The organism is Streptomyces sp. NPDC052042 (genome assembly GCF_044548345.1).
GTDB lineage: Bacteria > Actinomycetota > Actinomycetes > Streptomycetales > Streptomycetaceae > Streptomyces.
In genome coordinates, this window is the sequence record NZ_JBIUBU010000018.1 from 113,970 (window position 1) to 167,513 (window position 53,544).

The 53,544-nt window shown below is 71.6% G+C and carries 44 protein-coding genes (1 of these 44 cut by a window edge); 34 read left to right on the forward strand and 10 right to left on the reverse strand.

The annotated features are described in order from the left end of the window. Window positions 1-22, reverse strand: the 5' portion of a protein-coding gene (locus tag ACIHCL_RS26120; RefSeq protein ID WP_399865363.1) for an amino acid adenylation domain-containing protein. Its footprint begins 7,295 nt before the window's first position; only the first 22 of its 7,317 coding nucleotides appear in the window; the start codon lies at window positions 20-22; the stop codon falls past the left edge of the window. A gap of 209 nt (window positions 23-231) precedes the next feature. Here ACIHCL_RS26120 and ACIHCL_RS26125 point away from each other — a divergent pair, with 209 nt between their 5' ends. Further along, window positions 232-1,350: a M20 family metallopeptidase gene (locus tag ACIHCL_RS26125; RefSeq protein WP_399865454.1), complete on the forward strand. Its 1,119-nt coding sequence runs from the start codon at window positions 232-234 to the stop codon at window positions 1,348-1,350. Between the two features lie 185 nt (window positions 1,351-1,535). On the opposite strand, the gene ACIHCL_RS26130 is transcribed toward ACIHCL_RS26125, so the two are convergent. Further along, a complete protein-coding gene (locus tag ACIHCL_RS26130) occupies window positions 1,536-2,531 on the reverse strand; it encodes an ABC transporter substrate-binding protein (RefSeq protein ID WP_399865365.1) in 996 nt (331 codons plus the stop codon). Between the two features lie 434 nt (window positions 2,532-2,965). Here ACIHCL_RS26130 and ACIHCL_RS26135 point away from each other — a divergent pair, with 434 nt between their 5' ends. After that, window positions 2,966-3,982, forward strand: coding sequence for a sporulation protein (locus tag ACIHCL_RS26135; protein WP_399865367.1), 1,017 nt, complete (start codon window positions 2,966-2,968; stop codon window positions 3,980-3,982). After that, on the forward strand, window positions 3,982-4,254 hold the full coding sequence (locus ACIHCL_RS26140) for a twin-arginine translocase TatA/TatE family subunit (RefSeq protein WP_399865369.1): 273 nt from the start codon (window positions 3,982-3,984) through the stop codon (window positions 4,252-4,254). The genes ACIHCL_RS26135 and ACIHCL_RS26140 overlap by 1 nt, the downstream gene beginning before the upstream one ends. Before the next feature lie 272 nt (window positions 4,255-4,526). Here the strand turns inward: ACIHCL_RS26140 and ACIHCL_RS26145 are convergent, their stop codons facing one another. Continuing rightward, entirely contained in the window at window positions 4,527-5,057 is a 531-nt protein-coding gene (locus ACIHCL_RS26145; protein ID WP_399865371.1) for a DoxX family protein, read from the reverse strand. A gap of 259 nt (window positions 5,058-5,316) precedes the next feature. On the opposite strand from ACIHCL_RS26145, the gene ACIHCL_RS26150 reads away from it, so the two are divergent. The 6 genes from ACIHCL_RS26150 (at window position 5,317) to ACIHCL_RS26175 (ending at window position 11,843) form a co-directional block, all read left to right on the forward strand. Beyond that, window positions 5,317-7,332: an FAD-dependent oxidoreductase gene (locus ACIHCL_RS26150; protein WP_399865373.1), complete on the forward strand. Its 2,016-nt coding sequence runs from the start codon at window positions 5,317-5,319 to the stop codon at window positions 7,330-7,332. An 88-nt stretch (window positions 7,333-7,420) separates the two neighbouring features. After that, on the forward strand, window positions 7,421-8,032 hold the full coding sequence (locus ACIHCL_RS26155) for a PadR family transcriptional regulator (RefSeq protein WP_399865375.1): 612 nt from the start codon (window positions 7,421-7,423) through the stop codon (window positions 8,030-8,032). 213 nt (window positions 8,033-8,245) lie between these two features. Beyond that, window positions 8,246-9,034, forward strand: a complete 789-nt coding sequence (locus ACIHCL_RS26160) for an SDR family oxidoreductase (RefSeq protein ID WP_399865377.1) — start codon at window positions 8,246-8,248, stop codon at window positions 9,032-9,034. Window positions 9,035-9,219: 185 nt separating this feature from the next. Beyond that, window positions 9,220-10,233, forward strand: coding sequence for an SPFH domain-containing protein (locus ACIHCL_RS26165; RefSeq protein WP_399865380.1), 1,014 nt, complete (start codon window positions 9,220-9,222; stop codon window positions 10,231-10,233). Next, window positions 10,230-11,129, forward strand: coding sequence for a hypothetical protein (locus ACIHCL_RS26170; RefSeq protein WP_399865382.1), 900 nt, complete (start codon window positions 10,230-10,232; stop codon window positions 11,127-11,129). Before ACIHCL_RS26165 ends, ACIHCL_RS26170 begins: the two co-directional genes overlap by 4 nt. Window positions 11,130-11,342: 213 nt before the next feature. Then, on the forward strand, window positions 11,343-11,843 hold the full coding sequence (locus ACIHCL_RS26175) for an NUDIX hydrolase (RefSeq protein ID WP_399865384.1): 501 nt from the start codon (window positions 11,343-11,345) through the stop codon (window positions 11,841-11,843). 47 nt (window positions 11,844-11,890) lie between these two features. Here ACIHCL_RS26175 and ACIHCL_RS26180 read toward each other — a convergent pair whose 3' ends face one another. Together ACIHCL_RS26180 and ACIHCL_RS26185 are read right to left on the reverse strand one after the other, a co-directional pair. Beyond that, window positions 11,891-13,000 (reverse strand): PP2C family protein-serine/threonine phosphatase, encoded by a 1,110-nt coding sequence (locus ACIHCL_RS26180; RefSeq protein WP_399865385.1) that lies wholly within the window; start codon window positions 12,998-13,000, stop codon window positions 11,891-11,893. 233 nt (window positions 13,001-13,233) lie between these two features. Further along, entirely contained in the window at window positions 13,234-14,538 is a 1,305-nt protein-coding gene (locus ACIHCL_RS26185; RefSeq protein ID WP_399865388.1) for an ATP-binding cassette domain-containing protein, read from the reverse strand. Between the two features lie 775 nt (window positions 14,539-15,313). Between ACIHCL_RS26185 and ACIHCL_RS26190 the strand changes: the two genes are divergently transcribed. The 21 genes from ACIHCL_RS26190 (at window position 15,314) to ACIHCL_RS26290 (ending at window position 40,318) form a co-directional block, all read left to right on the forward strand. Further along, a complete protein-coding gene (locus tag ACIHCL_RS26190; protein ID WP_399865390.1) occupies window positions 15,314-16,435 on the forward strand; it encodes a sensor histidine kinase in 1,122 nt (373 codons plus the stop codon). Next, window positions 16,423-17,070, forward strand: coding sequence for a response regulator (locus ACIHCL_RS26195; RefSeq protein ID WP_399865392.1), 648 nt, complete (start codon window positions 16,423-16,425; stop codon window positions 17,068-17,070). Before ACIHCL_RS26190 ends, ACIHCL_RS26195 begins: the two co-directional genes overlap by 13 nt. A 1,080-nt stretch (window positions 17,071-18,150) precedes the next feature. Continuing rightward, a complete protein-coding gene (locus tag ACIHCL_RS26200; protein ID WP_399865394.1) occupies window positions 18,151-18,771 on the forward strand; it encodes a LuxR C-terminal-related transcriptional regulator in 621 nt (206 codons plus the stop codon). 164 nt (window positions 18,772-18,935) lie between these two features. Then, the gene (locus ACIHCL_RS26205; protein ID WP_399865396.1) at window positions 18,936-19,628 is read left to right on the forward strand and encodes an enoyl-CoA hydratase/isomerase family protein; all 693 of its coding nucleotides are present in this window, start codon (window positions 18,936-18,938) and stop codon (window positions 19,626-19,628) included. A 179-nt stretch (window positions 19,629-19,807) separates the two neighbouring features. Then, on the forward strand, window positions 19,808-20,764 hold the full coding sequence (locus ACIHCL_RS26210; protein ID WP_399865398.1) for an ATP-binding cassette domain-containing protein: 957 nt from the start codon (window positions 19,808-19,810) through the stop codon (window positions 20,762-20,764). Between the two features lie 70 nt (window positions 20,765-20,834). Further along, window positions 20,835-21,641 (forward strand): ABC transporter permease, encoded by an 807-nt coding sequence (locus ACIHCL_RS26215; protein ID WP_399865399.1) that lies wholly within the window; start codon window positions 20,835-20,837, stop codon window positions 21,639-21,641. 208 nt (window positions 21,642-21,849) lie between these two features. Further along, window positions 21,850-23,142: a beta-ketoacyl-[acyl-carrier-protein] synthase family protein gene (locus tag ACIHCL_RS26220; protein ID WP_399865400.1), complete on the forward strand. Its 1,293-nt coding sequence runs from the start codon at window positions 21,850-21,852 to the stop codon at window positions 23,140-23,142. Further along, entirely contained in the window at window positions 23,139-24,932 is a 1,794-nt protein-coding gene (locus ACIHCL_RS26225; protein ID WP_399865401.1) for a CoA-transferase, read from the forward strand. Before ACIHCL_RS26220 ends, ACIHCL_RS26225 begins: the two co-directional genes overlap by 4 nt. Next, complete coding sequence (locus ACIHCL_RS26230) at window positions 24,929-25,972, forward strand: ketoacyl-ACP synthase III (protein ID WP_399865402.1); 1,044 nt, start codon at window positions 24,929-24,931, stop codon at window positions 25,970-25,972. Before ACIHCL_RS26225 ends, ACIHCL_RS26230 begins: the two co-directional genes overlap by 4 nt. 65 nt (window positions 25,973-26,037) lie before the next feature. Beyond that, window positions 26,038-27,006: a ketoacyl-ACP synthase III gene (locus ACIHCL_RS26235; protein WP_399865404.1), complete on the forward strand. Its 969-nt coding sequence runs from the start codon at window positions 26,038-26,040 to the stop codon at window positions 27,004-27,006. Next, window positions 26,999-27,934: an SDR family NAD(P)-dependent oxidoreductase gene (locus ACIHCL_RS26240; protein WP_399865406.1), complete on the forward strand. Its 936-nt coding sequence runs from the start codon at window positions 26,999-27,001 to the stop codon at window positions 27,932-27,934. Before ACIHCL_RS26235 ends, ACIHCL_RS26240 begins: the two co-directional genes overlap by 8 nt. Beyond that, entirely contained in the window at window positions 27,931-28,755 is an 825-nt protein-coding gene (locus ACIHCL_RS26245; RefSeq protein ID WP_399865408.1) for an SDR family NAD(P)-dependent oxidoreductase, read from the forward strand. Before ACIHCL_RS26240 ends, ACIHCL_RS26245 begins: the two co-directional genes overlap by 4 nt. Beyond that, window positions 28,752-30,140 (forward strand): beta-ketoacyl-[acyl-carrier-protein] synthase family protein, encoded by a 1,389-nt coding sequence (locus ACIHCL_RS26250; RefSeq protein ID WP_399865410.1) that lies wholly within the window; start codon window positions 28,752-28,754, stop codon window positions 30,138-30,140. Before ACIHCL_RS26245 ends, ACIHCL_RS26250 begins: the two co-directional genes overlap by 4 nt. A 32-nt stretch (window positions 30,141-30,172) precedes the next feature. Further along, window positions 30,173-31,453 carry a beta-ketoacyl synthase gene (locus ACIHCL_RS26255; RefSeq protein ID WP_399865412.1) on the forward strand — a complete coding sequence of 427 codons (1,281 nt, stop codon included), beginning with the start codon at window positions 30,173-30,175 and terminating at the stop codon, window positions 31,451-31,453. After that, the gene (locus ACIHCL_RS26260; protein ID WP_399865415.1) at window positions 31,450-32,991 is read left to right on the forward strand and encodes an SDR family oxidoreductase; all 1,542 of its coding nucleotides are present in this window, start codon (window positions 31,450-31,452) and stop codon (window positions 32,989-32,991) included. Before ACIHCL_RS26255 ends, ACIHCL_RS26260 begins: the two co-directional genes overlap by 4 nt. Window positions 32,992-32,993: 2 nt before the next feature. Next, window positions 32,994-33,830, forward strand: coding sequence for an SDR family oxidoreductase (locus tag ACIHCL_RS26265; RefSeq protein ID WP_399865417.1), 837 nt, complete (start codon window positions 32,994-32,996; stop codon window positions 33,828-33,830). Beyond that, window positions 33,830-35,539, forward strand: a complete 1,710-nt coding sequence (locus tag ACIHCL_RS26270) for a CocE/NonD family hydrolase (RefSeq protein ID WP_399865418.1) — start codon at window positions 33,830-33,832, stop codon at window positions 35,537-35,539. Before ACIHCL_RS26265 ends, ACIHCL_RS26270 begins: the two co-directional genes overlap by 1 nt. Further along, on the forward strand, window positions 35,536-37,299 hold the full coding sequence (locus ACIHCL_RS26275; protein ID WP_399865420.1) for an ATP-dependent acyl-CoA ligase: 1,764 nt from the start codon (window positions 35,536-35,538) through the stop codon (window positions 37,297-37,299). Before ACIHCL_RS26270 ends, ACIHCL_RS26275 begins: the two co-directional genes overlap by 4 nt. Beyond that, window positions 37,296-38,189, forward strand: a complete 894-nt coding sequence (locus tag ACIHCL_RS26280) for an enoyl-CoA hydratase/isomerase family protein (RefSeq protein ID WP_399865421.1) — start codon at window positions 37,296-37,298, stop codon at window positions 38,187-38,189. Before ACIHCL_RS26275 ends, ACIHCL_RS26280 begins: the two co-directional genes overlap by 4 nt. 188 nt (window positions 38,190-38,377) lie before the next feature. After that, window positions 38,378-39,217, forward strand: a complete 840-nt coding sequence (locus ACIHCL_RS26285) for an alpha/beta fold hydrolase (protein ID WP_399865423.1) — start codon at window positions 38,378-38,380, stop codon at window positions 39,215-39,217. A gap of 15 nt (window positions 39,218-39,232) precedes the next feature. Continuing rightward, window positions 39,233-40,318, forward strand: coding sequence for an amidohydrolase family protein (locus ACIHCL_RS26290; protein WP_399865425.1), 1,086 nt, complete (start codon window positions 39,233-39,235; stop codon window positions 40,316-40,318). 228 nt (window positions 40,319-40,546) lie between these two features. Here the strand turns inward: ACIHCL_RS26290 and ACIHCL_RS26295 are convergent, their stop codons facing one another. From ACIHCL_RS26295 to ACIHCL_RS26315, 5 genes are all read right to left on the reverse strand, one after another. Next, complete coding sequence (locus tag ACIHCL_RS26295; protein ID WP_399865427.1) at window positions 40,547-41,974, reverse strand: MFS transporter; 1,428 nt, start codon at window positions 41,972-41,974, stop codon at window positions 40,547-40,549. Continuing rightward, window positions 41,971-42,849, reverse strand: coding sequence for an ABC transporter ATP-binding protein (locus ACIHCL_RS26300; RefSeq protein ID WP_399865429.1), 879 nt, complete (start codon window positions 42,847-42,849; stop codon window positions 41,971-41,973). Before ACIHCL_RS26300 ends, ACIHCL_RS26295 begins: the two co-directional genes overlap by 4 nt. Continuing rightward, the gene (locus tag ACIHCL_RS26305; protein WP_399865431.1) at window positions 42,839-43,879 is read right to left on the reverse strand and encodes a FecCD family ABC transporter permease; all 1,041 of its coding nucleotides are present in this window, start codon (window positions 43,877-43,879) and stop codon (window positions 42,839-42,841) included. Before ACIHCL_RS26305 ends, ACIHCL_RS26300 begins: the two co-directional genes overlap by 11 nt. 113 nt (window positions 43,880-43,992) lie before the next feature. Next, on the reverse strand, window positions 43,993-45,006 hold the full coding sequence (locus ACIHCL_RS26310) for an ABC transporter substrate-binding protein (RefSeq protein WP_399865433.1): 1,014 nt from the start codon (window positions 45,004-45,006) through the stop codon (window positions 43,993-43,995). A gap of 151 nt (window positions 45,007-45,157) precedes the next feature. Next, window positions 45,158-46,222 carry a helix-turn-helix transcriptional regulator gene (locus tag ACIHCL_RS26315; protein WP_399865435.1) on the reverse strand — a complete coding sequence of 355 codons (1,065 nt, stop codon included), beginning with the start codon at window positions 46,220-46,222 and terminating at the stop codon, window positions 45,158-45,160. Between the two features lie 1,119 nt (window positions 46,223-47,341). Between ACIHCL_RS26315 and ACIHCL_RS26320 the strand changes: the two genes are divergently transcribed. Genes ACIHCL_RS26320 through ACIHCL_RS26335 form a run of 4 tightly spaced genes read left to right on the forward strand, consistent with a single transcriptional unit; the run spans window position 47,342 to window position 52,902 of the window. Beyond that, window positions 47,342-48,100 (forward strand): ABC transporter permease, encoded by a 759-nt coding sequence (locus ACIHCL_RS26320; RefSeq protein ID WP_399865437.1) that lies wholly within the window; start codon window positions 47,342-47,344, stop codon window positions 48,098-48,100. 1 nt (window position 48,101) lies between these two features. Beyond that, window positions 48,102-49,058, forward strand: coding sequence for an ABC transporter permease (locus ACIHCL_RS26325; RefSeq protein WP_399865439.1), 957 nt, complete (start codon window positions 48,102-48,104; stop codon window positions 49,056-49,058). Then, the gene (locus ACIHCL_RS26330; RefSeq protein WP_399865441.1) at window positions 49,055-51,181 is read left to right on the forward strand and encodes a dipeptide ABC transporter ATP-binding protein; all 2,127 of its coding nucleotides are present in this window, start codon (window positions 49,055-49,057) and stop codon (window positions 51,179-51,181) included. The genes ACIHCL_RS26325 and ACIHCL_RS26330 overlap by 4 nt, the downstream gene beginning before the upstream one ends. 17 nt (window positions 51,182-51,198) lie before the next feature. After that, complete coding sequence (locus ACIHCL_RS26335) at window positions 51,199-52,902, forward strand: ABC transporter family substrate-binding protein (protein ID WP_399865443.1); 1,704 nt, start codon at window positions 51,199-51,201, stop codon at window positions 52,900-52,902. The last annotated feature ends 642 nt before the right edge of the window (window positions 52,903-53,544 follow it).

The following is a 53,544-nucleotide window of genomic DNA, read 5'->3' on the forward strand; positions in this document are numbered from 1 at the left end:
ACGACTCCGGTCGCTCGTTCATGTGGGAAGAACTCCTCGGTTGTGAAAGCCGTACCGCACACTGGGCCGTCGACGACTTAGGCAAGCCTAAGCTAAATACTTGCATCGCGTGCCCGCCGTGTGAACTTCGCGACGGTGCGCGGCACGCTCACCCACCCACCGGAAGAGGAAACGATGACCGATGCGCACGGCGACTCCGCCGTATTCACCCTTCAGACCGTCAAGTCCCGTATGAGAAAGCGGATCGAGGAGCGACGCGATGCCCTGCTGGACCTGAGCCACCGGATCCACGGCAGCCCCGAGATCGCGTTCACCGAACACCGCGCCGCCGCCTGGTGCGCCGAACTTCTGCGCGACCAGGGCTTCGTGGTGACCACACCCGCCTACGGCCTGGACACCGCGTTCGAGGCCGTCACGGGCGATGGACCGCTGACGATCGCGGTCGTCTGCGAGTACGACGCCCTGCCGGGGCTCGGGCACGCCTGCGGACACAACCTCATCGCCGCCGCCGGTATCGGCGCCGCGCTCGGTCTGGCCCCGCTCGCGGACGAACTCGGCCTGCGCGTAAGGGTCCTGGGCACCCCGGCGGAAGAGCGGGGTGCCGGAAAGGCGTTGATGCTCCGCGAGGGCGCCTTCGACGGCGTGGACGCCGCGATGATGGTGCACCCCTGCCCGTTCGAGATGGCGGACTTCCACTCCTTCGCGCTCGGCACCCTCTCGGTGACGTACACGGGACGCGGCGCCCACCCCAGCCTCAACCCGCACGAGGGCCGCAACGCCGCCGACGCGCTGACCGTGGCCCAGGTGGCCATCGGGCTGCTGCGCCAGCAACTGCCCCCGCACTGGCGGGTGCACGGCATCACCACGGAGGCCGGCACCGCGCCCAACGCGATCCCCGAACGGGCCCGCGCCGCCTATGAGTTGCGGGCACTGGCCGCCGAGGACCTCGCCGAACTGCGCGCCCGGGTGGAGGCGTGCTTCCGGGCGGGCGCGCTGGCGACCGGCTGCGAGGTGACCCTGGAGCGCCCCGAGCCCGACTACCTGGACTTCCGTGGCGATCCGGAGCTGATCCGGCTGTGGACGGCCAACGCCCACGCCCTCGGCCGCCCGGAGCCCGTGGAACGGCCGCCGTTCGCCTGCACCGACATGGGCAATGTGTCGCACGTGGTGCCGTCCATCCATCCGGTGCTCGACATCAGCGGCGGCGCCTGCGGCCCGCACGAAGCCGCCTTCGCCGAGGCGGCCGTGTCGGCGAAGGCCGAACGGGCGGTGCTCGACGGAGCGACGGCGATGGCCTGGACGGCCGCCGATCTCGCGTGGACCCGTCGAACCGGACACCGGCCCGCCTGACGGCCGTTGACGGCGGGACACCCGGGAAGAGGTACCGGGTGCGGGCGCCCCGCAGGACGCGTGGGGAGCGGGGTGCGGGGTGCGCGGCGGGTGCCCGCCCCGCGCCCCGCACTCCACTGCCCGACCGGATGGTGCGCCAGAACAGCCATGCGCCTCGCACCAGCACGCGCCCACCCGATGGCACGTCAGGAGGCGCCCAGCGCCTCGCTGATGTCGTTCATGACCACACCGGCCGCGAGCGGGCCGCCGCGGGTCGACCAGACGGAGCCGTCGACCGTCACGGCGCGGCCCCCCTTGACGGCCTTCAGCTCCTTGTACGCCGGCTTGGTCTCGACCTCCTGGAGCGCCTTGCGGCCGTCCGAGGTGAGGGTCGAGAGGAACAGCCAGTCGCCGTCGATCTCGTTGATCTTCTCCAGACTCAGCGACGGGGTGTGCGCGTTGCCGTCCTTGTTCTGCGCCTTGGGCCGCTTCAGCCCCATCTCCAGTGCGATGCCGCTGGCGAACTGCTTGTTCTCCATCCAGCTCGGGCCGTCCGGGTTCCAACGCACGATGGACACCTCGGCGCCCTTGTTCCCGCCCAGCTTCTCGCCCGCGGCCTTGGCAGCGCCCTCGTGCTCGGTGATGACCTCGTTCGCGGCGTCGAGCTTGTTGACGGCGTTCCCGATGCCCCGGAGCGACAGCTTCCAGTCGTCGGTGGGAGCCGTGGTGACGAGGGTGGCCGGGGTGATCTCGCGCAACTGGTCGAGGACCTGTTCGTCCTGCATGTCACCGGCGAGGATCAGGTCGGGCCTGGCGGCGACGACCTTGTCCATCACCGGCTGGAGCAGATTGCCGACGATGTCGATGCCCTCGACCCTGTCGGCGAGGTAGGCGGGCGGCTTGTCCAGGCCCTGCCCGTTGGTGATGCCCACCGGCTTCAGACCGAGTGCCAGGACGGCGTCCAGGTCCTCCTGAGTGAGCGTCACGATCCGCTTGGGCTCGGCCGGGACCTTGACGGCCCTGCCGGTCGCGTCCTTAACGGTGCGGGTGGCCGAGGCCGCGGGCTCCTTGCCCGCGTCGCCCTCGGCGTCACCGGAGTCCGCCCCGCAGCCGGTCATGAACAACGTGGCCGCCGCCACCACCGCGGCGGCCCGGGTCGTGCGGCGCGACAGCATCGGAGAAGGACGACTGGGCAGGGTCATGGGGACTCCATGGTTCACGGGGACGTGCAGACAACGCGGAGGGCAGGCCGGCGACTCGCGATCGCCTCCCACCCCGGCCGCAGCCACTAAGGTTAGCCTTACCTCACACTCTCCGGGCAAGGGGCCGCCTTCGCCCCGGCGGCGAATCCGAAGAAGCTGCCCGCCGAGCCCTCGCCGCGACTTCGCGGAGCACGCCCGCCACAGGTCGGCCGCGCGATGCGACGGGAGGTAAAAGCACGGCAAAACGCGCTCGTCAAGCGGCCGCATGGACGGCCCCGCGACCCGTTTCGGACTTTCTCGCCCCGCCCGGCCGCGCATCGCTCGAAGTCCCGTCGGCGGCCCTATGCTTCTACGCGCCTGTAGTGCACGTGTGTCCGTCCAGTGTTCCGGACGCCCGCGCACCCTCGTACGTGTGTAAGGGAGTGGACGCCTCGATGGTGTTCAAACGACTGCTCGGCTCACTCGGTGTGGGCGGCCCCACCGTCGATACGGTCCTCGACGCCGGGACGGCCGTACCGGGCGGCACCCTGTCCGGCCAGGTCCATCTCAAGGGCGGCAGCGCCGACTTCGACATCGAGCACATCACGCTGGAACTCGTCGCACGTGTGGAGGCCGAGCTCGAGGCGGGGGAACGGGAAGGCGTCGTGGCCTTCGAGCGGTTCGCCGTCGGCGGCGGCTTCCGGCTCCACGAGGGCGAACAGCGCGCCGTGCCCTTCACCTTCGCGCTCCCCTGGGAGACCCCCGTCACCGAGCTGTACGGGCAGGCCCTGGGTGTCGTCCTCGGAGTCCGTACCGAACTGGCGGTGGCCGGCGCCAAGGACAAGGGCGATCTCGACCAGCTCGTCGTGGGCCCGCTGCCGGCGCAGGAAGCGGTCCTGGAGGCGTTCGGGCAGCTCGGCTTCGGCTTCAAGTCCGCGGACCTGGAGTACGGCCGCATCGGCGGCACCCATCAGCAACTCCCCTTCTACCAGGAGATCGAGCTGACCCCCGCGCCGCAGTACGCGGACCGGGTCAATGAGATCGAGGTGACCTTCCTCGCCGCCCCGGGCGGCATGGACGTGGTGCTGGAGGCCGACAAGCGCAGCGGGTTCCTGTCCGCGGGGCACGACACGCTCACCCGGTTCACGGTCGCTCACGACACGGTCCACCAGCAGGACTGGCGCGCGCTGGTCGACGGCTGGCTGCGACAATTGGTCGAGCACCGGTCCGCGTACGCACCCGACCCCGCGTACGGCGCCTACGGCCCTGGCGACCCGTACGCCGCCGGCCACGCCCACAGCCATGACGGCGGGCACCACCACGACGGGGGGCAGCGCTCCGGACCGGGCGTCGGCACCGCCATCGCGGCGGGCGCGGCCGGGCTCGCGGTGGGCGTCGTCGGCGGCATGGTCGCCGCCGAAGTCATCGACGAGGTCGGGGACTTCTTCGAGGGTGACGAGGAGGACGGCTGATGTTCGGGATCAGCGAACTCGCGATCATCCTGATCGTGGTCATATGCCTCCTGGGCGCCAAGAGGCTTCCCGAACTCGCCCGTTCCGCGGGGAAGTCGGCCCGCATCCTCAAGGCCGAGGCGAGGGCGGCGAAGGAGGGCCGGGGCGTCGACGCTCCCGGGGGCGAAGGCCCGGACGCGAGCGGCTACCGTGTCATCCGTGGTGAAACCGTCGACCGGGCGGGGACCGACGGCTCGAAGCCGGGTACGGGGCACGCCACGGACCACCTGTAACGCGGACCGGTCGGGCGGCACCCTCGCGACCGATGGCCGGCGCCGCCCGGTGCCCTCGGCAGTCTCGGCATCCCGCTGCCGGTCGCGGTCGCGGGCAAGCGGTACGCGGCGCGGTTCATCGCGGTGGATGCGCACGGGAACGCCTCCCCGGCCATGTCGCCGACGTCCGGCCAGTAGCGCGACGAGTGACCGGGGCGGTTTCCCCACGGGGACCGGGGTGCCTCCCGGCCCCTCCGCGCGGCCGGAGGCGGGGCCCTGCGGCGGACGGACGGTCAGGTCGCGTCGGGGTCGACCACGGCCCGTTGCCCCCTGGCCCGTCTGCCGACGACGGCCGCCGCCGCGACCGCGCTCCCCGTGAAGGCCAGGGCGACCATCCACGGCCGGTCGAAGACATGGCGGGTGAGGCGGTCGACGGAGTACTGGCCGGGGCCGGCCAGACCGAGCGCCGCAGCCGTGAAACCGAGGAAGGCCGGGTACTCGTAGCCGCCGCTCTGTGCGAAGAACCCCGCGGGGGCGTGGACGGCCACGGCCCCCGCCATCGCTCCGGCCGCGGCCGCACCGGCCGCCGGTGTCGCGAGACCGAGGGCCAGCAGTACGCCGCCGGCCGTCTCGCCGAGCCCCGCGGCGACCGCGCTGTGCTTGGGCGGATGGAAGCCCATGGCCTCCATCGCGGCGGTGGTTCCCTCGATGCCTCCGCCGCCGAACCAGCCGGCCAGTTTCTGGGTGCCGTGCGCGGCCAGTACCGCGCCGGTGCCGATGCGCAGGGCGAGCAGACCGAGGTCACGCCGGTCGGGACGGGTCATGGGGCTCTCCGCGGGGCTCGGGGATGCGGTGTTCGGGGTGGTGGCCGACGGCCGCGGTCGGGCGGGCCGGCCCGCGGGGCGCAAGACCCGCCCCCCGCTCCCACTCTCCGTGGCGCGGGCCGTCGGTGTGTCCCGGTGTTACGCCGTCCGGGGGACACGGTCCCGTGCCCATGCGACGAACGTCATTATGCAACTTGTTGCACAATGACGTTCCGGTGGTTTAGAACTGGCGCAACGACATCGCGCGAGGAGCCGCCGCATGAGCCCGTACCCGAATCTCCTGAGCCCGCTCGACCTCGGGTTCACCACCCTGCCCAACCGGGTGCTGATGGGGTCCATGCACACCGGCCTGGAGGAGGCCGAGCGCGGCTTCGAACGGATGGCCGCCTTCTACGCGGAACGCGCCCGGGGCGGCGTCGGCCTGATCGTCACCGGCGGCATCGCCCCGAACGACCGGGGCTGCTCCGCGCCCGGCGGGGCCAAGATGACCACCGAGGCGGAGGCCGAGCGGCACGCGGTGGTCACCTCCGCCGTGCACGCGGCGGGCGGCCGGATCGCCATGCAGATCCTGCACTTCGGCCGGTACGCGCACCACCCCGGTCTGGTGGCGCCCAGCGCGCTGCGGGCCCCTATCAGCGCCTTCACCCCGCACGCCCTCACGGACGGCGAGGTCGAGGAGACCGTCGAGGACTTCGTCAGGGCTGCGGAGCTGGCGCGGCAGGCCGGGTACGACGGTGTCGAGATCATGGGGTCCGAGGGCTATCTGATCAACGAGTTCGTCGTCGCGGCGACCAATCACCGCACCGACCGCTGGGGCGGGTCGTACGAGAACCGGATGCGGTTCCCCGTCGAGATCGTGCGCCGGGTCCGCGAACGGGTCGGTGAGGACTTCATCCTCATCTACCGGCTGTCGATGCTGGACCTGGTTCCCGGCGGGTCCTCGCCCGAGGAGGTCGTGCGGCTGGCAGGCGCGATCGAATCGGCCGGGGCGACGATCATCAACACGGGGATCGGCTGGCACGAGGCCCGCATCCCCACCATCGCCACCTCCGTACCGCGCGGCGCCTACACCTGGGTCACCGAGCGGATCCGCGAGGCCGTGTCCGTGCCGCTGGTCACGGGCAACCGCGTCAACACGCCCGAACTGGCGGAGGAGATCCTGGCCTCGGGCCGGGCCGACATCGTGTCGATGGCCCGGCCCTTCCTCGCCGACCCCGATTTCGTCGCCAAGGCGGCCGAGGGGCGCCCGGAGGCGATCAACACGTGTATCGGCTGCAACCAGGCATGCCTGGACCACGTGTTCAGCGGGCAGATCACCTCCTGCCTGGTGAATCCGCGTGCCTGCCACGAGACCGAACTCGGTCTGCCACCCGCCCGGTCCGGCAAGCGGCTGGCGGTGGTGGGGGCCGGACCCGCCGGCCTCGCCTGCGCCGTCTCGGCCTCCGAGCGCGGGCACCGGGTCACCCTCTTCGACTCGGCGGCCACGATCGGCGGTCAGCTCGACGTGGCACGCAGAGTGCCCGGCAAGCAGGAGTTCGACGAGACGCTGCGTTACTTCCGCACCAGGCTCGCGGAGGAGGGGGTCGACCTGCGGCTCGGCACACAGGCCACGGCCGATCTGCTCGAAGGCTTCGACGAGATCGTCCTGGCCACCGGTGTCACGCCCCGCTCCCCCGCGATACCGGGCCTGGACCACTCCAGCGTGGTCGGCTACCTCGACGTCCTGCGCGACGGCACGCCGGTCGGCGACCGCGTCGCGATCATCGGGGCGGGCGGGATCGGCTTCGACGTCGCGGCGTTCCTGACCGACCCGGGCGATGGGGCGAGCAGCGACCCCGAGGCGTTCTTCCGGCGGTGGGGCGTCGACACCGGCTACCGGGAACGGGGCGGGCTGCGCGCCCCGGAACATCCGGGCACGAAGCGCACCGTCCACCTGATCCAGCGCAGGCCCGGCAAGGTGGGTGCGGGCCTGGGGAAGACGACCGGCTGGATCCATCGCACCGAATTGCGGCACCGGGGCGTGACGATGATCGCGGGCGCCTCCTACGACCGGATCGACGACGAGGGCCTGCACCTGACGGTCGACGGCGAACGACGCGTCCTGCCGGTCGACACGGTGGTGGTCTGCGCGGGCCAGGAACCGCGCCGCGAACTGTACGAGGAGCTGCTCGCCGCGGGGCGCCGCCCGCATCTGATCGGCGGCGCGGACATGGCCGCCGAGCTGGACGCCAAGCGCGCGATCCGCCAGGGAACCGAACTCGCGGCCGCGCTGTGAGGGATCGGCCCGAACCCGGCCCGTCGTGGACGCCCCGGGCGCTCCCGTCTCGGTGGGGGCGCTGCCCGGCCATCCCTAGGATGCACCCATGTCTCTCCCGTACGCGATCCTGACCGCCCTGCTCGAAAAACCGTCGTCGGGGCTGGAGCTGACCCGCAGGTTCGACCGGTCGATCGGCTACTTCTGGTCCGCTACACACCAGCAGATCTACCGCGAGCTGGGGAAGCTAGAACAGGCCGGGCAGATCCGGGCGCTCCCACCGGAGCAGCCGGCCCGCGGACAGCGCAAGGAGTACGAGGTGCTGCCCGCCGGGCGGGAGGCGCTGTCCGCGTGGGTGGCCCGCTCCGAGGATCCCAAGCGGATCCGCGACCCGCTGCTGCTGCGGATGCGGGCGGCGGCGGTCGTCGGGGCTCCCGGTCTGGACGCGGAGCTGCGCCGCCACCTGGAGCTGCACCGGCGGCAGCTGGCGGAGTACCTGGAGATCGAGGAACGGGACTTCCCTCCCGAGCGGGATTCCCAGCCGGACCGGTTGCGGCACCTGGTGCTGCGCGGCGGAATCGATCTGGAGCACTTCTGGATCGGGTGGCTCACCCGGGCCCTGGGCGAGGACGAGGCCGCGGTCCCGGCCCCGCCGGCCCCCGGCGACCGGGACCGACCGGCACAGACCTCCGGAGGAACCGGAGGAACCGGAGGCGTGTGACGGCCCCTCTGTCGGATGCCGCGTCAAGGGCTGCCCCACCCACCGAACGCCGCAAGACGGGGACGGGGCGGCGTGCCCACCGGGCTCCCGGCGGATCCCCCGGGAGCCGCCGGCCGTCCGCGTTCCGTCGCCACCCCTCGCCTACCGAACAAACGATTGGTAGATTGACGGCCGATCAGCGCTCCCCTTCGGCACCGACAGAGGCGGACGGCCATGGACATCGGCGATCCCATCGACTTCTCGGGGCGGGCGGTGATCGTCACCGGCGGCACGAAGGGCATCGGTGCCGCGATCGCCCGGGCGTTCCTCTCCGCCGGGGCCGAGGTACTGGTGTGCGGGCGCGGCGATCCGCCGGAGCCACCCCGGAGCGGGGGCCGGAGGGCACACTTCCTGCGGGCCGACGTCCGCGACCCGGAGGTCGCCGGGGCACTGGTCGCCGGGGCGGTGGAGCGTTTCGGGCGGCTGGACGTGCTCGTCAACAACGCGGGCGGCTCTCCCGACGCCGACGCGGCCACCGTGTCGCCGCGTTTCGTCGAGAAGGTCGTCGCCCTCAATCTGCTGGCCCCCTTCTACCTGGCGCAGGCCGCGAACCGGGTCATGCGGGAGCAGCGCACGGGCGGCTCGGTCATCAACATCGGCAGCGTCTCCGCGCACACCCCGCAGCCGGGCACGGCCGCCTACACCGCGGCGAAGGCCGGCCTCCTGGCGCTGACCCGTGCGCTGGCACTGGAGTGGGCACCGAGCGTGCGGGTCAACCACATCACGGCCGGCCCGGTCCGCACCGGAAGCGCGGCGTCGGTGTACGGGGCGGACGAGGGAGCCGCGCTGGGCGGAGTGATCCCGATGCGGCGGATGGCGGCGCCCGACGACGTGGCGCAGGCCTGCTTGTTTCTCGCGGGCGACCTGGCCCGCTACGTCAACGGCGCCGATCTGGCGGTGCACGGCGGGGGCGAGGCGCCGGCCAGGTACCTCGCCGTCCGGGGCCCGCTCCCGGATGCGTGACGCGTCGTACGCCGCACGGCTCACGGCTCACGGCTCACGGCTCACGGCTCACGGCTCACGGCTCACGGCTCACGGCTCACGGCTCACGGAAACACAAGCACCCGGGCACACCCATTCTCGTCCACTTGACGATATTAGCCACCCCCCTTATCGTCGCTATGACGAGAAAAGAAGGGGCTTCCCGTATGGCCGACATCACCCGGCGCCTGGGCCGGCGCCATCTGCGCTCCGCGCCCACCGCCCACATCCGCCACCACAGGCGCGGACGGCTCGTCCACGACGGTCCGGGGCTGAGCTTCTGGTACCGGTCGCTGACCGCCGCGCTGTCCGAAGTCCCGGTCGACGACCGGGAGCTGGCGATGGTGTTCCATGCCCGCACCTCGGACTTCCAGGACGTCACCGTCCAGGCCACCGTGACGTACCGGATCAGTGACCCGGCCGAGGCCGCCGCCCGGCTGGACTTCTCCATCGACCCGGACACCGGGATCTGGCGCGGCACGCCGCTGGAACAGATCGCCACCCTGCTCACCGAAACCGCCCAGCAGCACGCACTGGACGTGCTGGCCCGGACGGCGCTCGCCGAGACGCTGGTCGACGGCGTCGCGGCGGTGCGCGACCGGGTCGCGACCGGTCTGGCCGCCGAACCCCGGCTGCCCGCCACCGGCATCGACGTGGTCGCGGTCCGCGTGGTCGCCATCCGCCCGGAGGCCGAGGTGGAACGGGCGCTGCGCACCCCCGCCCGCGAGCAGATCCAGCAGGACGCCGACCGGGCCACGTACGAACGCCGCGCCGTAGCCGTGGAACGGGAACGGACCATCGCCGAGAACGAGCTGGCCAGCAAGATCGAACTGGCCCGCCGCGAGGAGCAGTTGGTCGAGCAGCGGGGCGCCAACGCGCGGCGCGAGGCCGAGGAGAACGCCGCGGCCGACCGGGTGCGCGCCGAGGCCGAGGCGACACGCACGGTGCGGCTGGCCCGCGCGGAGGCCGAGGCCGCGCGCGAGGTCGGAGCGGCCCGTGCGGAGTCCCAGGCGGCCTGGCTGCGGGTGCACGGCGAGGTGGACGCCTCGACCCTGCACGCCCTGACGGCGGCCAGGCTGGCGGAGAATCTGCCGCGCATCGACAGCCTCACCCTCTCCCCCGACGTGCTCACCGACCTGATCGGCAGGTTCGGCAGGACCGGCCGGGAACCGCGGGCATGAGCCTGGCACCGCGCGCGGTGCTGGTCCACCGCACCACGGAGTACGAGGAGTTGCTGGCCCGGCACGGCACGCACGGCCAGGCCGCGTTCTTCCTCTCCAGCCGGGGCCGGTCCATCGACGAGGTGGTCGCGCGGCACCGGCGCACCCGGCAGGCGCTCACCGACGTGGCGGCGGCCGTGCCGCTGCAGTGGCGTCGGTCCCGGGTGGAACGCGCCGACCTCGACCGCTTCCTGTTCGGCCCCGAGGACGTGGTGGTGGTCGTCGGACAGGACGGGCTGGTCGCCAACACCGCCAAGTACCTGACCGGCCAGCCCGTCGTGGGCATCGACACCGATCCCGGGCGCAATCCGGGGGTGCTCGTACGACACCGCCCGCCCGACGCGGGCGCCCTGCTCCGCGCGGCCGCGTCGCCGGGCGGCAGGACGGAGGAGCTCACCATGGTCGAGGCGGTCGCCGACGACACCGAGCGCCTCCTCGCCCTCAACGAGATCTGCTTCGGGCCGCCCGGACACCAGACCGCCCGGTACCGGCTCTGCGCCGACACGTCCGGCACACCCGCCGAACCGCAGGCGTCGTCCGGCGTCCTGGTCGGGACCGGCACCGGTGCCACGGGGTGGATCCGGTCGCTGTGGCAGGAACGGCACAGCGCCCTGCGGCTCCCCGCGCCGACCGACGCCCGGCTGCTCTGGTTCGTCCGCGAGGCGTGGCCGTCGCCCGCGACCGGCACCTCACTGGTCGCGGGCGAGCTGGAACGCGGCCAGGGGCTGCGGCTCACGGTCGAGTCGGACCGGGTGGTGGTCTTCGGCGACGGTATGGAGGCGGACGCCCTGGAACTGACCTGGGGGCAGTCCGTACGCCTGGGCGTCGCCGCCACCTCGCTCCGGCTGGCCGTCTGAGACCGCGCGGCCGGGAGGGGTGTGCGCACGGGCCCGACGGGCGACGGCCCGTACCCGGCCGGTCCGCGCGGGCGCGGTCCTTGCCCGTGCACGGGGCCGCGACGCGGGTACGTAGGCTTGTCCCCCGGCACGCCGACGGGTGCCGGACACCGCGTCCCGGGCATCCTGCCCGACGAACCCAGCGGCACCCCGTGCCCGACGACGAGGAGCACCATGCGCACCACCCCCGCCGACTCCCTCTCCCGCGACACCCGCCCGCCGGTGGCGCAGGCCGCGCTCGGTGTGGGCGTCGTCGTACAGGACGGCCGGGGGCGCGTGCTGCTGGGCAGGCACCACAGCGGGACGTGGGAACTTCCCGGCGGCAAGGTCGACCCGACGCACGAGTCCATCGCCGAGGCGGCCGTCCGCGAACTTTGCGAGGAGACGGGTTTGGAAGTCGGCGTGGACGACGTGACCGTCTTCGCCATGCTCCACGACGTGGTCGCGGGGATCAACCGGGTGTCGATGGCCGCCGCGGTGACGCTGGAGTCGGGGAGTCCGCGGGTGACCGAACCGCATCTGATCTCCGTCTGGGAGTGGACCGCGCCCGACGCGCTGCCGGAGCGGATGTTCGGCCCCTCGGCCCAGGTCCTCGCCACGTGGCGCCCCGACCTCGCGATCGAGCACCCGCCGGTGCACCGGCTGGCCATCGCGACCACGGCCGCCGACGCGTAAGGGCTGTCCCGGGTGAGCGCACCGGGCCCGGCGGGGCCGGGCGCTCCTCAGCCGGATTCGCGCTCGGGACGGCACCGGGCGACGGCCAGGACAGCCATGTCGTCCTGTCGGCCGCGCCCGGTCCAGCGCGCGACGTCCCCGATCAACGCGCGGACCAGACCATCGGGATCCATGGCACCGGCCCCGATGAGCACGGGCGAGTGGCAGGGGTCGTAGAACGCTCCCGCCCGGTCGCGTGCCTCGGTGACCCCGTCGGTGATCATCAGCAGCAGCGCGCCGGGCGGGAGCGCGACGACGTCGCCGGACGTTCGGCCGTCAGGGGGCGCGACCGCTCCCAGCCCCATCCCCAGGGGAAGCCGCGGGCTGGTGGCGTCCAGCCGTACGACCGCACCGTCGTGGATCAGGTACGGGCCCGGATGCCCGCGGTTGACCAGCCGCACCAGCTCACCGCCGCCGGGCACTTCGGCCAGCACCGCCGTCGTGAAGTCCTCCCCGGAGAGTTCGTTCCCGACGCGGTCGGCCTCCCGGCTCAGCGCGTCGTCCAGCCGCCGGGCCAGCTCGTCCAGGGTGGGGGCGTGCTCGGCCTCCTGCCGGAACGCGCCGATCGCCACCGAGACGGAGGCGACGGCCTGCACTCCCTTGCCCTTCACATCCCCGATGATCATGCGGACGCCGTAGGGGGTCTCCTGCACGGCGAAGAGGTCGCCGCCGATCCTGGCCTCGGCCTGTGCCGCGGCGTACCCGGCCGCGACGACCAGCGGCCCGGCTCTTGACGGCGGGTCCGGCAGAACGGCCAGTTGCACGGCCTCCGCGATCCCCCGGGCCGTCGCGAGATCCCTTCCCTGGCGCCGCAGCAGGACGTTGACCCCGACGGCCAGGACGCCGATCACACCGACCACGGCGATGTCAACGGAACTCGCCGTGACGGGGCGCCGCTGCACGAGATCCAGCGCCGCCGAGACACCGCAGGCGACGACCGCGACGAGAGCGCAGGCCCGGAGCGACAGCGTCCCGCCCGCGACCAGTGGCGCCGCGGCCAGCAGGGGAAGCCCCATGTACGGCTCCGGTGCGAGAACGTTCAGCAGCACGCCCACCAACAGGGCCGGCAGGACAAGCAGCCAGCCCACCCAGGCCGGTGTCCGCCGCGTCTCCGTCACCCGCACTCCGAGCACCTTGAAACACCCCGAATCGGAACTTACCACCCCTAATGCAATCAAACATCCCACCGAGCACTGCGCGGGCGGAGCGCCGGTACCGGCGCGAGTGCGGCGGATCACCGCGACGGACGACGCGGCACAGGACCCGGCACGGCCTCCGGCCCGCCGGAGAGGCCCGCCGGAGAGGCCCGCCGGAGAGGCCCGCCGGAGAGGCCCGCCGGAGGAGCTCCGGATCAGTCCGCCGGGCGGCCCGTCCGGGGCACGCCCGCCCCCGCCCCGACGGCGCGGCCGGCCATCCAGTGGCCGACCAGGTCGCCGTAGAGCGGGCTTCGGGCGAGCAGTTCCTCGTGCGTGCCGACGGCGGCCCTCACCCCGTCCAGCACCAGGACGCGCCCCCCGCGCAGCGCCGAGCTGATGCGGTGCGCGACGACCACGAGGGTCGTGCCGCGGACGGCGAACGCCTCCTCGGCACGCGCCTCGGCCGCCGGGTCGAGATGGCAGCCCGCCTCGTCCAGCAGCACGATGGAGGCGGCCGACACGTGCGCCCGGGCCAGCGCGATGAGCTGCTTCTCGCCCGCTGACAGCACCGGCCCGTCCAGCCCGCCCAGCCGCTCGACCAGCCCGAGGGCGCCCACCGCCGCCAGGGACACCGTCAGCTCGCCGTCGCGGGCTTCCGGCCGCAGATGACGCAGATTGTCCCGGACGGTTCCGGTGAACACGTACGCCTCCTGCGGAATCAGCGCCACCGCGCGGCGGAGCCAGTCCCGGTCGACCTCCCCGACCGGAACTCCCCCGACGGTCAGCAGTCCGCCGTCCGGGAGCGCCAGCCCCGCCATGAGCGCGGTCAGGGTCGACTTGCCCGCACCGCTCGGACCGACCACGACCAGATGGGAGCCGGCGGGGAGGTCCAGCGAGAGCGCGCCGATGACCGGGGCGGCGCGCGGGCCGTACGCGTAGCTGATGCGGTCCAGCGAGAGGTCCGAGGACAGCGGTGTGCGGCCCGGCGAAGGGGCGGCAGCGGCGGGCCCCATGGCTTCGCCGATCCTGCGCAGCACGGTGTCCGGCTGCACCCCCCAGGAACCGAGGACGGCGACGAGCGACCGCAGGGCGGGCGCCACCCCGCTCATCAAGTAGCTGGTGGCCCCGAGGAGTTCACCCACCGACAGGACGCCCCCGCGCAGCAGGGCCGGTGCGGCGACGAGCAGCGCGAGCAAGGGAAGCTGGCTGCCCGCCGAGACCAACAGCGCGTTGCCGGACATGGTGCGCGCGGTGGCACGGCACGCGGCCCGGTGCGCGTCGATCCGTTCGGTGAGGTCGGACGCCACCCGGTCGCGGGCGCCGCACGCGACGACGTCCCGGATGCCGCCGAAGGCTTCCCCGGCGGCCGCGGTCACGCGCTCCTCCGCCCTCAGCTGGATGCGTTGCCGGGCACCGAGCCTGCGCAGCCCGGGTACGCACAGCAGCAGAGTGAGGAGGGCCGGCGGGAGCGCGATCGCCGCCACCGGCGCGGACAGCGCCGCGAGGCCGATGAAGGCCATCACCAGGGAGAACGCCCAGTTGCCGGGCCGAGCGCAGCAGGGCGGAGACCAGGGACCGCACGCTCTCGACCTGGACCGTCAGCCGCGCCACCCCCGCCCCGGCCCCGCACCGGTCCCCGCCGACGGCCCGGTGCACCGCACCGGACACCACCGCGGTCACCAGTTCGTCCCGGAACGGGCCGCGGTCGAGACCCGGTGCGCGATCACGACACGGGTGCGGTCGGACCAGGCGGTCGCGTGGGCGGACCGAACACCGGAAGTCCCCCTGCTCGACCGTCCATTCCGTCGCGCCGTGCCGGTGCGGCACGCCGTGGACGATCCCGGGCAGCAGGGTGGTGCTCGACGCGAAGTGCCCACCGGCGCCGCGCGCCTCGCCGCCAGCGGTCACGGGATTTCCTTCCGGGTACGGCGTCGTGGCAGGCGGAAGCGGCCGCTGCCCCCACGAGGGGGCGGGAGGGTGACCGGAGGGCCGACCGGGTGCCGCCCGCGCGGGCCGCGGGGCGGGGTGTGCCAGAACCGGCGAATGGCCGGGAAGCGCTGCCCGTGAAGGGCCTTGCCGACGTACTGATGAGCCGTCAATTCCGTGGATGTCACAGCTGATCGAGCACAATGACCAGCTGTCCACACGTCTCGGGGGAATGCCCGCGCAACCGCGCATATGGTGGCCGTAAAGGCACCCCTCCTGATCGACAAGGGCAACGCTGGCGGTGCGCCGGGGGACCGGTGTACCACCTGTTCTGGGGGGTTGCGGAGAGTGGACGGGGAAGGCATGTACATGGGCGAAACCGGGCTCCACCGTGCACAGACCTCCATGGTTCTGGCCACGGCGCTCTACCGGGGCAGTCACCTCGTCGCCGGGATCGCGGGCGTCGTCCAGCACCAGTGGGACCGCCCGTTCCAGTGGCTGGCCCTGACCGCGGCCATCGCGTCCAGCGCGCTGGTCTACGCGACCGCCGCACGGCGAGGGCGGCTCGTTCCCCGCATCGTCTGGATCGATGTCCTCACGATCGGCTGTCTGCTGCCCTTCGGCACCTACTTATGGGGCGGGGCGCACCAACCGGCCTCCATCGCCTGGGTCATGCTGCTGGGCGGCTCGGCGTCGGCCTTCGCGGCAGCGGCGCTCCGCGTCCGGCCCGCCGTCGCCGCCACCGCTCTCCTGGTCGCGACGCACCTGCTCGGCTACCTGCTGGTCGGCGCCGACGCGGCGGTGACCGGCGGCCATCTGAACGCGCTGGTCTTCTCGGCCGTCGTCTCCGGGGTCCTGTGGTGGTACTTCCGTCGGCAGGGGGCGCTCCTCGACGCCGCCAACGAACGGGCGCTGGTCGCGGAGGCGCACCGGGCCCGGTACGCGGAGCGGATCAGCCACCACAGGGCGCTGCACGACACGGTCCTCGCCACTCTGACCGCCATCTCCGCTGGCGGTGTCGACGCCAACACCACCGAGATGCGGCACAGATGCGCCCGCGAGGCGGCGTATCTGCGGAGGTTGATCGAGCAGTCGGACGACCAGGGTTCCGGTTCGGAGATCCGTACCGCGCTGGAGGAGTCGGTGCGCGCCGCGGAGGCGCTCGGTCTGCGGGTGACCCTCCGGTACCACGAGCCGCCCACGGTGCCCGGCGAGACCGCTCTGGCCTTCGGCCAGGCCGTGGCCGAGGCGCTGAACAACGTCCACCGCCACGCGGGTACCGGCCACGCCTATCTGACGGTCACCGGGGATTCCGGCCGACTGGTCGTCACCGTGGTCGATCAGGGGCGCGGATTCGACGCCTCCCTCGGCTCCGGGGGCCTCGGCCTCACCCGTTCCGTGCACGAGCGGATGCGCGACATAGGGGGCCGGGCCACCGTGGACGGCGCTCCCGGCGAGGGCGTCAGCGTGGAGCTGAGATGGCCGAGATGATCAGCGTCGCCGCGGTCGATGACGACCGGATGCTGCTCGACGGCATCCGGTCCTGGTTCGCCGGCGTCCCGCGACTGCGGCTCGTCGGCTGCGCCTGCACCGTGGACGAACTGCTCGACGGGCTCCGGGAGAAGGCGGATGTCGTCCTGCTGGACCTCGTGCTGCGCGACGGGCGATCGCCCGCCGAGAACATCCGCCGGCTGCGGGAGGCCGGCAGCCGGGTGCTGATGATCAGCGTGGTGCCGGACCGCGAACGGATCGTCGCCGCCGTGGCGGACGGCGCCGACGGCTATCTCACCAAGGACCACGATCTGTCCGTCCTCGTGGAGGCGATCGAAGAGGTCGCCGCGGGCGGCACCGCGCACTCCCCCGAGCTGGCCTTCGCCTGGGCCTGCGACCGGGCGATCCGCCCGAAGCTCTCCCCGAAGGAGCGCGAGGTGCTCGTGGGCTACGCCTCGGGGCTCACTCTGAAGGCCACCGCCCGGCGGTCCGGGATCACCGTCAATACGGCGAAGTACTACCTGGACCGGGTGAAGACCAAGTACCAGGACGCCGGACGGCCGACCTACACCAAGATCGACCTGGCGCTGCGGGTCCGGGAGGACGGATGGGCGCACCCGGGCGTTCATCCGTGATCCCGGTCACCCCCTGCCTCCGGTGAGCGACGGCTCCTCGACGCGGTGCGCCGCCGCGGCCCCGTCGGCACACACCTCGGCGGGCTACGCACGACGATCGCCGCGGTCAGGTCACCGCTCGCGTCCGGCCTGCGGCCGGGCCCCGGTACGCGAGCGGCGCACCCTCCGTTCACCGGACCGCCGGCCGGCCGACTCCCCGCGGCCACCCGGCCGATACACGCAAGGAGAACGCGGTCCGCGCCCTGGGCAATACCGGCACCCAATACTGTTCGAAATTGAACCGCTTTCCGCGCAACCCGGACAGGACGGGTTTTATCGCGTGGCAGCATCAGGCCGAAACGGAGGCACGCACCGGTTGCGAGGGCGGCAGTAATCCTCCCCGAATACTCCTGGTCGCGAGGCAAAAACCGCGACGTGACAAGTCGGGGATCTGTGGTTAGTGTTGCCCGCATTCGGGGTCGGAGCTGTTCCAATGCGGTTCATCCCGTACGGCCCTAATCGGCCATCAGGTCGAGACGCGCACGCAGGGGGAGAAGTTGTGCCGCAGTCAGCGAACCTCGCAAGCATTCACAATGCCCTGGCGGTCCGACAGGCACCGGTCCGCCCGTGCGCCGCGCCGAAGGATGCCCGGCCGGAAGGCGCCCGCCTTCCATGCCTTTCGCCGCATATGGGACCGGTGGCACCCCGGCTTCCGGGCAGTGGCCCGGTCAGGGCGCACCCCGCCCTGGCCGCCACGACGGAGAAGTCCGCCGGACACCACGCGGCCGAGCGGCCTTAGGGCCCGGCGGGCCCCGGCACGGGATACCCGCGAAAATGAACCAGTGAAGAATCGGAGCTTTCTTCCCGGAGAAATTCCGTTCCCAGTGGATTCGGTTTCACGACAGTAATATCCACCAACAGCACAGGCTTTTCCTGAACATACGGCGGCACCCCGACAGGGGATTTCACTTCTGGAAAACAAATTACATCCGGAAGCGAAGGGAAACGCCCGGTGGACAGGGTGCGACATGTCCACGAAGTGTCGAAAGCCGGAACACGACGGCACCGGCCGGCGCTGTTGGAGCACTAGGGGGTTGCTTTATGGCACAGAAGGGCAGATGTCGGCTGCTGGTCCTGCACTCGTCACCATTAATACGGAAGGCGATTCTCGACCTCTTCCGCGGGGACCCGGGCGTCACCGTGCTGGGCAGCTGTCCGCATCCCACCGCTGTGGGCAACCTGCCCGGCGGCCGGCCGGACGTGGCACTGGTGGAGTACGAGCAGTGGCAGGGACTCCGGGCCAACCCGGCGCGGTGGAGCGGGATCCGCGTCATCCTCTACAGCAGGGACAACACCCCAGGCAGCGTGGTGGACGGCATCCGGGGCGGTGCGGCCGGTTTCGTGCACGAGTCGTGCCCTCCGGAGTCCATCGTGAAGGGGCTCCACGACGTGCTGAGGGGACGCGGCTTCTGGCACCTCGGGACGGACGAGCCCGAGCGCGCACAGACGGGACGGCGCTCGGTGTCCGGCCAGCAGTGGAAGCTCAGTGGGCGCGAGGAGGAGATCCTCGACCTCCTGCTCCGGCGCCGCTCCAACGAGGAAATCGCCCATGAACTGTGCCTGACCCAGCAGACGGTCAAGAACTACGCGAGCCGGGTCTTCCACAAGGTCGGTGTGTCCGGCCGCAAGGAGCTGTTCAGAATGCTGAGGCCCTGCGGATGACGCGGCGGGACAAGGCTGTCGGATCAGGCCCGGATCCGACAAACGACGGAAACGAGCCAACGAGCACACCCGGGAAACTCCCGGACGTAAATAGCTCTTTGCTGGTTGAGCGGGACGGGCGAGTGGTCACGATCATTCTGAACCGGCCACATCGCCGCAATGCGATGTCCACCGTGATGCTAAGTCAGCTGGCGGAGGAACTACGTCAGTTGACGAAGGCGGACGCACCTCCGGGGGCACTGGTACTGACCGGAGCCCGGGAGACCTTCTCCAGCGGAGCCGACACCCGCGAGCCGGACTGGCGGGACCTCTCGCGCCGCACGGCACGGCGGGCCCACTTCCGTTCGGTGTTCTCGGCGCTGCACGAGGCGCCCTTCCCCGTGGTGGCGGCCGTCGAGGGGTACGCGCTCGGGGGCGGGCTGGAACTGGCGCTCGCCTGCGATCTGGTGGTGGCCGGAGAGGGGGCCCTGTTCGGTCTGCCGGAACTGGAGGTCGGCGCCGTACCGGGCGGTGGGGCGGTGCACTCGCTGCTGCGCCGTGCGGGCCGGGGCGTGGCGGCGAGGCTGCTGCTGACCCCGGGGGAACGCCTCCGGGGCGACGAACTCGGCCGGCTGGGCGCGGTCGAGCGCGTCGTGCCGGACGGCAGGGCACTGGCCGAGGCACGCCTGCTGGCGGCCTCCGTGGCCGCCCAGGACCCGGACCTCCTGGAGGCCGGTGTACGGCTGTTGCGGGATTCCGGGCACCTGGACCGCCCGGCCGCGCTCGGCCTGGAGAACGGCTACTGGTGGCAGGCCGCCGCGGCGGCCTGCGCCTCGCCCGAGCCGTCCGGCCCGGACACACCGGACCTCAGGGGGTGAGCGTCTTCCCGCAGCACTGAGCTGCCCCCTGCCGGACACACCCCCGCGGGTACCGGCCGTGCCGTACGGCCGGTACCCGCGGTCCGTCCCCCACGCCCACCGGTCGCCCCCGGCCGACCGTGGATGCAAGAGCCGTGGACACCAGAGCCGTGGACGCAAGAGGAGAAAGCGGAAAAGACGTGACCTCTGTCATCGAATGCACCGACGTCACCAAGAAGTTCGGTGGCTTCACCGCGCTGAGCCAACTGGACCTGACGGTCCCCCCGGGCGTGGTCTTCGGATACCTGGGACCCAACGGAGCGGGCAAGAGCACCACGATCCGGATGCTCATGGGCCTGTCCCGGCCCACATCGGGCCGGGTACGGGTGCTCGGCCAGGACCCGACCGACCCCGAGGTGCGGCGGCGGATCGGCTACCTGCCCGGCGAACTGCGGCTGGACGACCGGCTGACCATCGGGCAGACACTGGCCTCCTGGGGCCGGCTGCGCGGGCTGACCGACACCGCCTACCGCGACGATCTGGTCCAGCGGTTCGGCGTCGATCCCTCCCGGCAGGTGCGCGGGCTCTCGACGGGCAACCGTCGCAAGGTCGGCCTGATCGGCGCCTTCATGGCGAAGCCGGAACTGCTGATCCTGGACGAACCGACCAACGGTCTCGATCCGTTGATGCAGCAGGTGTTCCTCGGCGCCGTGGAGGAGGCCCGGGACAACGGGCAGAGCGTGCTGCTCTCCTCGCACATCCTCTCCGAGGTCGAGCGGGTCGCGGACCTCGTCGCGGTGCTGCAGGGCGGCAGGCTCGCCGCTTCCGGACCGACGCAGGAGCTGCGCCGCCAGGCCGCGCAGCGCTTCCACATCACCTTCGCCGAGGGCGAGGAGGTGCCGCTCGTCGCACTGGCCGCCCTGGAGGGGGCATCGGCCGTGGAGCGACGCCGACCGGAGGGTCAGGAGGTCTCCCTGGCATGGGCCGGCTCCCCCGACGCACTGCTGCGGCTCCTGGCGGACCACCGCATCACGACACTCACGGCGCCCGAACCGGACCTGGAGGAGGCGTTCCTGGAGTACTACGAGAGCGACACCCCAGCCGGCGGGGGCAGCACGGCCGCGGAGTCCTCCCCGGCCGCCGACCCGGTGCGGTAGCGACCGCGGGCGAACCCGCGACGGGTCTCAGTGATCAAGGCCGCCCCCGGGACGGCCGGAAGGGAAACACATGTCATCGCCCAGCTCGGAGATCTTCCGGCGCGGAGTACAGATCCAGAAGCGCACCCTGCTCGCCTGGTCGGCCGCGCTGGTCCTGCTCGCACTCTCCGTCGCCGGCGCCTGGCCCTCCATGGAGAGCTCCGGCGCCCTGGAGGACTTCTCCTCCGGTATATCGCCCGAAGTGGCCCAGGCGTTCGGGATCGACCAGATCAGCAGTGCGAGCGGCTACCTCAAGGGCAACCTGTACGCGGTGCTGCTGCCGCTGCTGCTCGGCCTGATGGCCGTCACCGCCACCACCGCCCTGACCGGCGGGGACGAGGAGGCCGGCCGGCTCGAACTGCTGCTCGCGCTGCCGGTTGCCCGCCGCCAGGTCTTCCTGGTGCGCTTCCTGTGCGTGGTGTTCGGGCTCGCCGTCACCAGCGTCCTGGTCTGGCTGTCCGTGTACGGCTCGGTCGTCTCCTTCGACATGGACGTCTCCGGGGGCGGCGTGGCGGCGGTGACGCTGACCGTCGCTCTGCTGGCCGTGCTGCACGCGGGCGTCGCGTACGCCGTGGTCGGGTTCGGCTTCGGGCGTGGTCCCGCGCTGGGTGTGGCGGCGGGGGTGCTCGTCGTCGGGTACCTGCTGCACGCCATCGCACCCATGTCCGATGCCCTGGAGCCGCTGGCGAACATCTCCCCCTGGGAATGGGCCCTGGGCAACGACCCGTTGCTCGACGGCGTCCCCTGGGGCGGAGTGGCACTGCTGGTCGTCGTGTCGGTCGCGGTGGTCGCCGCCGGCACCTACGCCGTGGACCGGCGCGACGTCAAGAACGCCTGACCCGCGCGCCCGCGCGTTCCCGAAGCGGCCCGGCACCTCTCCTGCGGAGGTGCCGGGCCGCCGACGTGCGTAGGGGCCGGCACCGGCCCTACCGCGGAACGCCGGTGTGGGAGGCCGAAAACCGAGTACTCGCGGTCACCAAGCATGGCGCGTATGAGTACTTGACGGCCATATCGAAGCTCATGTAAGGGCGGCTAGCTTCGGCCTCATGGACAGCAGTCGAGCCCATTCCATGGACCGTTCCGATCCCATCGTGCTGACCGGCATCGGGTGTGTACTGCCCGGCACTTCCGATGTCCATGCCTTCTGGAATCACATCTCCACGGGAACCTCACAGGTGACCCGGCTGGAGAAGTCGGCGTTCGCCGCCGCCGGGCTCCCCGTCCACGCGGCCGCGCAGCTCGGTGACTTCGACCCCGCGACGCGGTTGCCCCACCTCCTCCCGGCGCACGCCGCGAAGTACGACCGCTCCATCCTGGCGACCATGGCCGCCGTCAGCGACGCGCTGGAGGACGCCGGGATCGCCCGCGGCCAGATCCCCCAGGACCGGATGAGCATCGTCCAGTCCTCGTCCCGCGGCCCCCTGTCCTGGTGGCGCGAGACCATCACGGCGGACCCGGAGCAGAACCCGTACGAGGGCAAGGCGACGGCCATGTTCCGCGGGCTGCCCGGCTGCCCGGCCACGCTGGCCGCCATCGACGTCGGCGCCGGCGGCCTGGTCACGACCCTCAGCAGTGCCTGTGTCGGCGGCCACCACGCGATCGGCCTGGCCCTGCGGGAGCTGCGCTCGGGCAGCGCCGACGTCGTGCTCGCCGGCGGCCACGAGTTCCCGATCGTCCCCGAGGTCGCCCGCTGCTACCTGGGCCTCGGCGACGGTGTGCTCTCGCCGGAGCGCGAGGACCCGGCCTCCGCCGTACGCCCCTACGACCGCGACCGGCGCGGATTCGCCCTCGGCGAGGGGGCGATGACGCTGTGCCTGGAGCGGGAATCGTCCGCCCGGGCGCGCGGTGCCCGGATCTACTCGCGGATTCTGGGCCACCGTGCCCTCAACGAGGCCCACCACGCCACCAGCATGGATCTGGTCGGTGACGTCACCGCCTCGGTCGTCGCCGGCGTGCTCGACGACGCCGGGCGCAAGCCCGAGGAGATCGGCTACGTCTGCGGCCACGGCACCGCCACCCGGTACAACGACATCGCCGAGAGCCGGGCCCTGCGCCGCCTGCTGCCGCGCCACGACGACGCCGACCTGCCGCCGCACGGCTCCAACAAGCCCATCTACGGCCATACGTTCGGCATGGCCGGAATCATCAACGTAGCCGCCACCTCGCTGATGCTCCACCACCAGCGGCTGGCCCCCACCGCCAACCACCGCACACCGGACCCCGAGTGCGACTACGACCACGTCGCCGAGGGGCCGCGCGACACCGCTTTCGACCTCGCGGTCTCGCTGTCCTTCGCCTTCGGCTCGCAGACCTCCGTCATAGCCCTGGAGCACGCATGACCACAGCGTCCGAACCCTCCTCCGCCACCGGCCGCCCGGCCGCGGCCCGGCACACCCCGTACCTGGCCACCGGACCCGACGATCTGGTGCGCCGCTTCGTCCGCGAGGGCGACCACGTGCACGCCGCGGCGACGATGTCGCGGCCCAACGCCCTGCTCAACGCGGTGTGCCGGGCCTTCGCCGGGAGCCGCAGCCTGACCGTCAGCACCACCGCCGTGCACTCCAGCGCGCACGCGCTCGCCCTCTCCGGTGCCGTACGCAAGGTGATCACCGGCTTCGTCGGTGACACCTTCCCCTCGCCGCGCCCCAACCGTCTCTACCGGGACCTCGCCCAGGGGACACCGTTCGAGGTGGAGATGTGGTCGCTGCTCAGCTACACCCAGCGGCTGATGGCCGCCGCCCTCGGCCAGCCCTTCGCCACCACCGGTTCGATGCTCGCTCAGACCGATCTGCGCGCCGGCAAGGAGGGGAGCCTCCATCTGGTGCCCCACCCGGAGGACCCGGAGCGCAGCGTCACCCTGCTCAGCCCGCTGCGCCCCCGCTTCACCCTGTTCCACGGCGTCTGCGCCGACCGCCGCGGCAACGTCGTGGCGGTCCCGCCGCTGGGCGAGGGCGCCTGGTCCGCGTACGCCGCCACCGACGGAGTCCTGGCCTCCGTGGAGGCGATCGTCGACGACGAGGTGATCGCGGCGATGCCGGACCGGGTGGTGATCCCCGCCGCCCGCGTCATCGGCCTGTGCGAGGCTCCGCTCGGCGCCCACCCGCAGTCGCTGCGCACCGGCGGCCTGGCCGGGGTCGACGGCTACCTGGACGACTACGACTTCCTCAGCGGCATCGTGACCGCGTGCAAGGACCCGCGGACCGCCGCCGACTGGTACGAGGAGTGGGTCGGCGGGGTGGAGAGCCACGCCGACTACCTGGAACGCCTGGGCGAGGAGCGCCGCGGCTCCCTGCTCTTCCCCGCTCCCCCGGGAGCCGCCGAGGAGGTGCGGAGCCCGGCGGACCTGACCGCCGCCCCCACCGAGCAGGAACAGCTCATCGTGCTCGGCGCCCGCGCCGTCGCCGATCTGGTCCACGAACGCGGCTACGACACCCTGCTGGCCGGAATCGGCACCTCGCACATGTCGGCGTGGCTGGCGGCCCGGCTGCTGGCCGCCGACGGCATCCAGGTACAGGTCGCCGCCGAGCTGGGCCTCCAGTCGATGGACCCCGAGCCCGGCGACGTCTTCCTCTTCAGCCAGCGCCACGCCGAACGCTCGCAGATGCTGGCGGGCGTCGCGGAGACGCTGGGGGGCGCGGTGGCCGCCAACCCGCGCTGCCTGGGCGTCCTGTCCGCCGCGGAGATCGACCCGGACGGCAACATCAACACGACGCTGCTGCCCGACGGCCGCTGGATCACCGGCTCCGGCGGGGCCAACGACATCGCCTCGTCGGTGGACTGCGTCGTGGTCGCGGTCGCCTCGGCCCGCCGCTACGTACCGCGCCTGACCCACCTCACCAGTCCGGGCCTGCGGGTCCGCGACGTGGTCAGCCAGTTCGGGCGCTTCACCCGGCCGGGTCCCGGCACCGGCTTCGAGCTGACGAGCTGGCTGCCGCCGGTGCCCGGCCGAGGCCGCACCGAACAGGACCTCCCCGACGGGCCGGAGGCCGCCCTGCGCGACCTCACCGGCTGGGCCTCCGCCGAGGACGGCGGCGCGGAGGTCAGCCCCTACCTCACCGAGGAGAAGGCCGTCACCACCGAAGAACTGGCCCTGCTGCGCACCATGGACCCGGAAGGTTTCTACCGATGACCACCGCCACCGGCACCGTCCCCGACCCGGCGACGGCCCACCTCCGCCCCCTGCCGCCCACCGCGATCGCCCCCGTGCGGCTCGCCGGGATCGGCCACTACTTCCCCGGTGAGCCGATCACCAACGCCCACTTCGAGCAGATCGAGGCGCTGGGCATCGACGACGCCTGGATCCGCGAGCACACCGGGATCGTCAGCCGCCACTGGCCGTCCGACGAGAAGGAACGCGCGGTGGAGATGGCGGCGCGGGCGGTGGACGACGCCCTGACCGCCGCGGGTCTGGTCCCCGACGACATCGACCTCGTCATCGGCACCACCTCCACCACCCGGCCGCGGAGCAACCCCTCCAGCGCCACCAACAACTACATGGACATCTCGCTGCCGCTACAACGGCAGGTCGGGCTGCGCCACGCCACCTGCTTCGACGTCACCTCGGTGGCCTGCGCCGGCTTCATGTACGGCACCGCCACCGCCGCCGCGATGCTCCCGGCCCTCGGGATGCGCAACGCGCTGGTCGTCTGCGCGGAGAACCCGCGCCCCATCCTGAACTTCGACTACCGCTACTCGGCGCTGTTCGGGGCGGGGGCGGCGGCGGCCGTCTGGTCGGCGGACACCGAGGAACACGGGCTGCTGGACGTGGCGCTGCACGCGGACGGCTCGTACTTCGACGCCTTCGACATCGACGAGAACGACAAGATGCTGATGCGCGGCCGTGAGGTCGGCGCGGTCGGACCGAAGCTGCTCTCCCACGTGGGCCGGGAGATCCTGGAGCGCAACGGCCTGACGGTGGACGACATCGACTGGTTCGTGCCGCACCAGGGCAACCTGAACATGATCAATCAGGTGTGCCGGACGCTGGAGATCCCGGGCGAGAAGCTCCTCACCAACATCCGGGAGCGCGGCAACACCTCCAGCGTCTCCATCCCCAGCTGTCTCTCCGAGAACCTCCGCTCCGGAAAGGTCCGCTCCGGCGATCTCGTCGCGACGATCGGCATCGGCCGCGGCTTCAGCTGGGGCGCGATGCTCCTGCGCGTTCCGTGAGCCACGGCGAGCCCACACCGGCCGGGCGGCCCCCGGCCCCACCGCACCGTACGGAAAGACGAGAAATGCACGACGAAACCGCCCTGTGGCGCGAGAGCGGTCTGCGCCTGTCCGGGTTCGGGCACTACTACCCACGCGACCTGGTCGAGAACACCAGCGCGGAGGACCCCGCGGGCAACGCGGTGGACGAGGCCGTGATCGGCCGGCTCGACGTACGCAGCCGTCATGTGGCCGACGAGGAGGAGACGCCCGCGTACATGGGTGTGCGCGCCGCCCGTGAGGCGATGGCGCAGGCGGGCATCGGCGCGGACGAGGTGGACCTGCTGGTCCTCAGCAACTGGACGGACCGCCAGTTCGTCCCCGAGTGGGGCCCGCACACCGCGCATCTGCTGGGCGCGGACCGGGCGCTCGCCTTCGACGTCTGCGGTGCCTGCACGGGGTTCGTCCACGGCGTCCAGACGGCGGCGGCCTTCTTCGGGACGCATCGCTCCTGGCGCCACGCGCTGGTCGTGTCGAGCGAACGCTTCTCGCGCCGGGTGCGCCCGGGCAGCAAGGGCGCGCTGATCGTGGGCGACGCGGCGGGCGCGGTCGTGCTCTCGCGCGGCGCTGAGCCGGGCGCCGGCCTGTGGGACTCGCTGCTGATCAGTGACGGTTCCGGCCGGGAGACGGTCACCGTCTACCCGCCCAACGGATGGATCAAGAGCAGCCGGGAGCTGGTCTCCATCGCGGCGGACTCCCACGCCGACCTGGCCACCCGGATGCTGGCCCGCTCCGGCACGAAGATGGACGAGGTCGACTGGGTGGTGCCGCACCCCGGGACGGGACAGCTGCACACCGCCGTACGAGAGCGCCTGGGCATTCCCGAGGAGCGGTTCATCACCAACTACGAGACGCGTGCGAACACCGGCAGCGCCTCGGTGCCGATCGTGCTGTCCGAGATGGCGCGCGACGGCCGGCTGCGCTCCGGGGACCTGTGCTACACGCCCACCGTGGGATCGGGCTGGTACTACGGGGGGCTGCTCTTCCGTGTCTGATCAGCCATCGGCGCACATGTCCGGCGGTGCCCGCCGTCACGGGGCCGCGCTGGTCACCGGCGGCAGCCGGGGGCTCGGTGCGGCCATCGCCCGCCATCTGGCCTCCCTCGGCTGGCACACCGTCATCTGCGGGCGCGACGAGCAGAACCTGGAGGCCGCCGTGCGGGCGGCGGCCGACGAGGGGCTGGTGCTCCACCCCGTCCAGGCGGACGTCACCGACGAACCATCGGTGGCCGCCCTGTTCGAGCGGCTGGCGGCCGAAGCCCCGCCGCTCGGACTGTGCGTCAACAACGCCGGGAGCAACTTCTCCCGCCGCCTGGTGAGCGTCAGGGAACAGCCCGGCGGACCGCCGCAGCTCTCCCCGCATCCGCTGGAGGACTTCCAGCGGGTGGTGACGTCCCTGCTCACCGGCACCTTCCTGGTCGGCCGGCACGCGGCCCAGGCGATGCTGACCGCCGGTACGCCGGGGGCCATCGTCAACATCTCCTCCACGGTGCGCCGCGGCTCCTACGGGCAGTCGGCGTACTGCGCGGCCAAGTCCGGTGTGGAGGCGCTGACCCGCACCTGGGCGATCGAGCTGGGCGAGTACGGCATCCGGGTCAGCGCGGTCGCGCCCGGCGTCGTCGACGGCGACGCGCTGCGCCGCCGGTCGGCGGCGAGCGAGCGGCACGCCGCCTACATGGCGGACCTCCAGCGCCATGTGCCGCTGCGCCGCTGGTGCGACGAGCAGGACGTGGCGGAGGCGGTCGCCTTCGCCGCTGACAACCCCTCGGTGACCGGCACCGTGCTGGAGATCGACGCGGGCGGGCTGCCCGCCCGCGTTCTCGGCGCCGCCGGCCCGGCCCGGACCCCGGCGGAACGGCCCGTGGGGGCGAGCAGGACAACCGCGACGGCGGACCACCCGGAGAAAGCGGAGAAAACAGCATGACCAGCGGCTTCGCGCCCACCCTGCTCCAGGGCAGGACGACATTTCTGACCGGCGCCAGCAGCGGGATCGGCGCCGTGCTGGCGACCATGCTCGCCGACCACGGCTCCCGGGTGGCGCTCATGGCCCGCAGCGAGAAGGAGCTGCGCCTGCTGGCCGAGCGGATCGAGGCGGACGGGGGACGGGCGGTCGCCGTCCCCGGCGACCTCACCGACGCCGACAGCGTGCGCGCCTCGGTCCGCGCGGCCGAGGAGCAACTGGGCCCGATCGACCGGCTGGTGCACTGCGCGGGTGAGGCCCGCAACCAGGCGTTCCTGTGCGACCAGGACGAGGAGCAGTGGATGGCCACCCTCGACATCAACCTGCTGGGGGCCTTCCGGGTCGCCCGTGCGGTGGTGCCGGGGATGATGGAGCGCCGCGAGGGCAACATCGTCATGGTCTCCTCCATCGCGGGAAAGCGCGGGCTGCCCGCCAACACCTCCTACTGCGCGTCGAAGTTCGGGCTGAACGGCATGACGCAGGCGCTCGCGTCCGAACTGGGCGCCTTCGGCATACGGGTCAACGCGGTCTGCCCCGGGCTCACCGACAGCCCCGCCGCCACCGACGGCGGGCGGTACGGCGACGCCTTCATGTCCGCCATCGCCAAGCACCACGGACCGCCGGACCTCACCTGGGAGCGGTACCTCAAGCGTGCGGTCAACAGCACCATCCTGCGCCGCCTGGTCCGACCCGAAGAGGTCGCGGCCCAGGTGCTGTTCCTGCTCTCCGACCTCTCCGGCGGGATGACCGGACAGGCCGTCAACGTGGACGCGGGGGCTCTGTGAGCAACGGTTACGGTCCGCGGCGGGGTGAACCGCCCCTGCCGGAGCGACTGCTCGGACCGGCGGCCCGTCCCTGGGCCCCCGGGCCCCGGGACGCGCTGGTCACCGGTATGGGCTTCTGCCTGCCCGGCGCGGGCGACGAACCGGTGCGCGACGCCGGACAGGTCTGGGCGACCGCCTCCACCGGCACCAGCCACGTCGAGCGCGACGGCTTCCACCACGGCACCGTGCGCGGGGCCCGCGAGGCGTTCGGCGAGCTGCTGCCGGAGATACCGGCCCGGTATCTGCGCAGCTACGCCGACGTCCACCTCTACGGGCTGGTCTCGCTGGCCGAGGCCTGCGCGGACGCCGGACTCGACCACCGGGCCGGGGAGCTGCGGGGCGCCGACGTGCTGACCGCCCGCGCCGGGGTGGACAGCAACTACGACAGCTACCGCGCCTGGCACGACGCCGACCCGGCGACGATCAGCCCGGCGGACGCCAAGTCCCTCTTCGTACGGCTGCTGGTGGCCGGCACGTCGAGCGACGTCGGCCCGGTCCAGGCCGCGCTGCTCGGCAGCACCGGGGCCAACTTCACGGTGAGCTGCGGCTGCGCCTCCTCGTCGGTGCTGCTCGGCATCGCCCACATGCTGATCACCACCGGGCGGAGCGACCTCGTGGTGGTCACCGGGGTGGACCGCTTCGACACCGAACGCGTGCTGCACGGCCACCGGCTGCGGGAGGTGGTGGAGCGCGAAGGGGTCACGGTGCGGCACAACGACGACCCGCCGGCCGCTCCCCGGCACGACCGCCCGATGCGCCCGTACGACGCGGCGGGTGATTGCATGAACTACGGCGACGGCTCGGTGACCCTGATCCTGGAGAGCCGCGAGCACGCCGCCGCGCGCGGTGCCCGGGTGCACGGGGCGGTCCTCGGCCAGGCCACCACCCGCGGCGGGCTGAACAGCGCGGTCGCCATCGACACCGGCGGCGCGGGGCTGGCCGAGGCGGCCCGCCTCGCCCTGGGCGACCACACCTCGCTGGCGCGCGTCCCGTACGTCAACGGCGGCGGCGAGGGCGATGCGCTGTTCACCCGGATCGAGTCCAACGCCGTACGCAGACTGTGGGGCGAGAAGTCATCGCGGGTGCTGGTGAGTTCGCAGGAGGCGTGCTTCGGGCACAGCGGCGCGCCGCTCGGCAACCTGGGCACCGCGCTGACGCTGATGATGATGCGCGAGGGGCAGGTCTGTCCCACGGCCAACTGCGAGACGCCCTCACCCGTCTGCACCTTCGACCCGGTGCCGGGCAGGACGACGCGCCCGCTGCGGTTCGACCGGGCGCTGAGCTTCAACTATCAGGTGGGCGGGGTCAACAGCGCGCTGCTGCTCGGCGGTGGCGATGTCTGCTGAGCTGCCCGTGCCGGCGGGGGACGGTGGTCGCGATGCCCGCTGAGATGCCACTGCTGCGGCTGTCCGGTGCCGGACTCGTCCTGCCCGGCCCCGACGGCCGCGCCTGCACCGACCTCAACACCTTCTGGCGTGTGGTGCGCGACGGGGTGAGCTGCCTCTCCCCCTACGCGCACCCCGAACTCCCGCTCCGCATCGCCGGGACGGTCGACGGCTGGGACCCGGAGGTGTGTCTGCCGCTGTCGGAACGGCAGATACGCCGCTCCTCGCGGGCCGGACTGATGGCCACCGGGGCGGTGCACCAGGCGCTGGAGCACGCGGGACTGACCGCCGGCGACCTCGATCCGCAGCGGACCGCGCTGGTCGCCTGCTCGCTCCAGTTCGCCTTCCCGGAGGCCGAGCGCTATCACGATCTGGCCCGCGCCAAGGGAGCGGCCGCGCTGGGCATGGAGTACTGGCTCAACGGGACGCCTCCCAGCGTGGTGGGCACCGTGGCCTCCGGTCTCCAGCTGCCCTGCCAGACGCTGAGCGTGGCGGGCTCCTGCAATGTGGCGCTGCGCACGCTCCACCTCGTGCAGCAGATGTTCCGGTGCGGGGACATCGACCGCGCGATCGTCGTCGGTGTGGACACCACCGTGGACCCGGTGTTCGTGGCGGGCACCAGCCACACCGGGCGCAGCGGCTACCGTGCCTCCTCGCTCTCGGACGACCCGGCCGACGTCCGGCCGCACGACGAGGTCCAGACCGGCAACGCCACCGGGGAGGGCGCGCTCGCCGTCGTCCTGGAGGACCCGGCCGCGACCGGGGACCGCCCGGGGCTGCTGCACCGCGCGCATCTGCGCACCTCCCGCTCCAACGGGCCCTCCACCGTCGCCACCGGCCCGCCCGGCAACGTGGTGGGCGACGTCCTGGCCACGCTGGCCTCGGCCGGCCGGACCCTCGGCGATCTGGCGTTCGTCAACGACTACGCGGACGGCAACCGGTTCGTCGAGGACCATCTGTGCCAGGCGCTGTCCGGGGTACGGGAGGCCACCGGGTACGAGGGTGTGCTGCGGCTGACCAACCAGGAAGCGGTCTTCGGTCATGTCGCCGGGACCGGCGGCCTGGTCAAACTCCTCGGCAGCCTGCTCATGCTGCACCTCGGCCACATCGCCCCGAGCGCCAACACCCTGGTCCCGTACACCGGGCTGCCGGCCGATCCGGTGCTCGCGGGCGGCCTGGCGACCGGCGGCGACAGCGCTCTGGTCCTCGCCTCCGGGGCGGGCGGCGACGCCACGAGCATGGTCATCGAATACGAAGGCGGCGACTTGCCATGACCCACGTCCACAGCACCGCGACGCCACCCGGGACGGCCACCGGGACGGACCCGCTGCGCGCGCCGATCAGCACCCGCGTGCTCGTCGACGCCTCCGGGGCCGGAGGCGACGGCACCGCGGCCCCCGCCCTGGCCGACGCGCTCGGCGCGCTCGGTCTCACCCCGGACACCGGCACCGGGGGCCCCGCCCCGGCCGCGTACTGCGCGCTGCTCCTCGGCGAGGAGGCGTACGGCGCCGGGCGCTCGGCGGGCCTGGACCGGGAGCGCGTCCGCGCCGCCGCGCTGGCGATGGCGGAGGCCGGCCGGGGGCGCCTCGTCCTGGTCACCGACGCGACGGGTGAGCCGCACTCCGGGACGGACCCCGACCGGTACGCCCGGCTCGGCGCCGACCTGGCGTGGTGGCAGCATCTGGTCACCGAGGTCGCCGGGCGCGGCGTCACCGGCAACACCCTGGTCACCGGCTACTCCCCCGAACTGGGCCACCGGCTGCCGGACGCGGCCGAGGCCGGGCTGCTGCGCTACCTCGTGCAGCGACGCCCCACCACGGCCGCCGATGTGGCGGCCTCCGTCGCCTTCCTGCTGTCGGAGGGCTGCTCGTACCTGGTGGGCGAGACCCTGCGGGCCGACGGGGGCGCGGGGCTCGGCCAGATCCCGACGCTGCCGGCCGGTCCGGCTCCCGCCGCGCCCGCCCCGCGCCGCGACGCCCCGCAGGAGCAGGCACCGCCGGAGCCGGTGACCGGTCAGGACCTGCTGGGCCACCGGGTCCTGGTGGCGGGCGCCAGCAGCGGCATCGGCCGGGCCGCCGCCCTGCACCTGGCGGGACGCGGGGCCGACGTGGTGCTGGCCGCCCGCCGCGTCGGGGCGCTGGAGGAAGTCGCCGCCGAGATCACCGCGCTGGGCCGTCGCGCCTGGTCGGTGCGGTGCGACCTCTCCGACCACGAGGACGCGGCGACCCTGGGCGAACGCGCCTGGGCGGCGTCCGGCGGGGTGACCATGCTGCTGTACGCGGCGGGCCACCTGGGCTTCAGCGCGATCGGCGGCGACCCCGCGTCCGCCGCCCGTACCTTCGCGGTGAACCTGCACAGCTTCGTCGCCGTCACCGAGTACCTGACGGCCCGTTGGCGGGACGAGAAGGTGCCCGGCGCGGTGGTCGGGGTCTCTTCGGTCAGCTCCACGCTCAGCCCGGTGGCGAGGCTGGAGTACTACGGGGCGAGCAAGGCCGCGATGGCGCAGTACATCCGCTGTCTGGCGGTGTCGGTGGCGCGCCACGGCATCCGGGCCAACTGCGTGGCTCCCGGCATCATCGAGACGCCGATGGGCGACGCGGCGGGACCGGAGCACCGGCGTGGCTGGATCAGCCGTATCCCGGCCGGGCGGGTCGGTGACCCGCGTGAGGTGGCGGCGGTCCTCGGCTATCTGCTGAGCGGGTCCGCCGCCCGGGTGACCGGCGCGGTGGTGCGGGCCGACGGCGGCTTCGGCCTCGGGGACGTGGCCCCGCTGCGGCCGGGCTTCCCGGGGACGACGGAGGAGGACCGGTGAGCGTGGAGTCGAACACGGGCGCGGCGGGGGCCGACCGCCCCTTCGCGGACCCGCCGGTGGCCCTGGTCGCCGGGGCCTCGTCCGGGATCGGGGCGGCCGTCGCCCGTCGGCTGGCCGCACGCGGCAGCGCCGTGGCGCTGGTCGGGCGGCGGGAGGCCGAGCTGAAGGAGGTCGCGGAGTCGGTCCGCGCGGCCGGGGGCACCGCGCTGCCGCTGGCCCTGGACCTGGCGGAGCCGGGCGCCCCCGCCGAGGCGGTCGCCGCCGCCGTCGCCGGGCTGGGTCCGGTCGGTCTGCTGGTGTGCAGCGCGGGCGCGATCCGGCTGGCCGCCGTCCACGAGACCGAGGAGCGGCACTGGGAGCGGCAGTTGCGGGTGAACCTCACGGTGCCGTTCCTGCTGGCGCGCGAGGTGCTGCCCGGGATGCGGGAGCGCGGCTGCGGCTGGATCGTGACCATCGGTTCGGGCGTGGGCTGCGAGGTGGTGCCGGGCAGCGGCGGCTACGGCGTGAGCAAGCACGCGGTGCACCGGCTCACCGAACTGGTCCACGAGGAGAACCGCGACTTCGGTGTCCGCGCGGTGACCGTCGCCCCGGGCTGGGTCTCCACCCGGCTCGCGGCCCGTCCTTCGGACCTCGGCGTCCCGGAGGAGGACGTGCTCGTACCGGAGGACGTCGCGGACACCGTCGCGTGGCTGCTGGACCGCCCGGCCCGGATGAGCGTCGGCCCGCTGGTGCGCGTCGAACCCTCGGCGAGCCGGGCCGCCGCCGGTGACGCCATGACCCGCCATCTGACCCGTACCCGTGCCGAGGGCACCGGGCCGGCTGCGAAGGAGGCCCCCTGATGGGCAGGACCACCCTCATCGAGCACGACGTGCCGGTGGAGATGCGCGACGGGACGGTGCTGCGGGCCGATGTGTGGCGCCCCGCCGACGGCCCGGCCTCGCCCGCCGTGCTCTTCCGCACCCCGTACGGCAAGTCCGTGCTGGGGCTGGCCACGCTGACCCCGGCACAGTGCGTGGACCGGGGATACGCGGCGGTGGTGCAGGACACCCGGGGCCGGTTCGGCTCGGAGGGCGAGTGGGCGCCGCTGGACTGGTCCCGGGAGGGGCCGGACGGTTACGACACCGTCGAGTGGACCGCCGGGCAGCCCTGGTGCGACGGGAACGTGGCCATGGCGGGCACCTCCTACCAGGCGATCGTCCAGTGGCTGGCCGCCATGGAGAAGCCGCCGCACCTGCGGGCCATCGCACCCGCCATGTCCACCTCGGCGCCCTTCGACGCCGAGCAGCTGGGCGGCGCCCTGCGGCTGGACCACCTCACGAGCTGGCTCGGGCTGACCGCGCTGGAGTGGGTGCAGCGCCGGGCGGCGGCCGGCGACCCGGTCGAGGGCTCGATCGTGGCCGAGGTGATGCAGTTGCTCACCACGCCCGAGGAACCGCTGCGGCGCTGGCCGCTGGCTTCCATCCTCGACTTCGAGGGGTTCCCCGGCAGGCTGCGGGACATCTTCGCGGGGCGCGTGGCGACGGTGGCCGACTACCGGCTCGGTGAGGTCGGCGTACCGACCTTCTCGGTCGGCGGCTGGTACGACGTCTTCTCGTACGGCACGATCGAGCTGTACCGCGCGATGCGCGCCCAGGACCCGGCGGACGGCCGGCACGAGCTGGTCATGGGCCCCTGGGTGCACTCCGGACAACTGCCGCAGGTGCAGGGCGAGGTGAACACGGGTCTGTACGGTTCGGCGCACGGGGCGCGCCTGGCCGATCTGCACCTGGACTTCTTCGACCGCCATCTGCGGCCGGGCGGGGACGGGGCTGGTCAGGATTCCGGCGGGGACGTACGGTACTTCCTCTTCGGTGACGACTCCTGGCACCGGGCGGCGACCTGGCCGCCGCCCGAGGCCGTGGACGCGCCCTGGTACCTGGCGGGACCGGCCGGTGACGGCGACGGCGGCCGGCTGCTGCCCGCCCCGCCCGCCGGGGCGCCGGGGCACGACGCGTTCACCTACGACCCGGAGGACCCGGTGCCCTCGCACGGCGGCCGGGTGCTCCAGCTCGGCCGGCTGACGGCGGGACCGCTCGACCAGGCCCACCTGGAAAGCCGTCCGGACGTGCTCTGCTACACCTCCGCCCCGCTCACCGAACCGCTGGACGTGGTCGGCCGGCAGCGGCTGCGGCTGCGCTTCGGCTCGGACGCGCCCGCCACCGCCGTGGTCGCCAAGCTCACCGACGTCCACCCCGACGGACGCTCGCTGCTGGTCGCGGAGGCCAGCCTCCGGCTGGAGGCCGACGGGGACGGTCCGCCGGACGAGCCGTACGAGGCGGATCTGCTGCTCGGGGACACCGCCTGGCGCTTCGCCCCCGGGCACCGGCTGCGGGTCCAGGTCACCAGCAGCAACTTCCCCCATCTGGACCGGCATCCCAACGTCCCGGGGCCGGTCGGTGAGGCGGAGCACTGCCGTCCCGCACGGCAGTCGGTCTGGTACGGAGGACCGTACGAGAGCGTGCTCCGGCTCCGGACCCTGCCCGCGCCGAGCACCGAGGAGACCGCGTGAGCACGGAAGAGCGTGGTGTCGCACCGGCCACGGGGGCGTTCTCCTCGGTTCCGGTCCAGCGCGACGCGTCGGCCCTGCCCGCCGCCCGGCGGCTCCCGGCCGATGTGCTCGACCCCGCCTCCCCCGAGGTGCCGACCACCGAGCAGTGCGTACTGGGCCCGCTGCTCAGGCGCCGTGCCGCAGCCCTGCCGGAGGACACGTACGCGCTGATGCCGGACGGCGACGTCTGGACGTACGCGCGCACGCTCCGGGAGACCGAGGAGACCGGAGCCGCGCTCCAGGCCCTCGGCGTCGCCCCGGGCGATCTGGTGCTGAGCTGGCTGCCGAACGGGCCGGACGCGCTGCGTGTCTGGTACGGGGCGAACCTGGCGGGCGCTGTCCTGGTCCCGCTCAACACCGCCTACCGGGGTGTCGTCCTGCGTCAGGTGATCGCCGACAGCGGTGCCGAGGTGCTGGTCTGCCGGCCGTCGCTGGCGGCCCGGCTGGAGGAGTCGCAGGACGGGCCCGGGTCGGTGCACACGGTGGTCCTGCTGCCGGGCCCGGAGGACGTGCCGCAGGAGGTGGAAGCGCTCGCCGGGCGGCTCTCGGCACGCTTCCGGGTGCTGGCCGGACTGCGGGCGGACCGTGCGGAGTTCACCGAGCCGGTGCCCGCGCCGCAGCCGTGGGACCCGCAGACCGTCATCTACACCTCGGGGACCACCGGTCCGTCCAAGGGGGTCGTCTCCTCCTACGCGCACCTCTACAGCAGCTGCACCGCCGCCTTCCACGGCATGGCCGGCCCCGAGGACCGCTATCTGCTGCAACTGCCGCTGTTCCACGCGGGCGGCACGATCGGCGCGTACGGGATGCTGGTGCACGGTGGCTCGGTGACGGTGGTGCCGGCCTTCACCACCAGCGAGTTCTGGCCGCTGATCCGGCGTACGGGGACGACCCTGTGCACGCTGCTCGGGGTGATGGCGACCTATCTGCTCAAGCAGCCGCCGCTGCCGGAGGACACCGGGCATCCGCTGCGGGCGGCCTATGTGATCCCGTTCACCGAGGGCGCGACGGAGTTCTCCAAGCGGTTCGGGGTGTCGGTCCGCGCCCTGTTCAACATGACCGAGGTGTCGTGCCCGGTGTTCTCCGCCCCCGACCACGACCCGGACGTCCCGATGCACTGCGGCCGCCCGCGGCCGGGCATCACCGCCCGGGTCGTCGACGACCACGACCGCGAGGTGCCGGACGGTGAGGCGGGCGAGCTGGTGCTCCGGGCCGACCGTCCGTGGTCCTTCCTCAGCGGCTACCTCGGCCGGCCCGCCGAGACGGCCGCCGCCTGGCGCAACGGCTGGTTCCACACCGGGGACTCCTTCCGGCGCGCCCCGGACGGCGGACTGGTCTTCGTGGACCGCAAGAAGGACGCCATCCGCCGTCGCGGCGAGAACATCTCCTCGTTCGAGGTGGAGGCCCAGGCGGTCGCCCATCCGCAGGTACTGGAGGCGGCGGCGGTGGCGGTGCCCGGGGACGAGGGCGAGGACGAGGTGCTGCTGGTGGTGGCGGGCCGCGACCCCGGCCGGCCGGTCGATCCGGCGGCGCTGCTGGAGTTCCTGCGGGAGCGGCTGGCCCACTTCATGGTGCCGCGCTACATCCGGGTGGTGCCCGAGCTGCCGAAGACCCCCACCGGCAAGCCCACCAAGCACACACTGCGCGCCGACGGCGTGACGGCCCGGACCTGGGACCGCGAGGCGGCGGGCATCCGAGTACGCAGGGAGAGGATCGTATGAGCCAGGAGCAGTTCCCGGTGGCCCAGGAGCCCCCGGGCGAGTGGGCGGGGGCCGCCACCGAGTCCTTCGCGGACTTCGCCGCCCGGGTGGACGGCAAGGACGACGTGCCCCTGCGTGCCCGTCTGGAGGGCGGGGTCGCCACGCTGACGCTGGACCGGCCGCAGCGCCGCAACAGCCTCGACCTGACGCTCTCCCGCCACTTGCTGCTCGGGCTGATGTGCGCGGGCGACGACCCCCGGGTGCGCACGGTCGTGATCACCGGGAACGGCGCCGCCTTCTGCGCGGGCGACGACGTCGAGAGCGTACGGCGCTGGCGGCTGGGCGACCGGGTGGACACCCCCTTCGACCCGGTCACCTCCGACGCCCACTACCTGCGGGTCTGCGAGGCGATCCTGCACCTCCCCAAACCGGTGGTGGCGGCGCTGACCGGCCCGGCGGCGGGCGCGGGGGCGGAGATCGCCTGTGCCGCCGACTTCCGTCTGGCGGACACCCGCGCCGCCATCGGCAGTTGCCTGGCCGGCGTCGGCCATGTGGGGAACGTGGTGCTGATGTCCCGGCTGACGGGCCCGGCGCGGGCGACGGAGATCTACCTGACCGGGCGCATGGTCTCCGGAACCGAGGCGGTGCGCCTGGGCCTGTTCGACCGGCTCTGCGAACCGGAGGACTTCGACCGCGAACTCGCGGAGCTGACCGCCCGGTTCGCCGCGCTGCCGACCGCTTCGGTGGGCCTGTTCAAGGAGTTGCGGGAGCGTAGCTGGGGGCAGCCGGCCGAGTACGGGCTGCGACTCCAGGACGCGTACCACCTCAAGACCCACGCCACGGTCATGGATGCCCGCGAGGGGATGGCGGCCTTCGCGGAGAAGCGACCGCCCCGCTTCACCGGGAGGTGAGCGGGAGGGGTCGTCCTCCCACCGGGCCCGCGACCGGGCGGGCCCGTGCCCCCTCGCGACCGCCAGAAAGAAAGTAACCTCAGTTCGATGAACGCAGCACTTCAGCACCGCTCTCCGGCGGCCCCGCCGTCCCTGTCCTCCGTCCCTCCGACCGGGCCGGCGTGCGGCTTTGACGGAGAGTCAGCGCGATGACCGGCCCCGACACCGACACCGCCGGGGAGCGGGTCGCGGAGACCGCGCACAGCATCGACGTCTCCGGTGCCCGGCTGCACTACTGGACCGCCGGAGCGGCCGACCGTCCGGCAGTGGCCCTCACCCACGGCGCGGGGGCCGACCACCACATGTTCGACCCGCAGATCCCGGCGCTGGTCCGCGCGGGCTTCCGCACCCTTCGGTGGGACGTGCGCTACCACGGGGCGTCCGCCTCCGACACCGGAAGGTTCCGTACGGGCTACGCCGCGGCGGACCTGCGGGCGCTGCTGGACGCCGCGGAGGTACGCAGACCCGTGGTGCTGCTGGGGCAGTCGATGGGCGGCAACATCTCCCAGGAGTATCTGCGCCAACACCCCGAAGAGGTCGCCGCGCTCGTGGTGATCGGCTCCACCTCCAACACCCTGCCCATCACACCCGGCGAGCACCGCCGTCTGGCCCTCTCCCGCACCCTCATGCGGCTGATGCCGTACCGCCCGTTGACCCGGTGGATGGCCAAGGCATCCGCCCAGGACACCGGGGCGCAGGAGTATCTGCGCCGGGCCTTCGCGGAGAACGGGCGGCGGTCCTTCCTCACCACCTGGGACGGTATGACCCGCACGGTCACGCCCGCCCCGGAGTATCGGATCGACACCCCCGAACTCCTGATCTGCGGGGAACTCGACGGTACGGGCAACGTGCGCCAGGCGATGCGGCGGTGGAGCGATCGGGACCCGCACAGCGAGTTCCACGTGATCCCGGGCGCCGGGCACGTGGCCAACCTCGACCGTCCCGACGAGGTCAACCGACTGACCGTCGCCTTCCTCACCAAGGTTTGAGACCCCAGCGAGACGATGACTGACCACCACATCACCCCAGCTGCCGGCCCGTCGGCCCGACGCACGGCCGGCACCACCGGCACCGGCCGTGCGCCCGTGGACGTGCCGTCGGCCCCCGCGCCGGAGCCCGGCGTCCCCACCCCCGTCGTGGACGCCTGCTCACTGCTGTACGACGACGCGGGCTGGCGGGTGTACCTCAACCGGCTCGGCGAGAACGCCCCCGAGTACCTGGACGTCTTCTCCGCCTCCTTCTGCCGCTACTTCGGGGCCGAGCACACCGCCTACCGCGAGGCGCTGACCGTACGGTGGCGCGACGCGGTGGACGTGCTCCTGCGGCCCGAACATCCCCCCTTCGATCTGGCAACCTATCTGATAGACCGTCAAATCAACGGCGTAACCAACGAGTTCGCGATGGGTTCGTCGGAACGGCTGCCGGACGGCCGGACCGTGAACGACTGGTTGCTGGAGACCACCCGGGAGGTGCGCGACCGGGTCCACGTCTGGGCGGGCCTCTCGCTGCGCGACCCGGCCACCGCACTGGACGAGCTGGAACGGTCACGGTCGGCGGGGGCGGCCGGGCTCTGTGTGATCCCCTTCCTGGACGGCACCGACCCGGCCGATCGCCGCTTCGCCCCGGTCTTCGACGCGGCGGCGGCCCACCGGCTGCCGGTCTGGCTGCACACCGGCCACCACTTCGCCCGCCGCCACCCCAGCGGACTGGACAGCTGGCGCACGGTCGAGACGCTGGCCGGCCGCCACCGCACCCTGCTGCTGGTGGCCGGACACGCGGGCTGGCCCGACGTCCAGGAGATGCTGCTCACCGCGGCCCGCCACCCGGGGGTCTACCTGGAGTTCTCCTCGCACCGGCCCCGCACCATGGCCAAACCGGGCTCCGGCTGGGAGCCCCTGCTCCACCACGCCCGGGGACTGGCCCGCGACAAGGTCCTCTTCGGCACCTCCACCTGGGTCAACCCCCTCCCCACCGCCACACTGGCCGGCGAACTGTCGGCGCTCCCCCTGCCTCCCGAGATCACCACCGCCTGGCTCTCGGGCAACGCGAGGACACTGCTGGCTCGGACGTCCCGGCCCGTGGAGAGCTGAGACACCGGCACCGGCACCACTGCCACCGGCCAAGGGGTGAGCGCCGGCCCCCTTGGCCGGCGCTCGATCGGACCCGTAACTGCCATGCATGTGGGCGGCCTTCGGCTGAGCAGGTGATCCGACCGAGGAACACACCACGCTCAGCACGAAGGCCGTGGGGATGGGTCTGTCGCGTCATGTCGTCCGGCAGGACCCGTTTGCGGAACTGTCAGGCTTCCGGGGTGGGTCTTATTCCATCGCAGCGGACCCACCGCACTCGCCGGCCACGGCGGGCCCGACGTCGGCCGCTCGTTCCCGGGCACTCTGCCGCCGCAGCAGCACGACCGCGAGGGCCGCGGTGGCGAGGCCCACCGTCACCGCGACCGTGGCGACCTCGCCGAGCGTCCGGGTGTACGCGGCCCGGTCCGGGTCCGTGAGCCCGACGAACAGCCCGCCGCACACCGCGACCCCCACCGCCAGGCCCACCTGCCGGGCGGTGTTGGACAGGGCGGACGCCACTCCCGCCCGGGCCGGGTCGGCGTCCCGCATGGCAGCCGACGCCAGCACCGGGGAGACCATGCCCGCGCCCACTCCGGTCAGCACCAGCGACGGCACCAGCGCGGCCGGCGTGTACACGAGACCGAGCAGGAGGAAGCTCAAGCAGCCGACGGCGCAGAGCCCGGTGCCGACGCCGAGCGACAGCCACAGCGGGGCACGCTGGAGGGCGGCTCCGCACAGCGCCGAGACGGCGAAGAAGACGACGGGCTGCACGGAGAGCAGCAGGGACGTCCGTACGGCGTCGAGCCCGGCGGCGTCCTGGAACCAGGCCGACAGCACGGTCAACGGTCCGAACGCGGCGAAGTAGTAGCCGAACGCCACCGCGACCACGGCGAGGAAGCGGGGGTGGCGGAACAGTGCCAGATCGACGAGCGGGTCGGGCACGCGGCGTTCGCACCCGGCGAAGGCGACACCGCACGCGCAGGCGACCAGCACCGCCGTCAACGGCCCCGGCCCCGTCCCGTGCTCGCCGAACAGCAGCGCGGCGACCACCAGGGCCGCGAGCCCGCCACCGAGCAGCACGGCGCCCGCGGCATCCACGCGGCGGGCGCCGTCGCGTTCCGGGTCGCGGGGGAGGAAGCGCACGGCCAGAACCACGCCGAGCGCGCCCGGTGGAACGGCCAGGAGGAAGATCGACCGCCACCCCAGCGCCTCGGCCAGCAGCCCACCCGACACATTGCCCACCGCCGCCGCGAGCCCGGCCACCGCACCCCAGACCGCGAAGGCCCGTTGCTGTTCCCGACCGCTGTACGAGGTACGGATGAGCGGGAGCGTGGTCGCGAACATCGCCGCCCCGCCGACGCCCTGGACACCGCGGAACGCGATCAGGGCCACGACGTCCGGAGCAAGTCCGCAGGCCAGCGAGGAGAGCGTGAAGATGACGAACCCGGCGACGAAGACCCGGCGTCGGCCGCTGACGTCCCCGATCGCGCCGGCCACGACGAGGAGCGCCGCGAGCGCGAGGGTGTACACGTCGACCACCCATTGCAGCGCGGCGAAATCGGTGTGCAGCCCGTCGGCGACGGCGGGGATGGCGACCGTCACGATCGTGGTGTAGGCGAGCATCAGGAAGGTGGCGAGGCAGGAGATGACGAGGGGCATCCGGTGACGTGTCCTCACGGGCGCTCCTCGCGCGGGGGCCGTCGGCGCCGGGGGCCGTCGAGGTAGGCGAGGGCGAGTTCCCCCGTCACCGGGTTCCGGTACGTCTCGCACTCCACCTCGTAGACCTCGCGGACGAGTTCGGGCGTGAGGATCTCCTCGGGCGGTCCGTGGGTCACCACGGAACCGTCCTTGAGGACGTACAGCTCGTCGCAGTAGCGGGCCGCCATCGTCAGGTCGTGCAGGGCCGCCAGCACCCCGATGCCGAGCTGTCCGACGAGGGAGAGGATCTGCAACTGGTGCTTGATGTCCAGGTGGTTGGTCGGCTCGTCGAGAATGAGGAAGCCGGGCTCCTGGGCGAGGGCCCGCGCGAGAACGACGCGCTGCTTCTCGCCCCCGGAGAGCGACTGGTAGGTGCGGTCGACGTACCCGTCCATCCGGACCCGGCGCAGCGCGTCCGCGACGATCGCGCGGTCGTGCGAGCCGGTGGTCTCCAGCAGGCGTTTGTGCGGTGTGCGGCCCATCGCGACCATCTCAGCGACGGTGAAGTCGAAGTTCAGCTCGTTGAACTGGGCGACGACGGCGAGTTCGGTGAAGACCGCGCCCGGTCGGCTCGCCAGGACGTCCAGCTCCCCCAGCGTCACCGTCCCGGAGTGCGGCCGGACGGCCTTGTAGACGCTCCTGAGGAACGTGGACTTGCCGCAGCCGTTCGGACCGACGACCCCCACGAAGGCACCGGCGGCGACCCGCAGGGACAGATCATGGACGACCGGGGTTCCGTTGAGCCGCACCGACAGGTGCTCCGCGCGCAGTCCGGCCCCCGGCGCCGGGGCGCCGTCCCGGCCCCGGGCGGACCGCCGTCCCGGGGCGGCGGTTGCCCCCGCGTCACGCGCCACCAAAGCCGTACTCCTTTCGGATGAGCATGTACATGAACAGTGGGGCGCCGAGGACCGAGGTGACGATGCCGATCGGCAGTTCGGCGTTCGGGACGGCGACCCGGGCGACGACGTCCGCCCAGACGAGGAAGAAGGCTCCGCACAGCACGGTGACCGGCAGCAGCCTGCGGTGATCGGGGCCTACGGCGCTGCGCGCGATGTGCGGCACGATCAGGCCCACGAAGCCGATGATTCCGCAGCAGGCGACGAGCACGCCCGTGGCCAGGGCGGCGACGACCAGGTACACGCGCCGGAACAGCGCGGGGTTGATGCCCAGCGTGACGGCGGCCTCGTCCCCGACCAGCATCGAGTTCATGACTCTGCCCTGGAAGAGGAAGAAGGCCGTGGCGGCCAGGACGACCCCGGAGACGACCGGCAGGGAGTCCCACGCCGCGGAGGCGAGGCTGCCCATGGTCCAGAAGGTGACCGAACGGATGCCCTCGGCGCTGTTGGCGAAGTAGACGAGCGCGCTGGAGGCGGCACCGCACAGGGCGTTGACCGCGGTCCCGGCGAGGATGAGCTTGACCGGCGACGTGCGCGAACCGATGCTCCCTGCGCCGAGGACGAGCGCCGCCGCTCCGAGCGCTCCGAGGAACGCCCAGAACGGGAGGCCGAACCCGCCGGTCCCGCCGAGCACCCCGGCCGCCCCGAATCCCACGAGGAGGGCGAAGGTCGCGCCGAGCGAGGCACCGGAGGAGATGCCGAGGACGAACGGGTCCGCGAGCGGGTTCTGCAACGCCGCCTGCATGACCGTCCCGCAGAGCGCGAGCCCGGTCCCGACCACGGCGGCCAGCAGCACCCGCGGGAAGCGGATGTTCCAGACCACGTCCACGGCCATCGGATCGCCGCCCGCGCCGGTCCCGGTCAGTTTCGCGGACAGGATCCGGAACGACTCCCCCATCGGGATGCCGACCTGCCCGAGCGAGACCGACGCCACGACCGAGACCCCCAGCGCGAGCCCGAGGACGACCAGCAGGGCGGGGAGCGGCACACTCCGAAGTCCTGCGCGCCGTCGCTCCCGTACCGTGTCGCCACCGTTCACCGCACCGGACTCACGGCCGGACACATGCGTACCGGGCCCGTTCATGCGCGTACCGGGCCCGTTCATGCGTCGGGGTAGAGGTCGGGGTGCACGAACACCGCGATCTCCTCGCAGAGGTCCGCGAGCGCCAGCGAACCACGGATCGAGGTCGTGTAGTCGGCGATCATCACGTCGCCGTTCCTGATCGCGGTCACGTTCTTCAGCCGGGGGTCACGCAGCAGCCGGTTCCGGGACTTCTCCCCGTCGGACTGCTGGAACTCCGTCACGATGATCTTGTCCGGGTTCGCCGCGATGATCGATTCGAGCGAGAGCTGCGCGTAGGTGTCCCGGGTCAGCTCCATGTACGTGCCGCCCGCCCCGTTCACCATCTCGTCGACGAGACCGAGCGAGGGCGAGTAGTAGTCGTACGTGTCCCGCCCGCCGCTGGCGACCAGCAGCACCCTGGGCGCGTTCCCCGCCTTCTTCGCCGTCCTCGCGATGGCGGCGATCCTGGCCTTCTGCTCCGCGATGTACGCCCCGGTCCGCTTTCTCACGTCGAAGACCTCGCCGACGTGACGCACGTCCTCGTAATAGCTGTCCAGATCCCGGCCCACGGTGTAGTTGACGGCGGGCAGCACCTCCACGCCCCGGGCGTTCCAGAACGGGACCTCGCCGATCTTGTCGGGCTTCAGCGCGAACGACATGGTCAGCACGAGGTCGGGCCGGCGTGCGAGGATCGCCTCCTTGGAGGGCAACTGGTCGGAGATCTTCGGCAACTTCTCGATCCGGTCTGCGTACGCCGAGTACGAGTTGTCGAGATAGCCGACGCCCACGATCCGGTCCTCCAGACCGAACTCGATCATCAGCTCGGCAAGGGCCTGCCCGATGACCACCACCCGCCCCGGGCTCTTCTCGACAGTCTGGGTGAGTTTCCTGCCCGCGTCGTCGACGACGTCGAGGGTGACGGGGTAGTGACCGGACGGCGCCGCCGCGCCGGTGCGCCCGGCGGCAGGTTCCGCTGGGGCCGTACAACCGCTGAGCAGCAGAGCCGCACCGACGGCGAGCGCGGTGCAGGCGCGTATCGGGGAGACGTTCACGATGTCCTTTCGAGCCGGGCGTGGCGACGGCCACGCCCCATGCTGAAACGGACGAAAGCGAAATTCGTACGGAGTGAGGTCCCCCGAAATGCGGAGCGAACGCTCGCGGCACCCCTTACACCCGCGGCGGGCCCCGCGGCAGTACCGCGCGCTACGCCGCGTCCACTCCCCGGGCCCCGGTCCCAGTGCCGTTACCAGCCCCGGCCCCGACCCGGCCCACGCGATACTGCCGCGGGGTCCGGCCGAACCGCTTCTTGAAGGCGTAGCAGAAGTTGCTGGGACTGGAGTAACCGACCCGCAGCGCGATCGCGGCCACGCTGAGATCGGTCTCCACGAGCAGCAGCGAGGCCCGGCGCAGGCACTCGTTGCGGTGATGGCTGAAGATCGTGTCGCCGTAGAGCTGCTTGAACCCGTGGCTGAGCCGCTTGGGGTTCATTCGCAGGGCACGGGCGAGGGATTCACCGGTGTGCTGCTCGTGCAGGTTCTCCATCAACAGCGCCGGCACCGTTCGGATGCGCTCGATCTCGTACTCCGCGAGCGGCAGTTGAGCGGGTTCGCATGGAGCGTCGTCGCGCGAGACGATCCGGGCGAGGATCTCCATGACCTTCGCCTCGTAGTAGAGCGCCCGGAACCGTACGGGCAGCGTGCACAGGAACAGGTCCCCGAAGGCGGCGGCCAGTTCGGGCGGGGCCTGGCGCCCGAGATAGTGCGCGTCCCGCTCGGCAACCGGCATCCCCTCCACGCTCTCCTGCCAGGCCCCGACCCCGACGCTCCCGAAGAACGCGGCGGTCGCCGACCGCTCGGCCGCGATCGACACCCCCCGGTAGCGCTGCCCGGCCGGCCGCGTCAGCCGCCCGGCCGAGGCCCGGGCGTGCGAGATGGACAGCTGCCCCGCCCCGAAGACGGACGCCCCCGTACCCGCCTCTTCGAGCAGCATCAGACCGTCGACGCAGTACTCCAACTCGAAGTACTCACCACCGAGGTCGAAGTCGAGGACCAGTTCGTCGTGGAACATCACGTCGTACAGGGTGAGCGTGGCCCCTTCGAGCAACCCGTACACCGTGATGCTGCCGTCCCCCGCCTCGGGTCGCACCTCGTGCACCACCGCACCGCCCCCGAGCTCCCGCCGCTCCGCGATGGCCGCGTAGAACGCGCGGTACTGCCCCTCCAGGTCCGCGAACCCCCGCGCGGAAGCAACCGAAAACCGGCCCGCCATACCTCACCCCGGGTCCATAAGGAAACGATCACACCTACGCAAGTAAGGTTACCCTTACTTATCGGGGGGCGCCCACACAGAGGCCCAGGACCCGCCGTCCGAAGCCTCTCATCCATGCGCAGTCGGCAGCGCGCGACCAGGACACCGCACTACTGCGGGAACTCACCGCAGCCGGCCCTGAGATGACCGAACTCGCCCGCCTCACAGACGGGTTCGCTCAGCCACTGGCCCCAGCGGAGTGCAGCGACGCCAAGCTCACCGACTGGATCACTACACAGCGCTACTACCGATGACGGGACAGAGCCGAACGACTTACAGTCCCGTACCAGAAGGTCGACGCCGCCCGTGCGGCCGATCGCTGACAGCACTCCCAGAACGGCAGTTCACAGAAGAGCTCTTGTCCTGGATCACACACGAAGAGGCGAATACGCGCGAAGGCTCGTTTTGCACCTTTTGGAGCCTCCAGAGCCTCATCGTTCATCGCACGTCCGCCACGACGTTGGGAACTTTTTGCCAAAAATGACCGATATGCGGCTTCGGCTTAATCGGATCGCGACCTGACCAGCCTTGACGTGCCACATGGGCAGTTGAAATCGTCAGCAGCGGCGCTGCTGAATCGTGCGGCTGCCTTGAATTGGCTTACTCCCACGCGAGGTTGTCGCTTCATGCCCGGCGCACTGCTCACTCCCACTCCGCCTACCCGTGCGACCCCGTCAGCACACCTGAGGCTCGCACACCGGAACGGCTTCGCGCCAATCATTTTCTGACCCCCTTGAGGATCCGCACGTCTGTCCGAGCGCTCGCGACCCGGTGCCCGGTCAACGCGGCCAAGCATCCAGTCACTCACCGGATTTGCGGGCTGATACGCCCTACATCACGAAAGGCCGGCTACCAGTGCTGCGTTACCTCGCCCGCAAAGCAGTCGGCTGGTTTTTGATGATCGCCATCGCGACCAATCTTACGTACTTCCTCGCTAACGCATTCCTCAAACCTGCGTCGAACTACACCGCGTTGCGACCGCCTCGAACTCCAGCCCAGATCAACCATTCGCTGGCGCTATACAACCTCAATCCAGACAAACCGATCATGGATCGGTGGTGGCACTGGATATCTCAGGTCGTGACTCGCTTCGATTGGGGCCAGTCGCCGACCGGAGGCAGCGTCAACGACCAGGTCGCCTACCGGATTTTCGTCAGCGGCCAGCTGGTCCTGGGCGCGACGATCCTGTCCATCATCATCGGAGTCGGGCTGGGCGTCTACACCGCGTCGCGCCAGTACAAGGCCGCCGACCGGCTGTGGCAGGGGATCTCCGTACTCTCCTTCAACACGCCCTCCGCGGTGGCCTCCCTTGGGGTGGTACTCGCGGCCATCGCGCTGAACCAGGCCCTGGGCAGCACGCTGCTGCCTGTCGCCGGAGCGCAGAGCCCCGACGTCTCCGGGTTCTGGTCGGTCTTCGGGTCCAGAGCGATGCACGCGATCCTGCCCACGATCTCGCTCACGTTCATCTCCTACGCCGGATACCACCTGTTGCAGCGCTCGCTGCTGCTGGATCAGATCAACTCCGACTACGTCCGTACCGCACGGGCCAAGGGGTTGACGCGGAAGCAGGCCATCTACCGGCACGGGCTGCGGACCTCCATCATTCCCGTCGCCACTCAGGTCGCGTTCGCAATGCCGGCGCTGTTCACCGGCGCGGTGATCACGGAGACGGTCTTCGCCTGGCACGGAATGGGTGAGTACTTCACCAAAACCATCAGCACGAACGACGTGCACGGCGTCGTCGCCGTCGCGGCCTTCGGTGCCCTCATGACGGCCATCGGTGCGATTCTGGCCGACCTCGTCGTCGTGGCACTCGACCCCAGGATCAGGGTGAGCTGACGTGGCCATCAACATGCCCGGTGCCGGACCCGCCGCCGAAGAGGCGCGCCCCGACACGGCTGAAGCGCAGGAACCCGGGAAGACCGGCCCCGGTGGGGGGCGTCTCTCCCCGTCCAAGCTCTACATGCGGCGCTTCGCGCGCAACAAGGCGGCGCTCGGCGGTCTGGTCCTCTTCGTCCTCCTCGTACTGTTCTCGCTGTTCGGCCGGTACCTGACCCGCTGGGACCACATGGAGGCGGACTTCGCCGCGCTCTCCGTCGCCCCCGGAGTCGACGGCCACCTGCTGGGCACCAACGGCGCGGGAAACGACGTCTACGCCCAGCTCGTGCACGGCCTCGGCAGATCGCTGATCATCGCCGTGGTGGTGTCGCTGCTGACCACCGCGATAGCCGGACTGTTCGGCACCACCGCCGCCTACTTCGGCGGCAAGGTCGAGCGGGCGATGCTCGGTCTTGTGCACTTCCTGCTCATCCTGCCCTCGTTCCTCATCATCGCCCTGGTCGGTACGCACTACCGCGGCGAGTGGCAGGTTCTGGTCGTGGTCCTCACACTGTTCGGCTGGATGCTCACGGCCCGGGTGATCTGGTCCCTGGCCACCTCCCTGCGGGAGCGCGAGTACGTGATGGCGGCCCGCTTCATGGGCGTCAGCCCGATGCGCACCGTCGTCCGCCACCTGGTGCCGAACATCGGGTCCTTGCTCATCGTGACGTTCACCCTCGGTGTCGCCTCGACCGTGCAGTCCGAGACGGCGCTCTCCTTCATCGGTTTCGGCGTCAAGCAGCCCGACGTGTCGCTGGGTTCGATGCTCGCCGACGGGCAGGGCACCCTGTCCACCGCTCCCTGGCTGTTCTACCTGCCCGCAGCCATGGTGGTGCTGCTCACCGTGGCGATGGCGCTCATCGGCGACGGTCTGCGGGACGCCCTTGACCCCACCTCGCAGTCTGGAGGCCGCGCATGATCGAGCAGCGCGCTGTCACGACCAAGCCCGACACCCAGCAGCCCCTGCTGTCCGTGCGTGACCTCAAGGTGGCCTTCCCGTCGGAAGCAGGCCGGGTGGAAGCCGTCCGCGGCGTCTCCTTCGACCTGCACCGCGGCAAAACCCTGGGCATCGTGGGCGAATCGGGGTCGGGCAAGTCCGTCACGTCCATGGCCATCATGGGCCTGCTGCCCGACTACGCCGCGGTCACCGGTGAGGTCTCGCTCGGCGGGAAGAACCTCCTCGACCTCGACGACCGGCGGATGTCGAAGGTGCGCGGTCAGCGCATCGGCATGATCTTCCAGGACCCGCTCTCGTCGCTCACTCCGATCTTCAGCATCGGAGCCCAGATCGTCGAGACCCTCCAGATCCATCAGGACATCTCGTCCGCGGCCGCCTGGAAGCGGGCCGTGGAACTGCTGGACCTGGTCGGCATCCCCAACCCCGACCGCCGCGCCAAGGGGTTCCCGCACGAGTTCTCTGGCGGTATGCGGCAGCGGGCGGTCATCGCCATGGCGATCGCGAACGACCCCGACCTGATCATCGCCGACGAGCCGACGACCGCTCTCGACGTCACCGTGCAGGCGCAGATCCTCGATGTCCTCAAGACCGCCCAGCGCGAGACCGGGGCCGCGGTCATCATGATCACCCACGACCTCGGGGTGGTGGCCGGCTCGGCCGACGACGTCATGGTGATGTACGCCGGCCGGCCGGTCGAGCGGGCCGGGGTGGACGAGCTCTTCTCGCGACCGCGCATGCCGTACACCATCGGCCTGATGGGTGCGATTCCCCGCCTGGACGACCGCGACAGGGACGCCCTGACGCCGGTCCCGGGCACTCCGCCGCTCCTGGTGGACCTTCCCGACGCCTGCCCCTTCGCGGCGCGTTGCCCCGTGGTACAGGACGCCTGCCGGGAGGCCGAACCGCCCCTGCTGGCGATCGCCGAGGGCGACACCGGCGACGAACACTCGGTCGCCTGCCGGCGTGCCGCGGAGATCGACGACGGCGCCATCGGCGGCGAGCCGATCTACCCCGTCCCGGCCCTCAGGGAAAACCGCGCCCCGGACACTCCCCGCGAGGACCGACCTCAGGTCCTGGAAGTCTCCGGTATCACCAAGACCTTCCCGCTCACCAAGGGTGGGCTGCTCAAACGCAAGGTGGGCAACGTCTTCGCCGTCAACGGCATCGACCTGGACATCCGCGAGGGAGAGACGCTCGGACTCGTCGGCGAGTCGGGGTGCGGCAAGACCACCACACTGCTGGAGATCATGGGGCTGAAGCCGCCCGAGCAGGGCAGCATCGCCATCTGCGGCCAGGACACGGCGGACCTGAAGCGGAAGCAGGACATCAGCTCCGTCCGCCGCAACATGCAGATGGTGTTCCAGGACCCCATGGGGGCACTGGATCCCCGCATGACGGTCTTCGACATCCTCGCAGAACCCCTCCGCGCGGTCGGTGAACGCGACAAAAAGGTGCTCGGCACCCAGGTGGCGGAGCTCATGGAGCTGGTCGGACTCGACCCCGAGCACCGCGACCGCTTCCCCGCGGCCTTTTCCGGCGGACAGCGGCAGCGCATCGGCATCGCCCGGGCACTCGCCACGAAGCCGCGGCTGCTGGTTCTCGACGAGCCGGTCTCGGCTCTCGATGTCTCGGTGCAGGCCGGCGTCATCAACCTGCTCAACGACCTCAAGGCCGAGCTGGGCCTGTCCTACCTCTTCGTCGCCCACGACCTGTCGGTGGTGTGCCACATCTCCGACCGCGTGGCGGTGATGTACCTGGGGCGGATCGTCGAGATCGGCGCCACCGACTCCGTCTTCGACGACCCCAGGCACCCTTACACCAAGGCGCTCCTCTCCGCGATTCCCCTCCCCGATCCGGTCGCGGAACGCACCCGGGAACGAGTCCTGCTCAAGGGCGACCTTCCCAGTCCGACCGACGATCAGCCGGGTTGCCGGTTCGTCACCAGGTGTCCGCTCCACTTGACGCTGTCGGAGCCGCAGAAGAAGCAATGTCGCGGGGTCACTCCGGAGCTCACCGGGAGGGGAGACCCCGACCACCGCGACGCATGTCATTTCGCGGGCACGACCACGTCTGTCGACAACTAATAAGCTGAAAGGCTGTCATGAGAAGAATTCCTCTGAGCGGGTTGGCGATCGCCGCCGCCGCTTCCCTCGTCCTTTCCGGGTGCAGCAGTGCTGACACCGACAACTCCGGGCAGAAGAAGTCCAAGGGCGCCACCTCGGAGAACGAGGTGCTGACCTCGTACAACCCCCAGCCTGCGAGCAACCTGCAGGAGGGGGGCAAGCTGACGCTTCCCATCGTGGAGATTCCCGATCAGCTCAACACCCTGCACGGCAACGCATCGCTGTACACATCGAAGATCTCCTGGTACTACCAGCCGCAGATGTCCTTCAACGACCCGAAGGGCAACGTCACCTACAACGAGGACTACCTCACCGACGTCAAGCAGACGACGGTGGACGGCAACACTGAGGTCACGTACGACATCAACCCGAAGGCCAAGTGGAACGACGGCCAGGACATCGACTGGACGTCGTTCCGGGACACCTGGAACGCGCTCAACGGGAAGGACAAGGAGTACGACGTCAGCTCCACCGACGGCTACTCCAGCATCGCCTCGGTCAAGAAGGGCAAGGACGCCAAGCAGGCGATCGTCACCTTCGACGGCCCGTTCGTGTACTGGAAGTCCCTCTTCAACTCGGTCCTCAACCCGCACATCGCCAAGGCCAAGGACTTCAACAAGGCTTACGTGAACAACCCCCACCCGGAGTGGGGTGCCGGCCCTTACACCATCGCCAAGTTCGACGCCAAGGGCGGCACCGTCTCCTACAAGCCCAACCCCAAGTGGTGGGGTGCCAAGCCGCATCTGGACGAGTTCACCTTCGTGCAGATGGAGTCCAGCGCCAGTATCAACGCCTTCAAGAACGGCCAGATCGACGCGGTGCAGGCAACCAATGCCGAGGAGCTCAACCAGGTGAAGTCGGTGAAGGGAACCGAGCTTCGCCGCGGCACGACCACCTCCAACAACCTCCTGGTCTTCAACAGCACCTCGCCGCAGTTGAAGGACCCGGCGGTGCGCAAGGCTCTGATGGAGGGAATCGACCGTTCTCAGCTCGCGAAGATCACGTTCCAGGGGCTTGGCTACACCGAGCCCCTGCCTGGATCCTTCAGTCTCTTCCCCTTCCAGAAGGGGTACCAGGACAACTTCGGTAAGCTCGTGAAGTTCGACGCCGCCACGGCGAAGAAGGGTCTGGACGCCGCGGGCTGGAAGGCCGGCTCGGACGGTGTGCGTGCCAAGGGCAGCGAGAAGCTGGAACTGACCTTCCCCACCATCGGTGACAGCTCCACCGTCAAGGCCCGTGCCACTGCTCTCGCCCAGATGATGAAGGACATCGGCGTCAAGCTGAACATCGAGGCGCACCCCTCCGCCGACTTCAACAAGGTGTTCACCGAGCGCGCCTTCGACATCTTCGGCATGGGCTTCATTTCGAGCGACCCGAACGGAATGCTCTTCCTCTGCCAGATGTACTGCTCCGACTCCACTCTCAACGTCTCCCGCTCGGTGCCGAAGAGCCTGGACAAGGAGGTCAAGGCCGTCACCAACCTGCCGACCTTGGACGAGCAGCTCGACGCCGGCAACAAGGCCGAGCTGAAGGCCATGGAGACCTACGGCATCATGCCGACCCACAACGGCTCCACCATCTGGGCCGTCAAGAAGGGTCTCGCCAACTACGGGGCTGCCCAGTTCTACGGCAACTACGGCAACATGGGCGCGCCCGAGCTGATCGGCTGGCAGAAGAAGTAAACCGCCCTGCCGGGGGCTCCGCCGCAGCATCGATGTGGCGGAGCCCCCGGTCTGTACTGGGCTCTGTCACGTAGTCGGTGATGACGGCAGGTGACGGAACCCTCCTTGCGCATCGCTCTTCGCGCGCCGCGTGCCCTGACGATCGGGATCGGCAGGGCACGCGGACCTCGGTCAAGCACGCCGGTCCCCAAGAATGATCGAAGGCCGGTTTCGGAAAACTCCGAAACCGGCCTTCGATCTGCGACTCTCACGAGTCGGGACGACAGGATTTGAACCTGCGACCCCTTGACCCCCAGGAGTAAGGGTCAGGGCGATTGTCACGACATAACGGACTAATTTTGGGCGCGGGTTGCGAGTGAACACCCAGTCCGTTCACCATCGCGCATACCGTGTGGTCCCCAACTGGTCCCCAAACCAGCCACCACCCCGGAGGGCCACTCGAGTTCGCGGACATCGAGCGCGCCTCGAACGCCCCCGCCCGAAACCGAGCCGGAGGAACATCACACCCCCATGGTGACGCGCCTCACTCTCATGAGCGAACTAGGTGCAATACCGGTGACTTTGGCTCTTTCCGGTCGTTGAGCGGGTGTGCCAAGGCCAGGACAGGTGAAGTCGCCGGCAGGGGAGCGGTTGTCGGATCGG

What these genes read in the sequence shown, in the direction of transcription:
- ACIHCL_RS26125 (WP_399865454.1), top strand. Translation starts at nt 232, where the DNA reads ATGAGAAAGCGGATCGAGGAGCGACGCGATGCCCTGCTGGACCTGAGC.
- ACIHCL_RS26130 (WP_399865365.1), bottom strand. Translation starts at nt 2,531, where the DNA reads ATGACCCTGCCCAGTCGTCCTTCTCCGATGCTGTCGCGCCGCACGACC.
- ACIHCL_RS26135 (WP_399865367.1), top strand. Translation starts at nt 2,966, where the DNA reads ATGGTGTTCAAACGACTGCTCGGCTCACTCGGTGTGGGCGGCCCCACC.
- ACIHCL_RS26140 (WP_399865369.1), top strand. Translation starts at nt 3,982, where the DNA reads ATGTTCGGGATCAGCGAACTCGCGATCATCCTGATCGTGGTCATATGC.
- ACIHCL_RS26145 (WP_399865371.1), bottom strand. Translation starts at nt 5,057, where the DNA reads ATGACCCGTCCCGACCGGCGTGACCTCGGTCTGCTCGCCCTGCGCATC.
- ACIHCL_RS26150 (WP_399865373.1), top strand. Translation starts at nt 5,317, where the DNA reads ATGAGCCCGTACCCGAATCTCCTGAGCCCGCTCGACCTCGGGTTCACC.
- ACIHCL_RS26155 (WP_399865375.1), top strand. Translation starts at nt 7,421, where the DNA reads ATGTCTCTCCCGTACGCGATCCTGACCGCCCTGCTCGAAAAACCGTCG.
- ACIHCL_RS26160 (WP_399865377.1), top strand. Translation starts at nt 8,246, where the DNA reads ATGGACATCGGCGATCCCATCGACTTCTCGGGGCGGGCGGTGATCGTC.
- ACIHCL_RS26165 (WP_399865380.1), top strand. Translation starts at nt 9,220, where the DNA reads ATGGCCGACATCACCCGGCGCCTGGGCCGGCGCCATCTGCGCTCCGCG.
- ACIHCL_RS26170 (WP_399865382.1), top strand. Translation starts at nt 10,230, where the DNA reads ATGAGCCTGGCACCGCGCGCGGTGCTGGTCCACCGCACCACGGAGTAC.
- ACIHCL_RS26175 (WP_399865384.1), top strand. Translation starts at nt 11,343, where the DNA reads ATGCGCACCACCCCCGCCGACTCCCTCTCCCGCGACACCCGCCCGCCG.
- ACIHCL_RS26185 (WP_399865388.1), bottom strand. Translation starts at nt 14,538, where the DNA reads ATGGCCTTCATCGGCCTCGCGGCGCTGTCCGCGCCGGTGGCGGCGATC.
- ACIHCL_RS26190 (WP_399865390.1), top strand. Translation starts at nt 15,314, where the DNA reads ATGGGCGAAACCGGGCTCCACCGTGCACAGACCTCCATGGTTCTGGCC.
- ACIHCL_RS26195 (WP_399865392.1), top strand. Translation starts at nt 16,423, where the DNA reads ATGGCCGAGATGATCAGCGTCGCCGCGGTCGATGACGACCGGATGCTG.
- ACIHCL_RS26200 (WP_399865394.1), top strand. Translation starts at nt 18,151, where the DNA reads ATGGCACAGAAGGGCAGATGTCGGCTGCTGGTCCTGCACTCGTCACCA.
- ACIHCL_RS26205 (WP_399865396.1), top strand. Translation starts at nt 18,936, where the DNA reads ATGTCCACCGTGATGCTAAGTCAGCTGGCGGAGGAACTACGTCAGTTG.
- ACIHCL_RS26215 (WP_399865399.1), top strand. Translation starts at nt 20,835, where the DNA reads ATGTCATCGCCCAGCTCGGAGATCTTCCGGCGCGGAGTACAGATCCAG.
- ACIHCL_RS26220 (WP_399865400.1), top strand. Translation starts at nt 21,850, where the DNA reads ATGGACAGCAGTCGAGCCCATTCCATGGACCGTTCCGATCCCATCGTG.
- ACIHCL_RS26225 (WP_399865401.1), top strand. Translation starts at nt 23,139, where the DNA reads ATGACCACAGCGTCCGAACCCTCCTCCGCCACCGGCCGCCCGGCCGCG.
- ACIHCL_RS26230 (WP_399865402.1), top strand. Translation starts at nt 24,929, where the DNA reads ATGACCACCGCCACCGGCACCGTCCCCGACCCGGCGACGGCCCACCTC.
- ACIHCL_RS26235 (WP_399865404.1), top strand. Translation starts at nt 26,038, where the DNA reads ATGCACGACGAAACCGCCCTGTGGCGCGAGAGCGGTCTGCGCCTGTCC.
- ACIHCL_RS26245 (WP_399865408.1), top strand. Translation starts at nt 27,931, where the DNA reads ATGACCAGCGGCTTCGCGCCCACCCTGCTCCAGGGCAGGACGACATTT.
- ACIHCL_RS26255 (WP_399865412.1), top strand. Translation starts at nt 30,173, where the DNA reads ATGCCCGCTGAGATGCCACTGCTGCGGCTGTCCGGTGCCGGACTCGTC.
- ACIHCL_RS26260 (WP_399865415.1), top strand. Translation starts at nt 31,450, where the DNA reads ATGACCCACGTCCACAGCACCGCGACGCCACCCGGGACGGCCACCGGG.
- ACIHCL_RS26270 (WP_399865418.1), top strand. Translation starts at nt 33,830, where the DNA reads ATGGGCAGGACCACCCTCATCGAGCACGACGTGCCGGTGGAGATGCGC.
- ACIHCL_RS26280 (WP_399865421.1), top strand. Translation starts at nt 37,296, where the DNA reads ATGAGCCAGGAGCAGTTCCCGGTGGCCCAGGAGCCCCCGGGCGAGTGG.
- ACIHCL_RS26285 (WP_399865423.1), top strand. Translation starts at nt 38,378, where the DNA reads ATGACCGGCCCCGACACCGACACCGCCGGGGAGCGGGTCGCGGAGACC.
- ACIHCL_RS26290 (WP_399865425.1), top strand. Translation starts at nt 39,233, where the DNA reads ATGACTGACCACCACATCACCCCAGCTGCCGGCCCGTCGGCCCGACGC.
- ACIHCL_RS26315 (WP_399865435.1), bottom strand. Translation starts at nt 46,222, where the DNA reads ATGGCGGGCCGGTTTTCGGTTGCTTCCGCGCGGGGGTTCGCGGACCTG.
- ACIHCL_RS26330 (WP_399865441.1), top strand. Translation starts at nt 49,055, where the DNA reads ATGATCGAGCAGCGCGCTGTCACGACCAAGCCCGACACCCAGCAGCCC.
- ACIHCL_RS26335 (WP_399865443.1), top strand. Translation starts at nt 51,199, where the DNA reads ATGAGAAGAATTCCTCTGAGCGGGTTGGCGATCGCCGCCGCCGCTTCC.